This window comes from Pseudomonas sp. 14P5.3.2 (assembly GCF_057799175.1).
Genome location: NZ_JBYOKU010000031.1, coordinates 1 through 50401 on the forward strand (window position 1 = coordinate 1; position 50401 = coordinate 50401).

At 59.5% G+C, this 50401-nt stretch carries 75 protein-coding genes and 1 pseudogene (1 of these 76 cut by a window edge); 30 read left to right on the plus strand and 46 right to left on the minus strand.

The features are described 5' to 3' along the window. The 26 genes and pseudogenes from AC27VU_RS21690 to AC27VU_RS21815 form a co-directional block, all read right to left on the minus strand. Positions 1-153 (minus strand): annotated as a pseudogene (locus AC27VU_RS21690) (tail fiber domain-containing protein); the annotation flags it as partial. Positions 154-177: 24 nt separating this feature from the next. Beyond that, positions 178-840 carry a hypothetical protein gene (locus AC27VU_RS21695; RefSeq protein ID WP_488724879.1) on the minus strand — a complete coding sequence of 221 codons (663 nt, stop codon included), beginning with the start codon at positions 838-840 and terminating at the stop codon, positions 178-180. Further along, the gene (locus AC27VU_RS21700; protein ID WP_488724880.1) at positions 837-1190 is read right to left on the minus strand and encodes a hypothetical protein; all 354 of its coding nucleotides are present in this window, start codon (positions 1188-1190) and stop codon (positions 837-839) included. Before AC27VU_RS21700 ends, AC27VU_RS21695 begins: the two co-directional genes overlap by 4 nt. After that, positions 1187-4228 (minus strand): phage tail tip fiber protein, encoded by a 3042-nt coding sequence (locus AC27VU_RS21705; protein ID WP_488724881.1) that lies wholly within the window; start codon positions 4226-4228, stop codon positions 1187-1189. Before AC27VU_RS21705 ends, AC27VU_RS21700 begins: the two co-directional genes overlap by 4 nt. Next, the gene (locus AC27VU_RS21710) at positions 4225-4623 is read right to left on the minus strand and encodes a DUF6950 family protein (protein WP_488724882.1); all 399 of its coding nucleotides are present in this window, start codon (positions 4621-4623) and stop codon (positions 4225-4227) included. The genes AC27VU_RS21705 and AC27VU_RS21710 overlap by 4 nt, the downstream gene beginning before the upstream one ends. A 2-nt stretch (positions 4624-4625) precedes the next feature. Continuing rightward, positions 4626-5228 carry a hypothetical protein gene (locus tag AC27VU_RS21715; protein WP_097090050.1) on the minus strand — a complete coding sequence of 201 codons (603 nt, stop codon included), beginning with the start codon at positions 5226-5228 and terminating at the stop codon, positions 4626-4628. Next, positions 5228-5812 carry a hypothetical protein gene (locus tag AC27VU_RS21720; protein ID WP_488724883.1) on the minus strand — a complete coding sequence of 195 codons (585 nt, stop codon included), beginning with the start codon at positions 5810-5812 and terminating at the stop codon, positions 5228-5230. Before AC27VU_RS21720 ends, AC27VU_RS21715 begins: the two co-directional genes overlap by 1 nt. Before the next feature lie 18 nt (positions 5813-5830). Then, positions 5831-8752 carry a phage tail tape measure protein gene (locus AC27VU_RS21725; RefSeq protein WP_488724884.1) on the minus strand — a complete coding sequence of 974 codons (2922 nt, stop codon included), beginning with the start codon at positions 8750-8752 and terminating at the stop codon, positions 5831-5833. 56 nt (positions 8753-8808) lie between these two features. Further along, a complete protein-coding gene (locus AC27VU_RS21730; protein WP_103484241.1) occupies positions 8809-9108 on the minus strand; it encodes a hypothetical protein in 300 nt (99 codons plus the stop codon). A 9-nt stretch (positions 9109-9117) separates the two neighbouring features. Continuing rightward, positions 9118-9558, minus strand: a complete 441-nt coding sequence (locus tag AC27VU_RS21735) for a hypothetical protein (RefSeq protein ID WP_103484242.1) — start codon at positions 9556-9558, stop codon at positions 9118-9120. Between the two features lie 59 nt (positions 9559-9617). Then, positions 9618-9857, minus strand: coding sequence for a hypothetical protein (locus AC27VU_RS21740; RefSeq protein ID WP_488724942.1), 240 nt, complete (start codon positions 9855-9857; stop codon positions 9618-9620). Between the two features lie 2 nt (positions 9858-9859). Then, positions 9860-10345 carry a hypothetical protein gene (locus AC27VU_RS21745; protein WP_488724885.1) on the minus strand — a complete coding sequence of 162 codons (486 nt, stop codon included), beginning with the start codon at positions 10343-10345 and terminating at the stop codon, positions 9860-9862. Between the two features lie 79 nt (positions 10346-10424). Further along, the gene (locus AC27VU_RS21750) at positions 10425-11585 is read right to left on the minus strand and encodes a phage tail tube protein (RefSeq protein WP_488724886.1); all 1161 of its coding nucleotides are present in this window, start codon (positions 11583-11585) and stop codon (positions 10425-10427) included. A gap of 95 nt (positions 11586-11680) precedes the next feature. Next, positions 11681-11869 carry a hypothetical protein gene (locus tag AC27VU_RS21755; RefSeq protein ID WP_247269543.1) on the minus strand — a complete coding sequence of 63 codons (189 nt, stop codon included), beginning with the start codon at positions 11867-11869 and terminating at the stop codon, positions 11681-11683. 109 nt (positions 11870-11978) lie between these two features. Then, a complete protein-coding gene (locus AC27VU_RS21760) occupies positions 11979-12374 on the minus strand; it encodes a hypothetical protein (protein ID WP_488724887.1) in 396 nt (131 codons plus the stop codon). Then, entirely contained in the window at positions 12371-12946 is a 576-nt protein-coding gene (locus AC27VU_RS21765; protein ID WP_488724888.1) for an HK97 gp10 family phage protein, read from the minus strand. The genes AC27VU_RS21760 and AC27VU_RS21765 overlap by 4 nt, the downstream gene beginning before the upstream one ends. Further along, positions 12946-13305, minus strand: a complete 360-nt coding sequence (locus AC27VU_RS21770; RefSeq protein WP_236169827.1) for a hypothetical protein — start codon at positions 13303-13305, stop codon at positions 12946-12948. Before AC27VU_RS21770 ends, AC27VU_RS21765 begins: the two co-directional genes overlap by 1 nt. A 3-nt stretch (positions 13306-13308) precedes the next feature. Continuing rightward, positions 13309-13698 (minus strand): DnaT-like ssDNA-binding protein, encoded by a 390-nt coding sequence (locus AC27VU_RS21775; protein ID WP_103484250.1) that lies wholly within the window; start codon positions 13696-13698, stop codon positions 13309-13311. A gap of 40 nt (positions 13699-13738) precedes the next feature. Next, positions 13739-14293, minus strand: coding sequence for a hypothetical protein (locus AC27VU_RS21780; RefSeq protein ID WP_488724889.1), 555 nt, complete (start codon positions 14291-14293; stop codon positions 13739-13741). 212 nt (positions 14294-14505) lie between these two features. Then, positions 14506-15558, minus strand: coding sequence for a coat protein (locus AC27VU_RS21785; RefSeq protein WP_223007885.1), 1053 nt, complete (start codon positions 15556-15558; stop codon positions 14506-14508). A gap of 6 nt (positions 15559-15564) precedes the next feature. Then, positions 15565-16263, minus strand: a complete 699-nt coding sequence (locus AC27VU_RS21790) for a hypothetical protein (protein ID WP_488724890.1) — start codon at positions 16261-16263, stop codon at positions 15565-15567. 83 nt (positions 16264-16346) lie between these two features. Next, on the minus strand, positions 16347-17390 hold the full coding sequence (locus tag AC27VU_RS21795) for a minor capsid protein (RefSeq protein WP_488724891.1): 1044 nt from the start codon (positions 17388-17390) through the stop codon (positions 16347-16349). After that, positions 17383-18846, minus strand: a complete 1464-nt coding sequence (locus AC27VU_RS21800) for a DUF4055 domain-containing protein (RefSeq protein ID WP_488724892.1) — start codon at positions 18844-18846, stop codon at positions 17383-17385. The genes AC27VU_RS21795 and AC27VU_RS21800 overlap by 8 nt, the downstream gene beginning before the upstream one ends. A gap of 7 nt (positions 18847-18853) precedes the next feature. Next, positions 18854-20155 (minus strand): terminase large subunit domain-containing protein, encoded by a 1302-nt coding sequence (locus tag AC27VU_RS21805; protein ID WP_488724893.1) that lies wholly within the window; start codon positions 20153-20155, stop codon positions 18854-18856. Beyond that, a complete protein-coding gene (locus tag AC27VU_RS21810; protein WP_481395112.1) occupies positions 20142-20603 on the minus strand; it encodes a DUF2280 domain-containing protein in 462 nt (153 codons plus the stop codon). Before AC27VU_RS21810 ends, AC27VU_RS21805 begins: the two co-directional genes overlap by 14 nt. A gap of 31 nt (positions 20604-20634) precedes the next feature. Next, entirely contained in the window at positions 20635-21258 is a 624-nt protein-coding gene (locus tag AC27VU_RS21815; protein WP_488724894.1) for a putative metallopeptidase, read from the minus strand. A 72-nt stretch (positions 21259-21330) separates the two neighbouring features. On the opposite strand from AC27VU_RS21815, the gene AC27VU_RS21820 reads away from it, so the two are divergent. Further along, a complete protein-coding gene (locus AC27VU_RS21820) occupies positions 21331-21585 on the plus strand; it encodes a hypothetical protein (protein WP_488724895.1) in 255 nt (84 codons plus the stop codon). A 47-nt stretch (positions 21586-21632) separates the two neighbouring features. Here AC27VU_RS21820 and AC27VU_RS21825 read toward each other — a convergent pair whose 3' ends face one another. The 13 genes from AC27VU_RS21825 to AC27VU_RS21885 all read right to left on the minus strand — a co-directional run bounded on the left by AC27VU_RS21825 (position 21633) and on the right by AC27VU_RS21885 (position 28666). Then, positions 21633-21950: a hypothetical protein gene (locus AC27VU_RS21825; protein ID WP_121183970.1), complete on the minus strand. Its 318-nt coding sequence runs from the start codon at positions 21948-21950 to the stop codon at positions 21633-21635. After that, positions 21950-22321, minus strand: a complete 372-nt coding sequence (locus AC27VU_RS21830) for a chemotaxis protein (protein ID WP_121183968.1) — start codon at positions 22319-22321, stop codon at positions 21950-21952. Before AC27VU_RS21830 ends, AC27VU_RS21825 begins: the two co-directional genes overlap by 1 nt. A 427-nt stretch (positions 22322-22748) precedes the next feature. After that, positions 22749-23444: a hypothetical protein gene (locus AC27VU_RS21835; RefSeq protein WP_488724896.1), complete on the minus strand. Its 696-nt coding sequence runs from the start codon at positions 23442-23444 to the stop codon at positions 22749-22751. Continuing rightward, the gene (locus tag AC27VU_RS21840; protein ID WP_488724897.1) at positions 23441-24022 is read right to left on the minus strand and encodes a recombination protein NinG; all 582 of its coding nucleotides are present in this window, start codon (positions 24020-24022) and stop codon (positions 23441-23443) included. The genes AC27VU_RS21835 and AC27VU_RS21840 overlap by 4 nt, the downstream gene beginning before the upstream one ends. After that, positions 24019-24489: a hypothetical protein gene (locus AC27VU_RS21845; protein ID WP_047297576.1), complete on the minus strand. Its 471-nt coding sequence runs from the start codon at positions 24487-24489 to the stop codon at positions 24019-24021. The genes AC27VU_RS21840 and AC27VU_RS21845 overlap by 4 nt, the downstream gene beginning before the upstream one ends. A gap of 180 nt (positions 24490-24669) precedes the next feature. After that, positions 24670-25101: a hypothetical protein gene (locus tag AC27VU_RS21850; RefSeq protein ID WP_488724898.1), complete on the minus strand. Its 432-nt coding sequence runs from the start codon at positions 25099-25101 to the stop codon at positions 24670-24672. 1 nt (position 25102) lies between these two features. Continuing rightward, positions 25103-25909, minus strand: a complete 807-nt coding sequence (locus AC27VU_RS21855; RefSeq protein WP_488724899.1) for an ATP-binding protein — start codon at positions 25907-25909, stop codon at positions 25103-25105. Further along, positions 25899-26618: a hypothetical protein gene (locus AC27VU_RS21860; RefSeq protein ID WP_488724900.1), complete on the minus strand. Its 720-nt coding sequence runs from the start codon at positions 26616-26618 to the stop codon at positions 25899-25901. The genes AC27VU_RS21855 and AC27VU_RS21860 overlap by 11 nt, the downstream gene beginning before the upstream one ends. After that, the gene (locus AC27VU_RS21865; RefSeq protein WP_488724901.1) at positions 26618-27109 is read right to left on the minus strand and encodes an HNH endonuclease; all 492 of its coding nucleotides are present in this window, start codon (positions 27107-27109) and stop codon (positions 26618-26620) included. Before AC27VU_RS21865 ends, AC27VU_RS21860 begins: the two co-directional genes overlap by 1 nt. Beyond that, the gene (locus AC27VU_RS21870) at positions 27109-27909 is read right to left on the minus strand and encodes a Rha family transcriptional regulator (RefSeq protein WP_488724902.1); all 801 of its coding nucleotides are present in this window, start codon (positions 27907-27909) and stop codon (positions 27109-27111) included. The genes AC27VU_RS21865 and AC27VU_RS21870 overlap by 1 nt, the downstream gene beginning before the upstream one ends. Positions 27910-27997: 88 nt before the next feature. Further along, entirely contained in the window at positions 27998-28207 is a 210-nt protein-coding gene (locus AC27VU_RS21875) for a hypothetical protein (protein ID WP_488724903.1), read from the minus strand. Between the two features lie 19 nt (positions 28208-28226). Beyond that, positions 28227-28421 (minus strand): hypothetical protein, encoded by a 195-nt coding sequence (locus AC27VU_RS21880; RefSeq protein WP_237143817.1) that lies wholly within the window; start codon positions 28419-28421, stop codon positions 28227-28229. A 35-nt stretch (positions 28422-28456) separates the two neighbouring features. After that, on the minus strand, positions 28457-28666 hold the full coding sequence (locus AC27VU_RS21885; RefSeq protein ID WP_044463860.1) for a hypothetical protein: 210 nt from the start codon (positions 28664-28666) through the stop codon (positions 28457-28459). 92 nt (positions 28667-28758) lie between these two features. On the opposite strand from AC27VU_RS21885, the gene AC27VU_RS21890 reads away from it, so the two are divergent. The 14 genes from AC27VU_RS21890 to AC27VU_RS21955 all read left to right on the plus strand — a co-directional run bounded on the left by AC27VU_RS21890 (position 28759) and on the right by AC27VU_RS21955 (position 36181). Further along, positions 28759-29472 carry an XRE family transcriptional regulator gene (locus tag AC27VU_RS21890; protein WP_488724904.1) on the plus strand — a complete coding sequence of 238 codons (714 nt, stop codon included), beginning with the start codon at positions 28759-28761 and terminating at the stop codon, positions 29470-29472. A 471-nt stretch (positions 29473-29943) separates the two neighbouring features. Further along, positions 29944-30207 (plus strand): hypothetical protein, encoded by a 264-nt coding sequence (locus AC27VU_RS21895; RefSeq protein ID WP_488724905.1) that lies wholly within the window; start codon positions 29944-29946, stop codon positions 30205-30207. A 235-nt stretch (positions 30208-30442) separates the two neighbouring features. After that, a complete protein-coding gene (locus AC27VU_RS21900) occupies positions 30443-30577 on the plus strand; it encodes a hypothetical protein (protein WP_488724906.1) in 135 nt (44 codons plus the stop codon). Between the two features lie 356 nt (positions 30578-30933). After that, complete coding sequence (locus tag AC27VU_RS21905; RefSeq protein WP_488724907.1) at positions 30934-31260, plus strand: hypothetical protein; 327 nt, start codon at positions 30934-30936, stop codon at positions 31258-31260. A gap of 21 nt (positions 31261-31281) precedes the next feature. After that, on the plus strand, positions 31282-31542 hold the full coding sequence (locus AC27VU_RS21910; RefSeq protein WP_488724908.1) for a DUF551 domain-containing protein: 261 nt from the start codon (positions 31282-31284) through the stop codon (positions 31540-31542). A 19-nt stretch (positions 31543-31561) separates the two neighbouring features. Beyond that, entirely contained in the window at positions 31562-31999 is a 438-nt protein-coding gene (locus AC27VU_RS21915) for a hypothetical protein (protein ID WP_488724909.1), read from the plus strand. Next, positions 31996-32190, plus strand: a complete 195-nt coding sequence (locus AC27VU_RS21920; protein ID WP_488724910.1) for a hypothetical protein — start codon at positions 31996-31998, stop codon at positions 32188-32190. The genes AC27VU_RS21915 and AC27VU_RS21920 overlap by 4 nt, the downstream gene beginning before the upstream one ends. Continuing rightward, the gene (locus AC27VU_RS21925) at positions 32187-32375 is read left to right on the plus strand and encodes a hypothetical protein (protein ID WP_473019752.1); all 189 of its coding nucleotides are present in this window, start codon (positions 32187-32189) and stop codon (positions 32373-32375) included. The genes AC27VU_RS21920 and AC27VU_RS21925 overlap by 4 nt, the downstream gene beginning before the upstream one ends. Beyond that, positions 32372-32497: a hypothetical protein gene (locus AC27VU_RS21930; RefSeq protein ID WP_256616944.1), complete on the plus strand. Its 126-nt coding sequence runs from the start codon at positions 32372-32374 to the stop codon at positions 32495-32497. The genes AC27VU_RS21925 and AC27VU_RS21930 overlap by 4 nt, the downstream gene beginning before the upstream one ends. Positions 32498-32665: 168 nt before the next feature. Beyond that, complete coding sequence (gene bet, locus AC27VU_RS21935) at positions 32666-33469, plus strand: phage recombination protein Bet (RefSeq protein WP_488724943.1); 804 nt, start codon at positions 32666-32668, stop codon at positions 33467-33469. Beyond that, positions 33466-35088, plus strand: coding sequence for a YqaJ viral recombinase family protein (locus tag AC27VU_RS21940; RefSeq protein ID WP_488724911.1), 1623 nt, complete (start codon positions 33466-33468; stop codon positions 35086-35088). The genes bet and AC27VU_RS21940 overlap by 4 nt, the downstream gene beginning before the upstream one ends. Continuing rightward, positions 35085-35327, plus strand: coding sequence for a hypothetical protein (locus tag AC27VU_RS21945; protein WP_488724912.1), 243 nt, complete (start codon positions 35085-35087; stop codon positions 35325-35327). The genes AC27VU_RS21940 and AC27VU_RS21945 overlap by 4 nt, the downstream gene beginning before the upstream one ends. Beyond that, positions 35324-35788 carry a hypothetical protein gene (locus AC27VU_RS21950; protein WP_488724913.1) on the plus strand — a complete coding sequence of 155 codons (465 nt, stop codon included), beginning with the start codon at positions 35324-35326 and terminating at the stop codon, positions 35786-35788. The genes AC27VU_RS21945 and AC27VU_RS21950 overlap by 4 nt, the downstream gene beginning before the upstream one ends. Before the next feature lie 81 nt (positions 35789-35869). Further along, positions 35870-36181 carry a hypothetical protein gene (locus AC27VU_RS21955; RefSeq protein ID WP_488724914.1) on the plus strand — a complete coding sequence of 104 codons (312 nt, stop codon included), beginning with the start codon at positions 35870-35872 and terminating at the stop codon, positions 36179-36181. Here the strand turns inward: AC27VU_RS21955 and AC27VU_RS21960 are convergent. Next, the gene (locus tag AC27VU_RS21960) at positions 36169-36543 is read right to left on the minus strand and encodes a hypothetical protein (RefSeq protein WP_488724915.1); all 375 of its coding nucleotides are present in this window, start codon (positions 36541-36543) and stop codon (positions 36169-36171) included. The two genes, AC27VU_RS21955 and AC27VU_RS21960, sit on opposite strands and share 13 nt — an antisense overlap. 96 nt (positions 36544-36639) lie before the next feature. Here AC27VU_RS21960 and AC27VU_RS21965 point away from each other — a divergent pair, with 96 nt between their 5' ends. From AC27VU_RS21965 to pbpG, 13 genes are all read left to right on the plus strand, one after another. After that, entirely contained in the window at positions 36640-36963 is a 324-nt protein-coding gene (locus tag AC27VU_RS21965) for a hypothetical protein (RefSeq protein WP_488724916.1), read from the plus strand. 66 nt (positions 36964-37029) lie between these two features. Beyond that, positions 37030-37899 (plus strand): phosphoadenosine phosphosulfate reductase domain-containing protein, encoded by an 870-nt coding sequence (locus AC27VU_RS21970; RefSeq protein WP_488724917.1) that lies wholly within the window; start codon positions 37030-37032, stop codon positions 37897-37899. Positions 37900-37908: 9 nt separating this feature from the next. Beyond that, a complete protein-coding gene (locus AC27VU_RS21975; RefSeq protein ID WP_488724918.1) occupies positions 37909-39381 on the plus strand; it encodes a DNA cytosine methyltransferase in 1473 nt (490 codons plus the stop codon). A gap of 183 nt (positions 39382-39564) precedes the next feature. Next, positions 39565-40152 carry a hypothetical protein gene (locus AC27VU_RS21980; RefSeq protein ID WP_488724919.1) on the plus strand — a complete coding sequence of 196 codons (588 nt, stop codon included), beginning with the start codon at positions 39565-39567 and terminating at the stop codon, positions 40150-40152. 13 nt (positions 40153-40165) lie between these two features. Next, positions 40166-40528, plus strand: coding sequence for a hypothetical protein (locus AC27VU_RS21985; protein WP_488724920.1), 363 nt, complete (start codon positions 40166-40168; stop codon positions 40526-40528). Then, positions 40518-40814 (plus strand): hypothetical protein, encoded by a 297-nt coding sequence (locus tag AC27VU_RS21990; protein ID WP_488724921.1) that lies wholly within the window; start codon positions 40518-40520, stop codon positions 40812-40814. Before AC27VU_RS21985 ends, AC27VU_RS21990 begins: the two co-directional genes overlap by 11 nt. A gap of 86 nt (positions 40815-40900) precedes the next feature. Then, positions 40901-41215: a hypothetical protein gene (locus AC27VU_RS21995; protein WP_488724922.1), complete on the plus strand. Its 315-nt coding sequence runs from the start codon at positions 40901-40903 to the stop codon at positions 41213-41215. After that, on the plus strand, positions 41212-41829 hold the full coding sequence (locus AC27VU_RS22000; protein ID WP_488724923.1) for an ASCH domain-containing protein: 618 nt from the start codon (positions 41212-41214) through the stop codon (positions 41827-41829). Before AC27VU_RS21995 ends, AC27VU_RS22000 begins: the two co-directional genes overlap by 4 nt. A 49-nt stretch (positions 41830-41878) precedes the next feature. After that, complete coding sequence (locus AC27VU_RS22005) at positions 41879-42214, plus strand: hypothetical protein (protein ID WP_488724924.1); 336 nt, start codon at positions 41879-41881, stop codon at positions 42212-42214. Further along, positions 42211-42528 carry a hypothetical protein gene (locus AC27VU_RS22010; protein ID WP_488724925.1) on the plus strand — a complete coding sequence of 106 codons (318 nt, stop codon included), beginning with the start codon at positions 42211-42213 and terminating at the stop codon, positions 42526-42528. The genes AC27VU_RS22005 and AC27VU_RS22010 overlap by 4 nt, the downstream gene beginning before the upstream one ends. A 51-nt stretch (positions 42529-42579) precedes the next feature. After that, positions 42580-42963 (plus strand): hypothetical protein, encoded by a 384-nt coding sequence (locus AC27VU_RS22015; protein ID WP_273899961.1) that lies wholly within the window; start codon positions 42580-42582, stop codon positions 42961-42963. Between the two features lie 221 nt (positions 42964-43184). Next, the gene (locus AC27VU_RS22020; protein WP_488724926.1) at positions 43185-44378 is read left to right on the plus strand and encodes a tyrosine-type recombinase/integrase; all 1194 of its coding nucleotides are present in this window, start codon (positions 43185-43187) and stop codon (positions 44376-44378) included. Between the two features lie 132 nt (positions 44379-44510). Continuing rightward, positions 44511-45449 (plus strand): D-alanyl-D-alanine endopeptidase, encoded by a 939-nt coding sequence (pbpG, locus tag AC27VU_RS22025; protein WP_003223625.1) that lies wholly within the window; start codon positions 44511-44513, stop codon positions 45447-45449. Between the two features lie 151 nt (positions 45450-45600). Here the strand turns inward: pbpG and AC27VU_RS22030 are convergent, their stop codons facing one another. From AC27VU_RS22030 to AC27VU_RS22040, 3 genes are all read right to left on the minus strand, one after another. Further along, positions 45601-45795, minus strand: a complete 195-nt coding sequence (locus AC27VU_RS22030) for a hypothetical protein (protein WP_003223623.1) — start codon at positions 45793-45795, stop codon at positions 45601-45603. A gap of 12 nt (positions 45796-45807) precedes the next feature. After that, positions 45808-46014, minus strand: coding sequence for a DUF6021 family protein (locus tag AC27VU_RS22035; protein WP_201138179.1), 207 nt, complete (start codon positions 46012-46014; stop codon positions 45808-45810). An 89-nt stretch (positions 46015-46103) separates the two neighbouring features. Beyond that, entirely contained in the window at positions 46104-46775 is a 672-nt protein-coding gene (locus tag AC27VU_RS22040) for a peptidase C39 family protein (protein ID WP_400506027.1), read from the minus strand. A gap of 246 nt (positions 46776-47021) precedes the next feature. Between AC27VU_RS22040 and AC27VU_RS22045 the strand changes: the two genes are divergently transcribed. Continuing rightward, the gene (locus AC27VU_RS22045; RefSeq protein WP_410017530.1) at positions 47022-47177 is read left to right on the plus strand and encodes a hypothetical protein; all 156 of its coding nucleotides are present in this window, start codon (positions 47022-47024) and stop codon (positions 47175-47177) included. A 72-nt stretch (positions 47178-47249) separates the two neighbouring features. On the opposite strand, the gene AC27VU_RS22050 is transcribed toward AC27VU_RS22045, so the two are convergent. Both AC27VU_RS22050 and AC27VU_RS22055 read right to left on the minus strand, forming a co-directional pair. Next, positions 47250-47999, minus strand: a complete 750-nt coding sequence (locus tag AC27VU_RS22050) for a TerC family protein (RefSeq protein WP_103484112.1) — start codon at positions 47997-47999, stop codon at positions 47250-47252. 29 nt (positions 48000-48028) lie between these two features. Then, a complete protein-coding gene (locus AC27VU_RS22055) occupies positions 48029-48271 on the minus strand; it encodes a hypothetical protein (RefSeq protein WP_003223614.1) in 243 nt (80 codons plus the stop codon). Between the two features lie 229 nt (positions 48272-48500). On the opposite strand from AC27VU_RS22055, the gene nhaR reads away from it, so the two are divergent. After that, on the plus strand, positions 48501-49400 hold the full coding sequence (gene nhaR, locus AC27VU_RS22060) for a transcriptional activator NhaR (protein WP_045122374.1): 900 nt from the start codon (positions 48501-48503) through the stop codon (positions 49398-49400). Here the strand turns inward: nhaR and AC27VU_RS22065 are convergent. Continuing rightward, a protein-coding gene (locus AC27VU_RS22065; RefSeq protein WP_003223612.1) for an MFS transporter crosses the window boundary here: on the minus strand, positions 49395-50401 show its 3' portion. It continues 157 nt past the right edge of the window; the window shows 1007 of its 1164 coding nt (coding positions 158-1164); the start codon falls outside the window, past its right edge; it ends in the stop codon at positions 49395-49397. The genes nhaR and AC27VU_RS22065 overlap by 6 nt on opposite strands.

Here is a 50401-nt window from a genome sequence, read left to right on the forward strand (position 1 = left end):
GTCACTGGCAATGTTGGTCACTTCATACCAGCCGCCGTCTGGGCCGCGGAAAGCATCGCCGACACGGGCGTTGGCAATAAATGCGGTACCTGCGCCGATCACTGCATTGGAATTTTGGACGACAGAAACCGTCCCGGCTTTGCACCAGGGCATTGTGAATCTCCAGAAAATGAAAGGTCAGGCCAGCAATTTGGCGCAAAGAAACGGGCGATGGCCCTGATCGGTCCAGGCGGTGGTAGCCAGGCTGTACATCATGATTCGACCGCCCGCATAGTCGACGCCCAAGGCGCAGCCCCCACCGGTTGCGTCGTTGTGGCAGTTCATCGCAAATGGATTCAAGGAAATGTATTCACCGACTCCCAAAGCCTTATTGATTGACCAGATGTACCGGCGACCCACTACAAGCACCTCGCTCCCGACATACGTCCAGTTGCCGGCGGCGAACGTCACAACCACGGCCGGTGCGCCACTGTCATAAATCAACGTTCCGGCGCCGTCCCATAGCCTCATCCCATAGGCAGCGGTCCCCATGGAAGCCCACGCGGCGACGAAATACTGCCCGCTGAGCGTCGAATCCACGTTTGATGCCTTCATGGTGAAACCAGTCCAGTTCCCGGGCCCTCCTGTGAACCAGACCGATATCGGCACCTGAATAGCGCCAGTCTGATCTGGTCGGATGAAAACAATCGGTGGGTCTTGGCTTGTGACAGCCCTGGCAAAAACGCCGGATGCGTTGGTGGTTCCGGAGTAACTTCCCTTCGTCAACACGCACAATCTTGGAGCTTCGGAATCGATCTGGACGAATGAGTTGTCGTTGATGCTCTGAAAACCGTAACTCATACCCCGTACCTGATTGCGTAGCCTTTGGCGACTACCCTTGATTGAAGTGTCGAGGCGCTGGCAGAAGGGTTCTTCGGGCGGACAACGACCTGCCCCACTGCAGTAGTAACGTAGGGGTAGGACTTTATGTTTCCCGACCCGTCTGTCTCAGATGACTGCACATCCTGCGCCCTCGTCGGAATGATCATGAACACGCAATTGGCTGGGTTGAAACCGGAAATGTTCAACGTGTAACTGGGCGTGGTACCGCTGAAATCAATCACGCCCTGCCACAGCACCTGATAGGTGAAGCTGTTGGTGTCCATCCCTAAATTGCCGTTCTCGTCCCAGACTCTCGCTCCATAGGTCATGCGTCGAGATCTCCAAGTTGCACGCGCTTCACCCCGTTTTGGTCGAAAACCTTGATGGCTCGGTTGGTCATCGTTAAACGACCTCCCCCAGGCGCTGGCCCGTTGAACTCGAGGTTCCCGGCTTTATCCAGCCTCCAGCCAAGTGTTCCAGGGATATAGTTGTCGGATTGAAGGTATTGGCCGATCTTCAGCATTGTGATGCTGCCGTCTTGAATGAATGCCGAGTTCATGAACACTTGGCCGCCCTGAACCGCAAACGGCACTGATATCGCGCCGCCGGCAATCGTGTTGACGATGGCGAACCGGTCGGCACTGACTAGGAACTGACTTTGGAGACCGGCACCCGTGTTTTCGATGCCGAGGCCGATACCGGCCGCGACGTACTTGCCGTCTTGCGTGACCTGCATCTTCACCGACCACATCGTCGAAAGCTTGCCGCTGGTATCCGCGTACGCAGTCGAGGTTTCCTGAATGGCGGCAGTGTTCTCGCCGACCTTCACGTTCACTTGGGTGATCGCCTGGGCCGTGGCTTCCTTGTCTGTTGCAACCGTGCGACGCAGATCCGTCACATTCGCTTCGTTCTCACCAACTTTGGAGTCAAGGGTGGTGAGCTTTTGTGCGCTGGCCAGGTTCTCGGAGGATCTGACTCGATCTTCGTTCGCAATGGCTGATGTACTTGCCCATTCCTTTAGTGCGCCATTCAAATCCCCCTGCCCGTCATCATCACGCGAAGACGCGCGCAGAGCGTTAAACGCAGTTGAGGTAGCCGTCACCTCTCCGTCGAGTTCAGTGATCTCGCTTGTATGCGTGGCCACCTGCTCGGCCAAGCCATTGGCCGTTTCCAATAAATCTCCAACATCCTCCCAGTAGAGAGGGTTAGGCGGTGGGGTGTTGACCGGCACCGGCTGCAGCGCTAGATAGATCTGGCCGTCATCGACGATCATCTGCCCTTTCAGATAAACCTGATCCGGCTCGTACCCTTTCAAGCCATCCAGCGCATCAATCTGATCCTGAAGGCCTGGGATCTTGTCGATCTCAGTTACCAGATCCTGCCGAAGTTCCGTTTTACTTATCTTTCCAGCCAGGGCTGCAAGGTATGCGGAAACGTCGTTTGACGTCTGCGCTGGAACGTAGAGGAACGAGCTTTTCCCGTAGGCGTTCGATGAGCGGATGAAGTAGTAGTAGTTGGTCCAGAACCCCAGCCCGTTGTGGGTGAAGGTCAGGCCTTGCCCCAGATATTCGGCATCTGCAGCCGTTGCCGTTGGTGAAGTGCTGAAGAAGTATTCGTAAGTCCCTCCGTTCAGACCGTTTTGCGAGTTGCTTGGGATCAGCACGATGTTGTCGATCGACGACTGCACTACGCAGCTTTCCGGAATGGGCGGACCGTTGATGCTGACGGTGATCGTCGCCTCGCCGGAACGTGCCATTGGCCCTACCGCAGCCACACTCATCGTGTAGTTGCCAGACGGCAGGCCGTTGATGGCGATCTCCGTCGAGGTGGCCGGAACGTTGTGCGACTGCACCGCGGTAGCGCCCTGCCGAACGATGACGATGTATTCCTTTACGATTCCCGTCGGCGGCAGCCACGACAGCACGCCCTGAGTTACCTCGGCGGTGGTGTCCTGCGTCCATGTGACCGCACTCGGCGTACCGAGACCGCCGGCCGGCAGATTGATGAATCCGATCGGGTTGTACGGCTGGCCCACCGCATCATCGAAGATCGCCGCCTCGTACTGTTTGACCTGGACTGTGCAGCCTTCGCTGTCGCCCATGGACCAGTCCGAAACGATGAACTCGCCCAGGATGTTCAGCGACGGCAAGTTGACCCGCACCACGCGCCCCGGCCGGCAGTTGTAGCCGGCAAAGTTCATCGGAATGCTGATCGCCCCGCCCGCGCGGCGCCGGCGCAACTCCATGTTCGCCAGGCGCTGGGCCTGATATGGATCGGTGACGTAGGAATAGGTCAGCGTTTCTGCCGCCTCGCCGCCGTCCTCAACGATCCATTCGGCAACACTGACCTCCGGGTAATCGGTTTCCGTCCACGACTGCGACGGGTCAATGAACGTGCCGCGGACGGTGTTGATTGCCGAATCGTTAGTCGGCTCGGTGCTGCCGGTCACTGTGCCGATCACCATGTCCTCGGTGATCTCGAAGTCATACGGGCCGTAGTACGCGCCCGCCTGAAGCATCCAGCGGCCACCGACACGGATCAGATGCCCGCCGCAGGCTGCTTCCAGCTTCTGGAGAACGCCCGTGCGTTGTTCATCCGCGCCGATCACGCACCCACTGCGATAGCGCTGGCTGGTCGAGCCGTCGGCATTGGTCAGAGCCTCGTCACACACGTTGGCCGCGCTGGCGAAGGTTTCGAACACGATCTCGTCGTCCGGCACACCGCAACGCGCGCGCAGGAACCAAAGCAGATGCAACGCGGTATTGGCGCTGTAGACGGCGGTACCGGTGCGAGGGTCGTAAACGTCATTGCGCCCGCGCACCACGAAACGGGTATCCGGGATGCCAGACGGGAATTTCTCTGCGCTGTACTGCAGCGAAACCCGAACGAACGAAAGGCCCCGCCCGATCTGGCTGTCCTTCCAGTCTGGGCAGTTGGCCTTCAGGAAGGCGTTCACCTGGGTCGGATTGACCACCAGCTCATAAGTCGCCTGCGCGCCGTAGCTGCCGATCTCTTCCTCGCCCAGATAGATGTTCTCAAGTGCGGTGATCGGGCCTTCGCACAACACGTACACCAGGTGCAGCCACTCGCCCTCCCCCTGTGCGCCGGCCTGCTCTTGCGCCCATACCAGCACGCCGCCGGTGGACACTCGGCCGAGGATGAAGCGAACCGGCGCCTTCGACGACCGAACGGTCTGCGCCGACGGCTCGTTGTCGCGCAGTGGCGACTTGGTGTTGAGCTTTTCCTGCTGTTCCGATGCATAGAAGGCCAGCGCAGCGCCGGCGACCGCGCCCCAAGGGCCGCCTTGGGCAAAGCCAACAACCGCACCAACCACAACAGAGGCAAGTTTTCTGACGCCGCCGCTCATTCAACCCTCCACGCGGCCAGTGGCTCGCATGCGACACGGGCTGCGCCGTCGTCGGTTGTTGCCCAATAATCGCCAGCCCAAAAAACAGCCATGCTTCGGCCACCGGGTGCCTCGTACATCACGACATCACCGCGCTGGATGAAAGCCAGCGGCACCCGAGCAAAATGGGCGTCCCATGCAGCTTCAAGGCTGCCGTGCTGCTTTTTCAGCTGCCGCTTGGCGCCGGTTTCCGTGGTGTATTTGCCGCGGTAGTTCTCGGCCGGATCGACGCCGCAAATCGCCGCCGTGCAGTCAGCAGCGAACAGGCAGCAGTCAAATTCGCCCCATGAAAAAGGCCGCTCTTGGGCGGCCTTGATCACGTCGTTCAGACGGGTTGTCCAGTCTCGGTAGCGCATGGCTAACTTCCATAGGTGAATGTCGGTGCGTCCTTCTTCGAGCCCCAGTAAATGGGCCACTCGGACATCTGGGCGATGGCGTAGAAGAACCGGTCGCCGTCGTGGCGCGCGCGGTGGTTTTCGTCGGTGAAGCGCTCGGTACCGGTGCGGCTCCACTCAGCCATCCGGTCAACCACGGGCACAGTGATGCTGTTGCCGTCCTGGCCGTTGCCGGCGAACGAGAATTTGGCTGCATCCATTCGGCCGGAAAACAAGATGTCCGCTGCGTAGTTGCCGGCCTCGTCGAACACCACGAAAAGAACCTTGGCCATCCGCCCGCGGCAGCCGCGCACGTTCGTCTCGGAGAGGATGTAGGCATCCAAACCGCTGAGCGTCAGCTCGACCGACATCGGCGAACCGGAGTTGTCGCTTTCCTGCGACTGGCTGACCTGGCCGAAATTGCCAACCCCCTGATAGGTAATGCCGTCGACCACCAGGTCGCCGGTACCGGTGTGCGCGAAGACCATGCCGTCGACGAAGTCGAGCTGAACGGCGTAGACCGGCATGAACCGGCCAGTGGCAATGATGTTCACCACGTTCTGGCTGAACGGGAATGCTGAGGGCATCAGAAGGCCTCCCTGAATTGATAACTGCCGTTCGCGACCACGGGGCGCACGGACATGGACCAGGTGTCAGAGGTCATCCGCATTTCCGAGTACGGGTTGAGGTACTCGACAACGGTGCCGGCCGTGAGCGTCTTGCGAATCCGCTTGTTGAGCAGCACAGTCACCCTGCCCTGCGCATTTGCTGATGCAGGATCAGTGACTTCGAACATCTCGCCGGCGATGGTGATGTAGTCGCCTGAGCTGAAAGCGGGCGCGTTCGCCGTTGCGCCGCCGATGACCATCGATCGCGCCTGAGCGTTACCGGTGACCACCGTCAGTGCGCCGACACTGTTCGTCCTGCGCCGGGTGAACGCCGGAAGGTTGAAGGTGCCCATCATGCCGTCGAGTCTCCCAAGGAACGCCGACAGCTCGCGCTCCTGAGCCCTCGTCAATAGCCCGAAGGTCAGCGTGCACTGCCAGTAGGCGCCCGGGTAGCCGATGATTTGCTGGGCGTTCGAAAGTGTCGAAGTGAACGCCCTGCTGTTGTTGACGATGCCCCACGTCATTTCTGACGGGCGCAACGAAGCCGGCCACGTGAGAGCCATGCGGTACTCCTTAAAGGCTTATCGCCGCGCGATCAGCTGGCGGATGGTTCCGTTTTGTTTCAGGTCGCGCACGACCAGCTCGTAGCCCCCCTTCGCCCCCTGCATTGCAGCCTCCTTGACCATGTTGACGGTGGCGTCATCTGGAGTGCCTTGAAAGCTGAAGCTTTGCTGGATGACCGGGGCAGCGGGAGACGCCGAGGAGATCGGCACGACATTGGACTTCGTGGTTACGGCAGCCGATCCGACATAGCCGCCATCCGCGTACCCTTTCGAGTTCGCATTCATGCGCTCGAGGAACTCCCGCGCGCCTGGCTGGCTGACCACATCCTTGCGCACCACGAACTCACCGCCGTGTACCACGCCCTTCGGCTCGAACTTGCCGCCGTCGCCGGTGTAACCACCGTCGGAGAAGCCGTACTTCGAGCTGTAACCGGCCGCCGATGCTCCCAGGCTCGAAGATGTCGCCGCAGCAGATCCGGCAGCAAAACCGTTGCCAGCAGCAGATGCACCAGCACCCGCCAGCCCGCTGAACAGCGTACCGAAGATGCCCACCGCCGCCTGACGCACCTGGATGCGGATCAGGTCGGCGATGATGCCGTCCGCCAGATCCTTGAACGACAGCTTTCCGGTCTTCACGAACTGGATGATGCCGTCTTCCATGTTGCTGAAGGCGTTGGTGAATAGGTTGCGGGTTTGGCCGGCAACGTCGCGGGCCTGCTCGGAGTAGGTCTGAAACGCCGACGAAGCGCCGAGCGACCAGTCCGACTGGGCTTTGTCTACGTCCGAGTAATACTGCTGCTGCATCGCGAGGCGAGTTTGCAGCGCCGAACGCAGGGCTTCAGTCTCCTGGTTGTAAAGGTTGTCGCTGATCCTTCCTTCGTTGTGCTGCTGCTCCAGTGCGTCCAGTTGAGACTGGTACTGCTGCTGGATATTGAGCTGCTCCTGCAGGCGCTGCCGCTGCTGATCCCCCATTCCCATGCCGGCCAGATTGTTGTCCAGCCCGGTCTGGGCCTTCGCCAACTGGCTTGCGAGATTGGTCTGGAATGCGGCGAGTTTTTGGGTCTCGTCGGTCGCGATCTTGCGCAGCGCGTTTTCCTTTTCGAGCGCTGCGTTCTTCTTAAGTTGAGCGGTGATCAGCTCCTGGTTGGCCAACAACGACTTTTGATCAGCCGTCAGGGTCTGCTTGCCCTTGATGTCAGCGAGCTCCTGCTCCCACTTCACAAGGGCCTGGCCGGCGGCGCCGAGCTTGTCGACCTCACCTTTCTGCACCCCAATCAGCGAGTTCTGCTGTTGCAGCACGGCATATTGCTGGCGGGCTTGGTCGAGCGCCTTCATGCCGGCGTCTTCGGTATAAGCCTTCGGCTTTTTCTCCTCGGACTCCTTGTAGATGGAGTTCTCGCGAATCGCTTTTAGTGCTGCGGCCTCCTGCTCAGCGGTGATGGTATAGCCTGCTGTGCGAGCGGCGTTGATGCGTTTTTCCTCATCCTCAAGCGCCTTGTTCATTTTCTGGCGTTTGGTGAAGTTCTGCTCAAGGCTCTTTTCAAAAGCCTCGTAAGCCACTTGCCCATCACGCTGAACCTGGGCTGCACGGGCGGCATCGTCAGCAGCCTTCTGCTCAGCCTTCGACTTCTTGTCGTAGGCATCGAGCTCGGCCTGCAGCGACGCGATCCGCTCTCTGGTGTTGTCGTCCTCATACCCAGTATCAAGGGTAGATTTCAGGTAATTGATCTTCTGCTGAATCGCCTTTACGTCCGGACCGCTGTTCGACTCGCGCCCGATACCGAGGATTGCATCCCAGCCACTCTTCGCGGCGCCAGCAAGATCGTTCCATGCCTTTTCGAGCGAGCCCAAGTTTGACTTCATAGTTGCGGCTCGCTCACCCAAAGCCTTGGCGTAAGCTTCCTGAGCGATCGCTGCAGCGGCCTCCTTCTCGCCCATCTCCTGCGCCGCTCGGACCTGCTCATATACCGAAGCGGTCAAGAAGTTGTACTTGTTGTTGAGTTCAGCGACCGCCTTCACCGGGTCGTCCGCCAGCCGCACAAACTCTGCGATGGTTTCTGATACTGCCTTCCCGGTCGCCTTCTCGTAGGCGATGGCGGACGTTGCGATTTGCTCGAAGCTGGAACTGGCGATCTTCCCTGTACCGGCGAGCTGCGCAAGCGCTGCGGCAGCATCTGCCGTGGTGCCAACAGTGCCACTGATACGCTTGGCCATTTCAGAAAGTGCGAGTGTCGTGGTGCCGGCAGCATTACCGGTTGTTACGAGGGAAAGACGGTAGGCATCCTGTTCTTTCGAGCCTTGGTAGTAGGCCAGACCGAGCACGCCTACCGCTGCCGCAGCCACAGTGAAAGGATTGACCAGGCCGAGGACATAGCCGCCCAGCGCTTTTGCTGCCGGCCCAACACCTCCAAACATATCTTTAAGCTGCCCACCTTGCTGTAGGAAAACGGTGAGTGGCGCCTGACCGCCCTGCAGCGATACGGCGATATCAGTGAACTGCGCAGGGACTCCCCGCAATGCGGCAGCTGTTGCCTTCGCCGTCATGCCGGTTTTGCCAAGGTCAGAGTTGAATCGCCCGAGATCTGCTCGCGTGGTATTGATCTTCGTTTGATATTCGGAAAAGGTATCCGCGTCGATCAAGCCAAGCTTCCGGTTTTTGGCCAGTTCCTTCTCCTGCTTGTCCAGTTCGCCCAGCTTTCGGGTGACAGGATCAATACTGCCCAGCAGCTCTTCCAACTGCTCTTTCTGCGTTTTTACTTTCCTGCCCGTTGTTTCCGAGGACTGACCAACGCTGTCGATTCCGTCGGCCAACTTGTCCATCACTGGCTTGGCACGAAGACCTACCCCCTCGAGCGCCTCAAGTGCCTTTCGAGTGTCGGCAGCCTTTTGCTCGGCGTCCCGACTATCGATTTCCAGAACGAGGCGGGATGTCTGAGCCATTGTCTTTCTCCAGGCGCAAAAAACCCGCCGGAGCGGGTTATTCATTGGGTGCTGATTCAGCTGTTCGCGTTGAGACAGACTCGATACGCCTCATTGCGAAATTCTTTTACTGCTTCTTCCTTCATGGTGTCTGTGATCATGACTTGCTTTTCGTAAGCCTTGAGAACGACCCCTCTGGCGAATTTGCTGCCATCACCAATTTTGTCGAGCGAGTCCTCGAGCAGCTCACCTTTTTGACGAGCAGTCATTGCCTCACCGGCCAAGGCAGAAATTTTCTTGCAAGAGCTTTCGGCAGCCTGCGCCGACATTGAAAAAAGCGCAGTTACAGCAATGAGTGCGGCGAATATCGTTCTCATAAGTCCTCGCTATTTCGCGTACTTGTACGGCTCGGGTGCAGTAAGAAGCGGCTCTGCTTTATCCCACATGCCGCGGTACCCGCGAACCGAATACGAGTAGCCTGGTTTCAGATCAAGCAATAGCCCGCGCAGATCACCGCCGGCGCATGCGGCATTGTTCTTGATACTCAGCTGCACAGGGCCAGGCTTGTGGTAAAGCTTCACCGATTTTCCGCTACTTGTTTCAGCAGCAAGCCTTTCGTTCAAGAACACCTGCATGCCGGCACCTAAGCAGCTCAAAGCACCAGCGTCTTGCGTGAAAACAATACGCGCATCATCTGCTGCGCTTGGCTTACCGAAAGCGAAAACATCCTCTGCTGGGACCTGAGAGGCCTTTTCTGGCGCGACTCTAGTTGTTTCGCAGCCCGCCAGCAGTAGGAATGCAACACCAAATGCTATTTGTCTTTTCAAAGACACCCCCTCCCTGTTTGAAGGAGGAATCTAGCACCAACGGGAGGGCCTCGACAAAATCACTCTTCGTCACCAGCTAAACACACCGCATCCAGAGCAAACATCACATCGTCAATCTCATCGCGCGGCAGCGGCGACGGATGCGATTCCAGCCAGTCGGAAATCTCCCGTGCCGACAGCGGCAGTGGGAAGGCGCTAGCCATGCCGGCGATGTACCGGCGGCCTCGGCACACATTCCGGTAGAGGTTCAGCAGGTAAGCGGTGATCGGGTCGTTCTCAGGCTCGTCAGGCACGGCCAGCTTCAGGCGCGCGTAGACCGCGCGGCGCTTTTCGCTTTCCCCGCCCCACTCTTGCTCCCACTCGAAGCGGCAGACGGCTTTCCCACCGACTCAGCTCGCTCTTCAGCGGCGTCATTGGCTGCAGCTGCACCCTCGCGCAGGACGAAGACGAAGAACTCGATATTGGTTTCCAGCAGCTCGGCGGCGATCGACGGACTGTACTTGATCGGGTTGCCCTCGGCGTCGAGTACGCCATCCCAGCCCTTCACGATGAAGCTCCCCAGCAGCATCGAGTGGTTCTGGTGCTCGGTCTTCTCGCCGGCGACCACGCCCACCTGCCCCTCTTCAAACCGCGCATCGTTGCGCTGAATGCGACGGCGCATGCGCTCCAGCGCGACCTGATACTCAGGGTTGTCGATGCCGGCCAGCAGCACCTTGGTGTCCTTGTCGAAGTTCACCCAGCGCTCGCCGGTGACTGCCGCCTTCTTTTTTCCCAGTTGCAGAGCCATGGTAATTCCTCAACGCCGCGCCAATAAAAGGGCCGCCCCGGCCGGCGTGAATGCCGGGGCAGCCAAAGGTCGAGCAGGTTTATGCAGTGACGGTGATCGCCGCCGTGCTGGTTTTGGTGACGTCCGACACGCTGGTGGCGGTAATCGTCGCGGAGCCAGCGGAGACGCCGGTGACCAGGCCAGAAGGGCTGACGGTGGCAACGCTCGGCGCCGAACTGGACCAAGTGACGTTTTGTGCGGCTTCGGCCGGCAATGCCGACGCAGTGAGCTGACGAGTCGCGGCTACCGCGATGGAGGCGGTCGTAGGCGCCACCGAGACGCTGGTCACAGGCACGAACGGAACGCGGGTGATGGTCGGGCTGACCTTCGCCACGGTGTAGTTCAGCGTCACCTCGATCAGGTCGCGCTTGCCACCATTCGGAAGTTCGCCGTCCACTTCCACCGCAGGGAAGTTGAAGGTGTACTTGTTGCCAAGGCTGTCGGTGATCGGGAAGACGACGCCGATCGGCGCACGGGTGAAGGTGTTCTTCCAGATCTCCCACGCCCGCTTCGACCAGGCGAGTGTGATGCTGCCGGTGATCGCTGCTTCGGTCGCAATGTGCGCACCCGGGCCGAGACTGTCAGAGCCGAGGCAGCGCTGCGTTTGCAGGCTGTTGTCGAGGTTGACGGTCATGGCCGAGACGCAGGCCACGCCTTCCAGCGACTGGCCGTTCACCAGGATCGTGCCGACGTTGTTGTTCGACAGGAACGGGGTGGTGGTCGGTGCGTTCGGCGAAACGACGATCGAGGTTTCGCTATCGGCGTAGTCCAGGCACGCCATGTTGAAGGTGGCAGTGATCTTGCCGTCTGACGGAATGTCGAGCGCGAAGGTCGAGACGTGCGCGCCCTTGAACACACCGTAGACGCCGACGTCGTCGTAGCCTTTGGCGATGCTGAAGGTATGGCGGGTGTCACCGACGCTCAGCACATTACCGGTCCAGTTGCCGTAGAACGCGGCCTCCAGCAGTTGATCGAACGAGCCAAACGAGAATTCAGCCGTCAGGTCGCCGCCGATATCGATGCTGGTGGCCACCGAGCCTTGGCTCAGGCGAGTGTCGGTGATCTCGTCACTGACTTGAGTGTTGACGGTCGGAGTCAGCGCGTTGCCGGTCAGGCGCAGCGTGTCCCAGGTGCCGGTCGGGGTAACGCCGGGCGTCACCTCGGCAATAATGTGGCTTACAACTTTTGCGCCCGAACTCATCGGAGCCTCCTTAGATCAATTGATCCGGGGAGGCGTGATGAGCAGAGAGGCCTTTCGGCGGGTCTGATCAGCGTGCCCGGTGAATTTGGGTAAATTTATGCTGGATCGAATGTGCGGATAATTGTCGGAACTGGGTCGCCGAGCGCCCATATGGCTTGCTCGCCATCCTCAAGCTCTGGCTCTTCCCGTGGGAGGATGTAGCCGAACCCAGATCGATCGCTGGTCTGCTCATGCTCGATGTAGTGCTTGCGCTCTACCAGCTTTCCATCAATTCTGACCTGCATCACCCTTCTCCTTTGCTGCAAGCCAGCGCTCCCATGCGGCAAGCGCTCCTTTCGCAGCACGGATAAGGCTGCGGTGAAGTTCTTTCGTTACTTCGCTCATGTCGTTCTCTCAACCGGCGCGAAACCGGATGTTGACGTTGATTTGGTAGAAGCCCTCGAACTCTCCGGCGACCACTTGGCTGGCTTCCATGCACTCAAGGTCGCCGGACTGCCAGTAGGCGAAGTGCGCTTCGAGCGCGTCGGCCAGCTCGTTGATGGCCTTGGTGCCGGTGCGTTCGCGGGCGAAGCACTGGATGCTGATCTGCCCGGGCTTGCGGGTGTGCGGACGGTCGGCCATGCCAGCCATGAAGGCCGAGGCGTACTGGATATTCAGCCGGCACCAGATGCCGGTCGCCGGCGGCGTGAACACTTCCGGCTGGTTCGGGTAATCGATCCGCGCCTGGTCAATGCCGGTGAAGGCAACCATGCGCGCGGTGATGAGCGCCCTGATTTGCTCGAAGGTCATGTGTAGGCCTCGGATACGCCGATGAACGCGAGGTCATAGACCCCGCCGGGCGCCTGCGTGGAATGCCCCAGCTCCAGCATCTCGCCGTAGGGACTGTTGGTCTGGATATAGATCACGGGAAACTTGCCCGAGGCCTTGATGAGCATGCTGCCCTTGCTGATCGTCTCGCGGCCAGACGGGTCGATGTTGTCGGTCACGGTCATGTCCGGAGCGCCGATCGACACCAGGTGGCTGCCTCGGAACGTGCCACCGATGTACCCCTTCCCTGCAGCCTGCGCTTTGACGAAATAGTTCTCTTCGCGCTCGCGCTTGGTCAGCTTCTTGAAGGCCTTGCCACCTGTGCGCGCAGCGTTGCGTGCGTCTACGTTCGCGTCATAGGCATCAGCCAGCGCTACGTTCTTCGTGTGCAACGCCACGTTGGCCTGCCATAGGTCAGGGTTGCCGACCGGCGAACGGTTCACCACCTCCGTGAGCATGGCGGTCGCGATCACGCGCGCCATCTGAGTGATGTCCTCGCCTGCCTGGTCGGCGAACTCCGTGAGGCTATGGCTCCAGCCCGCTTTGTTGGCCATCAGACTTTCCTCAGCTGGATCTCGTAATGGGCACCGGCCGGGTCGGTCTGAACGTTGATCACGTCGAAATCGTTGATCTTGTGGCCAATGTCCGGAACCCCGCCGATTGTTTCATTGGTCAGCGCGATCAGCAGCTGGTCGGTGGCGCGGATGTTCACACCGTCGACCTGGGCGATCTTGAAGGCGTCGAATACGCCCCGACCGGTGTAGGCGATGACAACAGGGTCGCCCGCCACCTCGTTGACCGGATCCCACGTTCCCGGCAGCGTCACGCCGCCACTGAATGGCTGCACGGCGTCCGCAAGATCAGTGTCGAAGGCCTCGGCCAGATCTGCCTGGATCTCTTCACGTAGGCCCATGGGTCACCTGTACACGTTGAAGCTGAAGCCACTGGCGCGCCAAGGCGCGAGAAGCCCCAGCGCGAACTGAACGCCATCGGGGAGCGCGGTGGATTTGCTGGTGTCGATTGAGGCAAACGTCTTGCTGGTGGTCACCGAACCGGCCTTCACGGTCTTGGCCTCCAGCGATCCCTCGGTCTGCTGCTGGTACAGCTTGCCCTCAGAGGCGACAACAGCCAGCTCGGCGCCGGCCTGCTTCACCTCTTCGGGAATGGCGTCCATGTCGATGCCGACCAGGTTGAGCGAGGTCAAATAGGCATTCGCCTGCAGCACGGCGCGAGCTTTCTTGTCGTCTGGCGCCCATGAAGGCCCGAGCTCGGCGTCAACGTCCGCCACGGTGATGTAGGTAGCCATCAGGCCTCCGCTTGAATGAGTGGGGCCGAAGCCCCAGTTGTTACTGGTTGGCCTTCAACAACGCGAGCAGCTCAGGCTTCGAGTCGTTGACCTTGTAGGTCACGCCCTTGGCGTCGAGCTGTTCCTTGATCTGCACGACCGTCAGCTCGTCGAGCGGATCGGTCGCATTGGCCAAGCGATTTTTCTCTGCCTGCGCCAGCAAGTCATCGACCTGTTTCTGCAGCTCCTCCGACTTACTCACAGCGGAATCGCGATCGCTTGCCAAGCGCTGCATGCCCGACTGAATGCCGGCCAGGGCTTCATACAGGTGCATCGCTGGGCCTTCGCCTTCAACAGGGTTCAGCACGCCAGCTTCAAGGCCAGCGGCCAGTTTCCCTACTTCTTTCAGCTGAGAGGACAGGCCGACATTCTCAGCTTTGAGCTTTGCGTATTGAGCCTGCAATTCGCCGCCGCCGTTGAACTCACCGCCGCTCTCGGTCGTGCCGTGACCGAGCAAATCAGATTCTGGCACATCGTCCGACTTCAGCCGGACCTGACCATTTTCGTCCTGCTCCAATCCGGCGAACCGGGTTTTCTTTACGTTGTTATCGGTCATTACGGTGTCTCCAGTGCTTTTACTCGGGCTGCCAGCGCGCTGAGAGCGGCCTGAAGGTCGCCGGCAGCGATGCCGTTCGTTGCATCGGCGGCGACTTGAACCGTCGCTGCGGACGGCTTTGCGGTCCGCAGAGATCGGGGCAAGCCCTTACCAGTTTTTTGGTTAGCCATCGGCATTTACTCCTGAATGGGGCGGCGAGCCGCCCCTATGGATTAAGGCGCCGGAACACCGGTGACCAAGAACGCGATCGGGATGTGCTTACGCTCCATCACACGGTTCCAGTTCGTCGCCAGCGCCAGATCCTGCCACGAGGCAGAGCGTGGCGTGGTTTCGGTGCCGTTGCCGGTAATGGTCGCAGACAGGAAGCTGTAGCCCAGTGGGTGCAGGAGCCAGGTCTTGCGGCTCCACAGGACTTCCACGCCGCCGCCGTTACCGCGAGATTCCTGGCGCTCGTAGGCTGTCGGGTGCTCTGGATTGCCTTCGCCGTAACCGATCGCGCCTTGGCCAAAGATCACGTTGATGAACTTGCGCGAGCTGCCGGTGCCGATGACGGTCATCTGATCGTCGATCACAAGGCGGTAACCTTGATAGGTCGCGATCTGAGTGTTGTTGTCAGCGTCGCGGATGAAGTCGATCAACTGCTTCTTGCGCATGTCGCCATACACGAAGCTGTGCATCGCCATCACGCCGAGAACCTGACCGCTGTCGCTCATCAGCGCGTCACCCATGGTCTGGGTTGCGTCGATGAATGCACCAGCATCGAAGCCGCCAGATGCGGACACGTCGATCACCATGTCATTCTGAGTGTGCGATGCGTCGGTCGCACCGATGTTGTCGTTGTAGATGCCCAGCGAAGTCGCCAGCAGGCGGCGCTGAGCCTGGCGCTGCCAGAAGTTATCCAGGCGCGCCGCAACGGATTGCAACGGGTTCTTGCTGGTCAGCTCGACGGTCAGGTCAGCTTGTCCGAAGCCTTCGTTGAGGTACGCAACACGAGCCATCATGTCGCCGGTTTCAATGTTGCGTGGCTCTGCAACGTCGGCGTAGACATCGTTCGAGTAGTTCGGCTCTACCGAGGCATCGATCGCCTTCCAGTAGGGAATGTTCGCGATGTTCGACGGGCCGCGGGCGATCTCGGACGCGTAAGGGGTCGGAGTCAGAATGCCGGACTGGAAGAACGCGGTTTTTTCTACCGGGTCCTGAGTCAGGTACGAAGTCAGCACCGGGATATTACCGGTGATGATGTTGCCGATGGTGGTGATTGGCATGGGGCCTTATTCCTTTGATTTTGCCTGTTGAACCATTTGGTTAAACAAGGTCGGATTTTCGTTGGAGAGCTGGATGCGCTCGGCATCGCTCATTTCGTGCAACTGCTTGGTGGCCCCGCCACCACTACCCCCGGTAGCCCCGCCACCGTTCGCTTTCGTTCCGCGCACCAGTGATGCGTAGCGCGGCGCTTGCTGGAATTCTTTCGCCAGATCCTCAAGGCTGGCGATGGTCAGGTTGCCGGCGGCATCCGTGACCTTGACCTGCCCGTCAACGATCTTCAGGCGGCGCTGGACGAACTCGGCCAGGATCTCGGCGTTCTCGCCGTCGGCGATGCTGCTGGAAACCTTCGAGGCTGCCGACGTCAGGTCGCGGCGCTCGATGCTGGCGGTCAGCTCGGCCAAGCGCGTACGCTCGGCGGACAGGGCCTGCTCGCTGCTGGCATACAGCTGCTCGAAGTCGCCCCGAGCCTTGGCGGCGTCCAGTTCCTTCTGGGCGAGCTTTTCGTCCGCCTCGCGCTTCAGGCGCTTGGCTTCCTTGGCCTCGTCCAGCAGCGTCTGGTTCTGGCGCTTCAGGCCTTCCAGATCCTCGCCGCCGGTGGGCAAGCCCTCAACGGTCAGGACGAAGTCATCGCCCATCGCCTTGTAGAGCGCCTGCATGGCTGCATTGAGCGCTTCGTATTCCGCCTTGCTGATCTTGTACTTCATGTCATCCCCCGGATGATTTGCCGTTGGCTCAGCCGCAGGCATAAAAAAACCGGCTCAAGGCCGGTCGTTTGTGTGGTTCGTTGTCAGAGTCCCGCTCGCTCGAAGGCCAGCGGCTCAAGGTCTTTCAGTTGCTTGAGGGTCAGCGTCTTGCCGTTGTCATCCACGAACTTCTCCAGTGTCAGTTCGCCCTTTGTGAACAGTGCGTACCGGTTCGGGCCTAGGATGTCGCGCTGGAAGGCAGCAGGCTGACGCGAGAGCCACTCCTGATAACTTGTCTTGCTGGATATCAGCGCGACGCCATCAGGGCCGATTGAGGGCCTGGTAGAACCCGGGATCTCGCGGGCAAACTCATCTTTCAGAACCGGCAGCGCGCCCGATCTGCAATTCCAGTGGCCGGGCGGCTTGGGGTCGTCCCATCCGTAGATGTGCTGATCCCTCGCCTGACACATGGCGCTGGTCTTGCTGTCGAGCGTGGAAATCCAGCGCCAGCCCTGCAGGATGTCGTCGTTAGCCTTGAGCGTCTCCATGCGCGCCGTGCTGGCGACATGGTTGGTCATGGTGCGAACGAGCGACGAGGCCTGATCCTGATGCAACTGGTGGATGCTGGTCAGGCGCCGACCGATCTGCTGGCTGGTCTCGCCCAGGCTGGAACCGATCTGAATCTCGCCGATGATCTCGGCTGCCTTCTTGGTACCGAACTGGTCGAGCGCACCGCTGATGCTGATGCGCTGGGCGCCCTTGCGAGCCTCCAGCAACATCGGGTCAGCCAGTGCAGCGGCGCTCACCATCTCAGCCGAAGGCACATTGAACTGCACAACGGCCTTGATGACCTTGCCCAGCATCTTGCCGTTGAACTCGGCCTCGTAGACCGCGAACTCGCCAAGGTCGAGCTGCGCCCTGCCCTTCATATCGTCGTAGATGCCCCGCAGATCGCCTTGGAGCGTTTCTATCTGCGAGGTGTACCGACGCGTGCCGTAGGCGCTGAGGCCTGCCGAAACGCGAGCCTTTGCCGTGTTGATGGCCTTGCTGATGAATGACGCCACCCGCTTCAGGTTGCCACCGGCGTATCGCTGGACGTAGACCTGGTGCCGAGTGGTGGCATCCGTCAGATAGCCCTCGCTACTCATCATTCACCCCGGGTGGCTGGTTGGCTGGTGGCGAATCTGGTTCGCTGCCCACCACAGGCGCTTCTTCCTCTCGATCCGCGTCGATGTCCTCATCTGCGCGGTCAGACTCCAGCACCCCAGCCTGGCGCAGGTTGGTGCGTAGGTCCTTCTTGGCTATGATGCCCTGCTGCCAGAGCTGCATCTGAGCGAGGATCGCTTGCGCGTCCATGGCCTCGTCGAAGAACTCCTGGTTGAGCCAGAAGACTGTGCCAGCTTCGTCGACCGCCTCCATCATGAACCGCTGCGCGTCGAACAGAGACAGCCGCACCGCCTCGGAGACGTTGCCAGCGATCGTGCCCAGCACCGAGTTATCCGAGCTGTAGCGGATGCGAACAGCCTCTGCTGTCTCGGCGCCACCTCCCTGCTGGACGATGCGCGCGCCGATCATCAGCATCTGATCTTCCTTGTCCTTCATCAGCTCGCGGGCCAGCTGCGTTTCCTTGGCCTGCAGCATGACGGCAGAGCCTTGCTTGCCGAGGTTGTGCCCACGACGCGAACCAATGTGCATCCCGTTCGGGTTCAGCTTGATGAATTCGTCGGGCTGAATGTCCGTGGTAATGAACAGCGTCGGCTGCGAACTAATGAAGCCTGCCTCTTCCACCGTGGCGCTGTTGCCGTAGTGAAGGATGTTCACCTCGGCTAAGTCTTCCAGCGGTGCCTTGTCGATGCTGGCGTCATTGTTCTGGGAGCCGAAAAAGTGGAACGGGATGTGATCGAAGGCCTTGCCCGTCTTGTCGGTCGGGTTCGTTTCGACTCCGTCCGGCGCATCTTCCGAGTAAACGCGCTGCACGTACTTCCCGTCGATCAGCATCAGCGCGCGGTATTGATCCTTGGCAGTGAACTCGAACCCGTCATCCGTAGCTTCGTTGATCTTTTCGTGCAGCACCACCAGCGTCAGCCGGCGCACGCCGTCGATCACGTCTTCCCGCCAATTGACGATGCTCTCGGCCGGGTAAAAGTGGACGTAGGCACGCGCTTTCGCCGCCTGCGCGACAGTGAGCGAAGTCTGTCCCTCTGGCAGTTCGACCTTCGGGAAGTCAGTCAGTAGACCGCCGCGGCCGGTGTCGAGGCACTCGCCAGTAGCTTCCTTGCACAACTGCTCAAGGCTTGAGCCGTCACCGCTGACGTTCTCCAGCAGGTACTCGACTGCCGAGGGCAGCTTGATCTCTGCCGTCTTGCGGAACACCGCGCCAAGCAGCCCGGTGCGCGTGCGGCCGGTGACGTTGAGGAACATTGCCCGCTTCTTGAGTTGCTGATACCGCGCGACGTTCTCGGGCGACTGATTCAGCGGGTCAGGCATGGGCAGATATTCGTCGTACTTGCGAACCTCTCGCGGCCCGGCTACGCAACGCTTGACCAGCTGCCAGCCGGGCAAGGCATCGCTGTACTCCTGCCTGATGGCGCTGTAGTTGGGCATATTGGCCTCAGAAAGTGAAGGTGACAGGAATGTGGGTCATCGGCTTGATGATCGGGTAGTCGTGGTGGATGAAGTAACCGCCGGCATCGTTCGCGTGGTCGACGCCTGACTTCTTGTCGGGCTCGCCATTCGGCGCCCATACCTGCTGCTCCAAGCCGTCCGCATATGTTGGGCAACGCAGCGGGTTGACCAAGTAGCGCCGCTCGCCATTGGCGTTGCAGAACATCGCGTTCATGGCGTTGATGCGGTCTTTCACCGGTGGGTTCGCATCTGGTGCGATGACGCTGAATCCCGCTTGGCGCAGGATGGCGATATCTGTCTCGCTGGCATTCACCGACTTTCGAGAGCCACCCGAGGCATCCGGATAGATCCGGATCTCGCACGTTTTCTCGTAGTCCTTGCCGTTGTAGCGCCAGTAGCGCTCCTTGATGCGCCGGATCATGTCCGGGGTGTCGAAGCCGTCGATCAGTTCGTCGACTGCCCGAGGCTTCCCGTCTGCGCGCTTGACGTGTGTGATCGCCGCCATCTTGCCGACGTTGAAGTCCATGCCGATGAAGAGTGGCTCGCCGGGCTCAACCGCGTCGAAACAGCCATTCAGATTTCTGTCGTACGCGTGATAGATCGATCCGGCATTCAGGTTGACGAACTGCCCGTTGAGGTAGGCCAGGATCAGCTGCGGCGGGTACGACTCCATCAAGGATGGGATGTAATCGGGTGGCAGGTTCAACTCGTTGTCGAACGTGCTGGCCTGTACCAGCCCATACATGCCTTGCAGCGAGGGCTTCTCGCGCAACTGCTTCACGAACTGCTGGTAGACGAACTTGAAGCCTTCCGGCGTCGTGGTCACGTCTACGCCGTTCTTGAGCCCGAGCTCGTTGTAACGCATCCGGGCAATGATCTTGCGCCAGGCGTGCTCGGCCTTGAGCGCAGGCAGAACATCGAGCTCGTCGACCAGGGCGTGCCCGATCTTGAAACCGACAATGGTCTGCGGCTTCTCCATCGAACGGCAGATGGTCGTGCTGCGATACTGGCCGCCGCTGTAGAACTCGACCTCCTTGTCGCTCTCCTTCGTCTTGACCTTCAGGCCCCAGTCGAATGCCACCTCTTCAATCGTCGGGAAGAAGATGTCGCGGATCTGCGGGTAGGTCGGCGCGAAGTATCCCGAGTTGATCCTCGGCCACTCCCAAACATGCTTGCAGATACCGGCGCAGCCTACCCACGTCTTGCCCGAGCCGAAACCGGCAACGAACCCGCGGAACTTGTTCTCCATCTGGAGGAAGCGCGCCTGCGGGACGTTAAGCGTCGGCATCAGGCTTCCTCGCATCCACCACGTCGACCTGCACTCGCGTGGGCGGTACGTTGTCGTGGGGGTTCTCGTTCTTGGTCTGGCGGTTGACGTAGATGTCGCCAACCTCTTTGGCCGCCTGCTCTAGTAGCTGAGCAGTGAGGGCCATGTTCTTCATGCTCTCGGCCTTCTCAGCCATCCGCCCCAATGCGCGAAGCCGATAAGCTCTATGGGCGATCGGGATGTCCGCAGTCTCGGCAGTGAATCGCTCTCGACAGGCATGGAACATGTCCGCCCAGCGCGGTGCCAGACCACGTCCTGCGTACTTCGTTGGGTCATGTCCCTCGCAGGTCTGGCGACTTACCTCTATGCCGAATTCTTTCTTGACGGCCTCCACCACCTGAGAAGGTGTATCGAAGCAGGCCAGAGCCTGAACAATGAAGGCTTTGACCTCGCTTCGTAGTGCTGCCATATGAATTTCATCCGTCAGGACCTGTCAGGAATCAGGCCGACTTGAGCAGACAGGTTCCGCAGGCTCTCGAAATGTTCAATTTCCCCACCTCAGCAGGATTGTTTGCAGCGTCCACCAGCTCTTGAACTTGAGGGCTCGCCCCATAGCGACGCACCACACCGACGAACTCTTCAACGTCGTGTCCGCGCATCTCAAGCTTGGGCAATCCTTCCTGGGTGAACTTGGGTGCGCCGTACTGATCGGTCGTTTGGGCTATGTGATACAGCTCGTGCTCCACCAGGGCACAGAAGTCAGCATCGGAACAGTCAGCGCAGTAATCGGCTGCCAGGGTGATGATGTAGGCCGGCACGTCACCGAACCAATCACGCATTTGCTGCTCCATACGCGCCTTCTGCCAACCACCAGCGCGGAACGCGACCTGCTCGGCCTGGCCCACCACCGTGCGTCCCTTCTTCGTAAACGCAGAAGACGCCCACATCACACGAATGTCCGCATCGATCAGATGGGCGTGCTCTTCGTTGTGGATGCTTCCGGTGTCGGCAAGGATCTCGGCTTGGAGCCACTCCCACACCTCAGGCGCAGGGATCAGGCGGATACCGAAGCTGGACAGGTCTGACAACTCAAGCAGTGACGCTGGAGGGTATGGCCGATCCATGAGTCACCTTGAGCTTGAAATGATGGCTGGATGCCGGTATTGGTGCTGTTCCAACACTCACGGAGCAGAGATATGAAGTTCAAAGTGAAGGCGTACTACAACCATCAGAAGCACCGCGCCCTGGCCATCCCTATCGATAAGACACTGGACGACCTTTCGGATGACACCAGGCGCTGGATCGGACCGGAAGTCACAGAAGACACCAAGGAACTGGACACATCAGAACGGTTGATTGGCTTCGACCCTCAAACTGTCTGGGACGACTTCCAAACAAAGGGCTATTCGGTATTTGAAATCACTGCAACAGTGACGATCGCCAGCAAGTAAATGACGTGTCGCGACACAATTTGCTGATTAGCGAAACGTGTCGCGACTTACTGACTTACCCGATCCACCGCTTCGAGCGCCTTGTCCGCCGCCTGCGTGGCAGTGGTTGCAGCCTTCGAAGCCTTCTCGGCAGCAGTCCCAGTCTTCCGGGTCAATTCGTCCAGGCGCTGGTCCCGCTCATTCATGGCGGTGGCGTATGCGCTGCGGATCTCCTCGACCTGCTTCGCCTGCTTCTCGGCAAGCGACCAGTAGCAGGCCTGATATCCCAGCACCGTGCCGCCGGCGACCAGCACAATGGCGATCGCCCAAACTTCTGCCCGGCGCCACCAGCGGCGAGCAATGAATTCCATCGCGCATCTGTCCATCACACAGCACCTCCGAGCTTGTTCCGCAGGCGGGTGATCTCGTCGCTCTGCAGGGTCACTCGCTCCGTGAGCTGGGCGACCTGACTGGTCAGCGCTTCAATCTTCCCTTCCATGCGGCCAACCGAAGCGGCCAGGTCGTTGCGCTCTTTGGCGAACTGATCGGCACGGGCCTCCGCTTCCTTCCGGGCAGTGCGCTCCGAATCGAGCAGTTCATTGAGGCGGCGGACGGTGCCGATATCGGCGTTGTCCATCGCCCGGTCAGCGGCATCCTTCGAGAGGAATTTCCGCAACCACAGCAGCCCGCCGAGTATCACCGTGGCACTACCGCCCAGCCAGGTAGCTGTGCCTGGGCCGAGGTCAGTAGGATCCATCGTCGCTCCATGAATAATTGGCCCCGCTGCACTCCCAGCTCGGAGCAATGGGTGTGGGGAGCCGAAAACGAAAAAGGCCCCTGCAAGTGCAGAGGCCCTGAATAGGTGCGCTCGTCTTTCCGAGCTGTCTGCCAAAGCCCATCACAGCGTCGACGCCCCATTGCATCGATCTCGCTGATCCAGTCTCGCGCCACCCCGAAAGCAAGTTTGAGGTCAGGGTGCGCGGGCTGCCGGCGTTGATTCCGTACGTCGCACTATCCGGCTATCGACGTCCAGCCCTTCCCGAGGGCTGTCCTGGCTACAGGTAAATTCGAGGCAATAAAAAACCCGGCGCGGTGGCCGGGTTTCGTTTGTCACTCCTCGATACGCGCAGGAATGACAGGATGGGATTAATTTCGCTCATCCGCTCACTGATGTCAACAGGCAATCACGCAGCCTGTTCAATCAGCAAACCTTCCGCCTCCAGAATGTCGGCAGCGTGCGCCAGAGCCTCGTCGACCAAGACGTCAGCAGCCTTGCCGATATCCTGCCGCCACCGGCGTCGAGTCGACTCCGGGGTGCCATCGTTGTCCCAGGTGTTCATGTCGTAGAAGCTGTCCTTCAGCACGATCATGTCGGCCGATCGGGATTCGTCTTTCTTCGCCTTGGCCTGGCCTGCCGCCAGAGCCGCCTTCACCACTGCTTCGCGACGCCACTCCGGTGCATCGAGCGGGATCTCGACGGATACGGACGTGGCCACCTTCGGCCGCGCCCCCTTCAGCTGCGGGATAGCCCAGGCAGTGGTCGCCTTGAACAGGAACAGCTTCGGGGCCGGGGTGTTGATGAGGGTCTGCAACGCCGAGATCGCTTGCACCTTGCGTCCCTTGTGGGTGCTGTACTTCGCCACAAGCGCGTCCCAGTGCTTTTTCTCTAGCGCACTATGCAGCCGGGCAGACACCCAGCAGTCCACTTGCGTGCGGTCGATTGTGTCGGCGCCACGGGAACGGACCAGTGTCGCCATATCGCCGCCCTCCTCCTCGTCGGCAGAGTTGTACAGCTTCTGCCATGCCTGTTTGCTGGTGTTGTCGATGGCCTCAGCCGCGAGGGCGGAGACAACTGCGTTCAGAACGCCTGGATAGATCATGCTACAGCCCTCTTCAGTTCGCGGGTCTTGGCTCGGTATTCGGCCTTGATGGTTTTGATTTCTTCGACGGTGTACTTGCGGGGCTGATGAGGCCCTTCAAGCCACTCGACTTTTTCCGCGCCGATCAGCTCCAGGAGCGAAAGCCGGTAATTCACCAGGTTCCCCGACAGGTGCGTATTGCACGGCGCGCATTGCTTCCAAACATTGAGCGGGTCAAATCGCAGCTCGGGGTTCGCTCCCACAGAGCGGTAGTGCCCAGCGTGGTATTGGCCTTCGTGGTAGCGGCCACAGCTCACGCATGGGCGATCGTCATCACGCAGCCGTATCCACTCATTGAACGCTGCTTGAGCTTCGCGCAGGTGGTCAGCCCTGGTCTTCAGTTTCTCTTTGCGGACCTTGATCTCACGGCGATCACGCTGGGCGATCGCCTTCTTTACCTTCTGTTCATTCCGGGGCGCGTCCTTCAGCGCGCAGGCTGGGCTGCACACGGCCTGCCCCAATCGCGCGGGGACGAATGAGGCCCTGCACGTTGGCACGCGGCATTTCTTGGCACGGGGCGGTTTTCGCTCGATCGTCATGCAGCCTCCTGGCTCAGCAGATCATCGAAGTAAACGCCCTGCGGTGCGAAGCGCGCGACAATCCGGTCGGTGTACGCCACGCCCTGAGCGCGATTGAACAGACTGGTCACCGGGAACCCGTCAGGGCCGAAGAGCTTGCACTCCCCCATCAGGGCGAGCTTCGCCTCGTATGGCAGGTGCCGCATCACCCGATACCACTCAGCCTGAAAACCGGCATCCTCGTTCAGAAGGATCTGCACGCCGATGTGCAACTTGCAGTAGCAGCGAGCGTCGGCCGCGTCGCCGATCTGTGTCATCTCGGAGATGCGTTTGTACATCGCGAACCAGAGACGGTTCTGGTCGAGCGTGCGGTCCTTTCCGGGGCGCAGCGACACAACGACGAACTTCTTGTCGCGGAACATGGCACTGAGCCGAGTTATAGCCTCGGAGAGCTTGGCCTGGCAGTTGACGCTGATCTTGTCAGTCATTGAACACCTCCATCCCTCTCAACAGGTGGCGGTCATGCCAGACGAGACCGTGCGCCTTGCAGCAGATCGCACGGCGCCGCACCTCACGATCCCCTTTGTTGCGGAAAACCTCCCAGGTCACGTACCACGACTCAAGCGTCGAAAGAGCAACTTGGGTAAGCCACAACCGTTTTTGCCCTGTCATAGCTGCACCGCCTTGCCCGCGGAGGCGGCGTCGATGAATTCGTGAAGCTTCGCTATTCCTTCGCGAGCACCAGGCCTGTAGGCGTCGTAGAGCTCATCGCGAATACGCCCGCCAGGACCGTTGGCGTCGAATGCATGCCCTCCGGCCCAGCGATCCATGCACGCACTCGCCTTGGCGCAGGTGGAACGCAGCGCCTCGTTCTCTTTGATCAGTCGATTGCGGACGGTGCAGGCTGTTGCATATGCCTCTTCGAATGCGGCAAGTCGTTCGTTCTCGGCCAGCAGTTCCAGCGCCACCTCCTCCACGGTCTTCTCCCCGAGGAATTCCTGCAGCGCCTCGGTGTTGCGCTTCCACTCAGCGCAATTGGCCTTCCAGGCGGCAACCTCGCTCCACAGCAGGGACTGGAGTTTCTGTTTGTCGATGCTCATGTCAAAAGCCCTCCTTGCCGCGCTGAGACTCCCACTCGAACGGGAGAACGATCACGCCGCCCTCACGCAAGCGATCCACGCAGCGATCACCGATGGCTTCCGGGAGCGCCTTGGCGCTTAAGTTTGAAACGATGATCGTCGGTCGCATCTCCTCGTAACGACCGTTGATGATTGCGAACAGGGTCGTCAGCTCGAAGTCGCTCGGCTTCTCCTTGCTCACGCCAATCTCGTCCAGGATGAGCAGCGAGGGACTGATCAGGCTCGACAGGATCTGACTTTCAGTCTGTTCGGTGGCGCGGTCGTACGAAGCACGGATCGACTGCAGCACGGCGCCGATGGTGCGGTACACCGCCGTGGCAGATGACTTGGCCATGATCTCGTTGGCGATCGCCACGGAAAGGTGCGTTTTTCCAGTGCCAGGCTTGCCAAGCAGTAACAGGCAGCGCCCCGTGGCAGCGATCTGCGGAAACTCGGCGGCATAGCGGCGGCACGTGTTGAGCGCCTTGCGCTGCTCCGTGGTGGTCGCGATGTATCCGTCGAGCGTCTTGCTGGCGAAACGCTTTGGGATCAGCGCGGCGCCGAGCTTCCGCTCCATGGCCATGCGCAGCTCCATCGCCTTGTTCGCCAGCTCAGCGGCCTCGGTCTTCTCGCGAGCGAGACGCCCGCACTCAGGGCAACCACTCTTCAGCTCCTTGCCCAACAGTGCAAATATCTTCTGGTCGTAGGCGCCATGGGTTTCGCACTCGGCCGGCTGGATCCGGGTTCCCGGCGGCAGTTCTTGGGTCGATTGGACTGGCTCAGAGCGCATAGCTGCCGTCCTCCCGCTGGATCAGGCCGGCCTGGTAGTCGCGTTCAGCGAAGCCGGTGTGACGGGATTGCGGGAACGGGTGCACGTTGCTGGCACGCTTCTCCGGGAAGATCCCGGTCCAGCCGTTGGAGATCGAAGTGGCGAGCACCTGATCCGGCGCGGCGTGACCCAGCAAAGCCTTGGCCTGCTGCTCGCAGCTCTTGGCAGTCAGTGGCTTGCGGATTTCCTTGCGGTGCTGGCACCAATCGGCCCAGGCCTTCTCGGACACGTTTTCAGGCTTTGCAGTGAGCGGATCGAACTTGCCAGCCTTCGCTGGTGCGCCAGCACCTTGCTTTTTATGTTCTGTATCTGGTTCTGTTTCTGTATCTGGTGGCGTTACTGAAACGTTACGCTCCCGTTTCTTCTTCTCACGATACGCTGCAACCCTTGGTGTGCTTGAGTCGGAGACGTATTGACGCTTGTTCCACGCGAGCGGAACAGCATCGTCATCGATGAGATTTTTTTCTATGAATGCAGCTTTGGTGGACGCCCATTCGTCTTCGGAGATTCGCAGCTGAAACGCTACTTGATCATCCTGTAACGTTTCATCGCCGTTACTGCATTTGATGCAGAGCAGCATCAGATATCGGCGCTGATAAGCTTCCGACATCATCTGGACTTTGGGGTCAGTGGCAAACTCTGAGTAGAGCCGGAACCATGGATTTGCCATCAGTTCGTCCTCCATTCTTCCGGGAGTTTCTTGCCCTTCTGCCTGTTGCACGGTGCGCACAGAGCCTGAAGATTCGATTGTTCGCATGAGCCACCTCGTGCAACAGGAATGATGTGGTCGATTACCAGCTCATCGGGGGATCCACACGCGGCGCACTCTCCAACGGAAAGAACCTCGGCCCTGACCTTGGCGCCGAGACTTTTCCGAGTGGCGCACGGCGCGCTGAACCCCTTCAAAACCAGCGAACCATTGAGCGTTTCCAGCCATCCAGCCTCAACGAGCTTTTCGCCAAGGCCGCTCACGCGGGTCACTTGATCGATCATCCCGACGGTGCCGGGTACCTTTCCGTAATGGCCGTGGGTTTCAAACCACGCAGCTGTTTTGAAAAGAGCGATCAGCGTCTCGCCTTCGCTGAGATTTAGTTGGGAGCAAAGGACGGCAAAGTCCGGCTTGTGCAGAAGATCTGCGTTCAACTTCAACCAGGTGGCCATTACGCGGCCCTCAGTGCTTTATCGTGCGTGAACAGCCTGTTCCAGTTCTTCTTCATGGGCAGCTCTCCGGCCAGGTACAGGTCGTAGAGGCGCGCGGCGCCCTTCTTCAGCAGGACTGGCGTGAAAGAAACGAACGGCTCGCGGCCGTGGGGAGTGACTTCGTGCTGATGCTCGGTCATGTACTTGTCGCGGGCGTAGGACGCCACACGGAAGCGCAGGCCAGATTTGCTCTCGTTGTAGAGCCAGTTCCGGCCCTCGAGGAATTTGCCCACCTGCATGACGTTGACCCCATTGAGGCCCTTGCAGAATTGGGTGTGGGTCATCCCTTCCTTGAAGAGGTTTTCCATGGAGTGGATTTTCGAGGCTTGGGCTTCGACTTGGATCGACAGCTGAAGCCGCTGCTGCTCTGCCGCAAAAGCGAGCTGGATAAGATCCATGCGGGACAGTTCGCGCGGCTGAGAAAGGGCATTGATCTTGGAGACGACCGAGCGGCGAACTGCTTTCGATTCCCGCATCGAGATCAGAAGGCACTGATCCTTGGTCAGCATCAACGCCTCAGAGGCTGGGCCGCGCTGATTCCTTACTACGAAAGTTTCGTAGTATTCGCCGTCCAGCTCGTCGCGGCAGCGCGCTGTGAAATCATTGCGACGAACTTCGCTTTCACCGAATTCCTTGCGCGCCGCGTTGACCAGGTCGAGCAAGTCGAAGCTGCTCATTTTTTCACGCGACACGTTTTCACTGTTACCAAATTGTGTCGCGACACTGGTCGGGGTATTGATCGTTTGGATTGATTGGTGCATGATTTGCTCCACAAGCGTTTTAAGAGAGCCGGGTCACTACCCCGGCTTTTTTTCGTCTCGAATTTGGCAGAGGCCCTCTGGATTACCCTTAAGAGTCCCTGCCAGAGGCCCTTTTTGGGGTCACCACCAACTGGAGGATTTTTGCCTTCCTCCGCCCTACTGCTGAAGTTGCTCCCTCAGCTACAGCCCCTTCCACGATCTGGTTGAGGCTTTCACCCAAGGTCAAACCGTTGGCCTCCATAAGCGCCAACACCTGTCGTCGAGCCTCCGGCGACAGCCTGTCGATGTCGAAATGCATTTAGGCCTCCATAGGCCCTTCAGCCCGCGATATCTTCTTGTTTGTCCTGCATCAGTTCCTCGATCACGCCATTGGCCACAGCCCACTCGATGATTTCGTAGAGGTAGGTGGCGTGCTGCATACGGGTTTTGGTCGCGGCCTTACGCAGAATCCGATCAAGCACTGGTTCGAATCGAACCTTCACCGGGATGGCGCGCTTTTGATTGGGGTCCATGTACATGCTTCGATGCTCCTGGCTGTTGAAATTGGTTATGCAGCTGTTTGCTTGGTCGAGCTGGCAGGGTCGTCGTGGCGGCTCGCAGTGAGCTTCCCGGCGGACTCCTTCTCCAACACGCATTGCATTGGGTAGGAGAAGCCACCGGCAGATCGGCACTGCGAGACGCGGCTACGGGTGACGCGCAGGGCTTCACCGATCGCGCCGGGCGAGCCGAAGAATTGCAGGGCTTGGTCATAGGTCATTTAAGGTTTCTCCACTTCACTGCGAGCGAGTTTAGAAATGTTAACAGCAAAGTGCAAGTTATCTAAACAGATGCTTGTTTAGAATCCTAAATATGAATTTCAGCGAACGATTGAAGAGTCGAATGGAGGCCAAGGGCCTACGAGCGACTGACATAAGCGAAATGACTGGCGTCTCTCGGACGACTGTCTCTTTCTGGCTGGCTGGCACGAATGGGGCGAAGGGCAAGAATCTGCTCGCCCTGGCCAAAGCCTTGGATTGTTCGCCGGACTGGCTGTCAGATGGTGCTGGATCGCCGGATGCGCACAGGTCGATACCGCTCGGCACTATTGAAACGTGGGATGACGAGACCCCCCTCGGCGATGACGAGGTATATGTCCCCTTCCTGCAAGAGGTCGAACTTGCTGCGGGCTCTGGGCGGTCTGTGATTGAGGAAAGCGATACCGCGAGACTGCGGTTCTTCAAGAAGGATCTGCGCAACAATGGCGTTCAGTTCAATAACGCCAAGTGCGTGATGGTTAGCGGAAACAGCATGATCCCGGTGTTGCGCGACGGCGCCACGGTCGGCGTGAACATGGGGAAAAACACCCTGCGGGACGTGGTCGACGGCGAAATGTACGCAATCAATCACAATGGACAGCTGCGTGTGAAGCAGCTCTACCGAATCCCGACCGGTCTTAGGCTTCGCAGCTTCAATCGCGACGAGCATCCGGACGAGGATTACACCTTCGATCAGATCCAAGAGCAGCAGATCGTCATTATTGGCCACGTTTTCTGGTGGGCGATGTACTCACGCGGTTCGAACTGACGTAACCCCACCTCTCCCAAGGCCCGCCAATCGGCGGGCTTTTTTGTGCCCGAAAATCAACCTCCCTAAACTTTTGTTAAGTTTTCTAAAAATAGGCCTTGACCAATCTTGTTAAGTTTTCTAAATTTGCCTCAACGCCAAAGCAGGAAGGCGCCAGGGCCTCAAGAGACCCGCCGCTCTTTAACAACCAGCGCAATAACCAAACAACAGACCGCATTGCCTCTACCGGCGACCGGCGAACAGACAGGCCCGAAAGCCTGCCCACGACAGGAAAAACCTGTACGGCTGATCGATGGTGAAACGCCTTAACCGTGTGAGTAACCCGGCAAGCAATGCGCCCCGCCTTCCCCGGCGGTAATTGGGAGGAATCGAGCTTCGCCCACCGGTTACCGGCGGCGCGGTGAGTGACCAGACATTCGATTCAAGCCGATGACGGCCGCCAGTAGCGGGTCACGGCGGAAAGTTTCACTGATGCACCTGGTGACGGGTGCATTGGGAAAACAACCGGAGGGTATTCAAATGCGCAATCACAACCAGCTCCGCGCCGAAGGCGAAACAATGGCGCAATTCAAGTCTCGCAGGGCTCGCGGCGTGGCAACCAACATCATGGGCTTCATGGCTGAGTGCCGAGAAGCCGCTGGTTGGGCCCCGGCCAAGGCCGAGATGATCCAGTGGTTCCATCAGCACCGCGCCCGCCTGCATCTGCGCCTGGAGTTGGCTACTCGACTTCCATGACGATTTCACTGGCTGGCCTTGGCGACAGGGACAGATGGGAAGTCGAAACGATCAAAGAGATACGTCGTTAGCGTGTGAATTTAGGGAAGAGTAGCCACGGCTGTGGTGAACCCGAAGCCAAAGGTAACCGGTGCTCTGACCCCAACGGGAAAACATCGCTCTGCCAGAGAGATTTCACACGGACAGGTTCGGTCTCTTTGTTCGTTTCGGCCCAAATGGCCGAGAGGTGTGGATCATGAAAGACCAGTTCCCGGACGAACCGGAAGAAGAGAACACCGCATTGCAGGAGTGGGAGGACGAGATGGAGGCCGAAGCCTGCGAGCGGGAAGCAACCCAAATGCGAAGGGCTGAAGAGAATTTCGGCTACTGAACAACCAGTGCCACGACAGCCTGTCGTTAACTGCCCGATCCTCTCTATGAGAGCGCATCGGGGTGTGATCTGTGACGAAGCATCTAAGCGCGGCGACGTGGTTGCAAATCGGCGGCTTGCTACTGCCGAAGATGAGACGGAACCGCCAGATCACACCCCGATGCGGACGAAACTGCGGCCTATAACCGCCCACCTGCATCAAGTCCCGTAGAGCCCAGTAGCACAGGGACTCAAAACCCTGGGCCACGGCCAGCAGAGGCTGGCGCCGGAGACGTAACCGGCATTCCCTCCCCCCCCCCCGACACCACCCGAATGCACTCCCCTCCGCGCCCAACGGCAACCAGCGGAGCGAACGAGTGCATCCGAGCTTTGTTGGATCAACCACTGAGGAAACCAGCATGTGTAATTGCGCAACCGAAGTTGAGGCAGCAGCAAAAGAAAAGATTCGCTCTCAGCTGCCCGAGGGCTGGCGGGATTTCTCTGTAGAGCTGCAGGGCTTTGCCTGGATCTTGAGCGGCGACGTCAGCATAAAGAACAAGCTGAACCTGCACATTGAATACGAGGTGCCTAAGAAGAAAGGCGACGGGTTCCAGCGCAAGAAGCAGGACATGTCGATGCTCGGCAGCTACTGCATGTTCTGCGGCGAGAAGTACGACAAGGACGAGCCGGCAGCTGCCGCCTAACCCCAAACACTGGAGGTCGCCATGGGCGAATGGATCAGCGTCAACGACGACCGCAGGCCTGAGCATCGCTGCGATCTGCTGGTTTCCGTGAAGTACATCCGTCGCCATGAAAACGAAGACGGGTCCCCGAACGACGAAGAAGGAGCTGAAGTGGCAATGGGCGAATACGTGCCTGTTTGCAACAGCCGCGACCTCTCCTACTTCGACAGCTACAGCTCCCCGCACGGGGATGACTGGTGGATCACCCACTGGCAGCCACTCCCTGCCCCGCCAACCGAATAACGCCGATCTGGAGGCAACCATGAACGCAGCACTGAAACTCTGTCAGGCCAACTTCGACGCTCAGTTGCCTCCGGCGGTGAGCGAGTCGGACGAAGATCGGGAATGGCTGGAAAGCGCCGCTGAACAGTTGGTGTGTGGCTCTGACGTGGAATGGAAGCGCCGCTTCGGCCCGGTGCAGAAGGTGACCACGGCGCAGTATGCGGAACACCTTCAGCGCCACCTGAACCAGCGGCAGATCGACGGGCTCGATGACCTCGACTCGTTCGCCAACCTGGTGCTGGCCGTCGTCGTTGGCAGCCCAGCCGAGGCGCTGACACACGCCAAGCACCTGTTGGGCAGTAACAGCCCGGTCACGCAGCTTGAAGCGATCGCCGCCAACTTCTTGCACCCACACGCCGCCGATGCAGTTGCTGCTGAGCGCGAAGCGGCCGAGGACGATGTGGACAGCGACCTATGAGCGCTCACATCGCCATCGATAAGGCTCTGGAGGCTGCTGAACACGCCGGAGCCCGCCAGATCGACGAAATCCTGGCCGAGGGTCTGATCATCCAGCACTTCACGGCCAACGCCATCACCGCAGAAGAATTCAAACACTACAGCGCCCGCCTGCTGAAGATCAGTCGGCAGCGCAAGGAGCTGGCAGCATGACCACGCCACCGGTAAAAAGCCTGATCGACGAACTGGTCGAGGACATTGACCGAAAGCTTCAGGTGCTTGGATTCGTTGCTGTTCCGGAAGAGCTGGCTCCTCGGGAGTTTCCTGTGGCCAGGCTGCCAAAACACTTGGAGTCGTCCCTGCAGGATGGCCGAATCGTGGTGAGGGCTCGGCCATGAAGATCATGTTTTGGGTTCTCGCCGGTGGCCTGCTGATCGTGATGGCCAGCTACAACGTGGCGCGCGATTCCTCAAGCACCTGCCAGCCGCCGCAGTCGACCACCTACAAGGTGTTCCAGTGACCAGCCGCCAGTGGGCGCGGCGCCTGATCATCTGGCGCGGTGCGTTCTCTTCCCTCGGCGTTTTCACCTTCCTGATGCTGCTAAGCGCCCTCGCCGATCGCATCACTCAATAAACCAAGCATTCAATCGCTGCGCTGGGCGCGGCAAGGATTCCCCATGTCCGCAGTAATGAAACAGGCTGACCATCTGCCAGCCATCTCCGAGGACGCGCTCGTCGAAGTGCTGAGCGGAAGCCTGTATCCAGGCGCGGCGCACAACTCTGTAGTGATGGTTCTGGCCTACTGCAAGGCGGCTCAGCTCGACCCAATGCTCAAGCCGGTGCACATCGTTCCCATCTACCAAAAAGGGCGCGGAATGGTCGACACGGTCATGCCCGGTATCGGCCTTTACCGCATTCAAGCTGCGCGCACCGGGCAATACGCCGGAATCAGCGATCCGGAGTACGGGCCATCGATCACAGCCAAGTTGGGCGGCGTTGACGTCACTTATCCAGAGTGGTGTCGGGTGACCGTCAAGCGCCAGATGTCGAACGGCCTTGTCGCCGAGTTCACCGCTAATGAGCGCTGGCTCGAAAACTACGCCACGGCAGCCAAAGACACCATTGCGCCGAACTCGATGTGGAAGCGCCGCGCCTTCGCTCAACTGGCGAAGTGTGCCGAGGCTCAGGCACTGCGCAAGGCCTTTCCAGAGGTCGGATCTGCTCCCACGGCGGATGAAATGGAAGGCAAGTCGTTCGAAGAGCCAGCAAAGGACATTTCACCGACACGACAAGCCCAGCAAGAGCCGGATGCGAAACCTGATTACCCCGACGAGCTTTTGGCGGAAAACATCGAAAAGTGGCAGCCGCTCATCGACGCGGGTCGCACCAGTCCGGAACACATCATCGCCAACGTCAGTAGCAAATACACACTACGCGACGACCAGATCGAAACCATCCATAACCTAAAAGCCATCGACGGAGACACAGCATGAAAATTCACAACGTAGCTCAAGGCTCCGCCGAGTGGCATGCACTCCGCGCCCAGCACTTCACCGCCTCCGAGGCCCCAGCAATGATGGGAGCCTCGAAGTACCAAACCCGTTCCGAGCTGCTGACGCTGAAAAAAACCGGCATCGCGCCGGAAGTCACCCAAGCTCAGCAGTACATCTTCGACAAAGGCCACGCCACTGAAGCGCTGGCCCGGCCACTTGTTGAAGTCATGATCGGCGAAGAGCTGTACCCGGTTGTAGGTACCGACGGCAACCTGCTCGCCTCTATGGACGGCGCGACGATGCTCGGCGAGACGCTTTTCGAGCACAAGCTCTGGAATGAATCGCTGGCTGCCCAGGTTCGGGCCGAAAATCTGGAGCCGCATTACTACTGGCAGCTTGAACAGCAACTGCTGGTGAGCGGCGCCGAGCGTGTGATCTTTGTTTGCTCAGACGGTACCCCTGAAAACTTCGTGCACATGGAGTACCGGCCTGTTGCCGGCCGCGCCGCGCAGCTGGTCGAAGGCTGGAAACAGTTCGAGACCGATCTGGCCAACTTCGAAATGGCCGTGGCGCCGTCGATTGTCGTCGGCAAGGCCCCGGACGAGCTGCCAGCGCTGCGGATCGAGCTGACCGGGATGGTTACCGCGAGCAACCTCAAGGTGTTCGAGGAATCGGCACTGGCGGTCATCGACTCGGTGAAGACCGAGCTGACTACAGATCAGGACTTCGCCGACGCCAAAAAGGCCGTGAAATGGTGCGGCGATGTTGAAGAGGCCGTCGCGACGGCGAAGAAGCAGGCACTGTCCCAAACCCAGACCATCGACGATCTGTTCTCCTCGCTGGATCGAATCAGCGCTCACGCTCGTGAGACTCGACTGAAGGTAGACAAACTGGTCAAAGCTCAAGAGCTGCTGGTGAAGACCAACATCAAGCAGAAAGCAGAGCAGTCGCTGACAGACCACGTCGCAGCGATCAACAAGACGCTGGGCCAGGTCACCCTGCCGGCGGCTACCGCAGACTTCGCCGGAGTCATGAAGAACAAGCGCACGATCGCAAGCTTGCAGGACGCCGTCGATACCGAGCTGGCCCGAGCGAAAATCGCCGCGAGCCAAGCCGCCGACGCAATTCGACTGAACCTGCGCAGCCTTGCCGAACTGGCCTCCGAATACGCCTTCCTCTTCAACGACGTTCAGCTGCTGGTGATGAAAGCGAACGACGACCTGGTCGCGCTTATCAAGGTGCGGATCTCGGAACACCAGAAGGCCGAGGAGCAGAAAGCCGAAGCCCAGCGCGAGCAGATCCGCCAGCAGGAACTGAAGCGAATCGAGGACGAGGCAAAGGCCAAGGCGCCGGTCGAACCGGCTCCAGTTGCCAGCCCGGCACCGGTGAAAGCTGCGGCGCCGGTTCAGCCTGCCTCGAAACCATCGACAGCAACCGCGGCGCCGGTGAACCTGCAGGCAGAAGTGTTTGACCTGGAAGCGCTGATTCATGCTGTCGCCGGCGGTCACGCTCCGATTTCGGTGCTGACCGTAGACTGGGAAAAGCTCGATGCGCTAGTCGCCGCCCAAGGTGCCAAGTTCAGCATGGCCGGCGTGCGACTGGTCAAGGTGGCAGCATGATCAGCAACCACCTCAACCTGGTGGAGCAGCGGCGCGGCGCTGCTGCCGCCCTTTCCGACCAGATCGCCCAATACTTGGCCGCCGATGGGAAGATTGATCAGCTTGAAAGCCCGCCAATCAATCCAGAGCCCGCCAAGCGCTCCAACAAAATAGACCCTGAAACGGTCCTCAAGCGGCGCCCGAAGCCGATATCGGCCGCCGACCGCAGGGCTCTTCGCAAAATGGCGGACTCGATATGAAGTCGAAACGCAAACCCAACAACGGTTTCGCCCGGGCCGAACGCAGTTGCCGGGCGCTGTTGCGAACCAACCACGTCGCGGTGGTGAACATCGACCCCAGCGGCAGCCAGATCATGGCGAACTGGAAGATCTGCCGGCAGATCCGCAGTCTGGCGATCGCCAATGCGATCTTCGACTTCTCCTACCGCTGGACGATCTATATCGGCGCCATGTGTCGAGACGAGCGCGGCGCCGAGTACATCAAGTCGGTGGAGATCTCGCCCGAGGGCATCTACAAGGTCGAGCGCCTGACCGATGCCATCGAGCATTACTACTTGGAGCTGCGCAACAGCGCCAACCCGAACCATCTGGTGGCGTCAGGCTGGATCGCTATCCCGGACGAAGTGTCGATGGACGAAGCTCAAGCCGCAAAGCTGTTCTACGCCGCCGGCGCCTGGCATCAGGTGAAGGTCGCAGCGTGAAACGAACCATCAACCGGGCGCACGAGCGCCGCCGACAGACCTGGCTGGATTTGCCGGCCAGCGGAATTGAAGAGGTAGGCCATGGCCAAGAGCAATGCGGAGCGGTCAGAGAAAGCCGCGGCGAAGAGGAAGAGCCGCGGCGAAGTAGAGGTTCGGTTCCACACCCTGCCCGCTACGCGCCAAGCTCTTGCTGAGCTGATGGCCTGGAGTGGCATCCAGGAACAGGGCGAGGCGATCACGCTGATGATTCACCACCTCCACGGGCTCGGCCCGGGCAGCGCCCTTCCCCTGCTCACCCCGCCGCGACACGAATACGTGATACCCGAAAACGTGTCGCGGAAATTGAAACTCGCCCACGACCGCGAAGCACTTCGAGCTGGTCAGGACGAGTAGCCGATCGGAAGCTCGTCACCGAATCCCCAGACCAGAGTTCCGATAACCACCAACGCAGTTGATAGCTTAACGAACCGAGTGATCTGCGGACCGTACTTACCTCTCGCGATTCCGAATGAATTCCCAGCGAACGACTCATCGTTGAAGACGTCAGCCATATCCCTGGCTTTCAGTCCTGCCAAAAATGAGAGACCAGACATTATCGCCCCACTCCTTGCTATCCACATGCTGGGCTTGTCCAGCCCGTAGCACAGTGCAACCGCGACAATTGGTGCAGCGATCGCAAGCAAGGCGTAAACGAGGAATGGCGTTCTGGCCTTGATGACGGCTCTTTCATAAGGGCATGGCTCTGCGGTTTCCATACAGTCTCTCGCTCGGTTTAAGCAACACAAATACCCCAACCCAAACCTAATTGCCACCACCGGTCACGGAGGGCGGCGCCTGACTGGAGAAAGTCCATGGGTCTCCCTGTCTCAGCTCTCACCGATGAAGAGCTCATTCATTACGCTGGAATCGACGAAGACGCCCAGGCTGAGATGGCGCGGAGGTCAATATCGTTTCGAGGGACCTATCTCAGCGAAATCGAAACGCTGAAGCAAGAAGTCGCCGGACTTGAAGAGCAGTTGGAGGAAGCGGCAGAAGAAGGATCTGCCGCCGATGACATGCAGGAGTGCATGCAGCGAGTTCACGACCTCTTAAAAAACCATGGCGATATGACTGCCGGTGAGGCAGCGGAAGCTATCGACTCAGTGCTTGCTGAAATTTCAGATTTTGTTCGCTGACAGCCCCATGCCGGGCCGAACACAAATACCCCACTTCTACGAATCACGCCAGCCGGCGAGGATCCCATGTCGCCTTATAAAATCTCAGGGACTACCGTCGTGAGCTTCTCCGGCGGTCGAACCAGTGCCTACATGCTGCGCCAGGTGCTGGACAACAACGATGACCTAAGTGATCTGGTCGTCACCTTCGCCAACACCGGCAAGGAACACCCCGCCACCCTGGAGTTCGTCCGGGAATGCGCAGAGCGCTGGTCCGTGCCGATTGTTTGGCTTGAGTTCAGGGACAGCGAGGCCGGGTTTGAGGTGGTCGACTTCGCGAGCGCAAGTCGACAGGGCGAGCCGTTCGAGGCGCTGATTCGCAAAAGGAAGTACCTGCCCAACCCGGTTACCAGATTCTGCACAATCGACCTGAAGATCCGGATCATCCACAAATACTTGCGCAGCCTGGGCCTTTCGACCGAAGACAGTCCGGTGGACATGATGACCGGCATACGCGCCGACGAGCCCCGCCGCGTCGTCAAGATTCGGCACCGGAAGAGTACCAGCGAAAGTAAGTGGGCCACCATGGTGATGCCGCTGGCTGACGCCGGTGTCGGCGTGCAAGACGTGACCGACTTCTGGTCAGGCCAACCGTTCGACCTGATGCTGCCGACGATCAACGGCAGGACACTGGAAGGCAACTGCGACCTTTGCTTCCTGAAGGGTGCCAAGCAGGTCTACTCCATCATCGCCAGCGACCGCGATGAACCGATCCGCAAGGGCGATTGGTGGGCGCGCATGGAGAGCTCAGTGGTGTCCGGTGGCAAATTCACCGGTGACGGCGCCCGCTTCCGCAGTGACCGCCCGAGCTATCAGCAGATGCTCGACTACTCAGACACCCAATTCGATATGTTCGCCGATCAGGACGAGGCCATCGCCTGCTTCTGTGGCGACTGAGGTTGCCCTATGGAAATCACTTACGGCTCGGTCTGCTCAGGCATCGAGGCGGCAACGCTTGCATGGAAGCCGCTCGGCATGCGGGCTACCTGGTTCGCCGAGATCGAAGCGTTCCCCAGCGCGGTGCTGGCTCACCACTACCCGAACACGCCGAATCTCGGCGACATGACCAAACTCGGCGCCCAGGTGCTGGCCGGCAAGATCGCTGCGCCGGACATCCTCGTCGGCGGCACGCCGTGCCAGGCCTTCAGCGTGGCCGGGATGCGCGAAGGCCTCACCGACCCGCGCGGCGCCCTCACCATCAAATACGTGGAGCTTGCAGATGCAGTTGACTATGTTCGAGCAGGCCAGCGAAAGCCGCCCTGCGTCATCGTCTGGGAAAACGTCCCCGGCGTCCTCAGCGACAAAGGGAACGCCTTCGGATGCTTTCTTGGCGCGCTTGCTGGGGAAGACTGCGAACTGCAGCCTTCAGGGAAGAAATGGCCGGACGCTGGTTGTGTGTATGGACCCAAAAGAACAATCGCGTGGCGGATCCTGGACGCCCAATATTTCGGCCTGGCCCAACGACGCCGCCGTGTGTTCGTTGTCGCAAGTGCTCGAGACGGATTCGATCCCACCGAGGTACTTTTTGAGCGAGAAGGCGTGCGCCGGGATACTGCGCCGCGCCGAGGCGAGGGGCAAGACGTTACCGGATCAGCTCCTTTCGGCCCTGCGCTCCAGTGCGGATGCGGACATACCTTCGACGAGTCATTAGGGCAATACGGCTGCCCGAATTGCGAAGGCGACGAAGGGCCAGCGGTTGGTGTGTTCTGCGACGTACCGGCGTTCGGCGGGCACAGCCTTGGCGGATCGGTCGAGCGGTCGGCAACGCTCACCGCGAAGCACAGTCGGCTCGATGTGGAAAGCGAGACGTTCTTCGTGGCACCCACGCTCGCCGGCGGCGCACGCAAGTCCGGAGGCTACAGCTACGATGACGTCCCATGCGTTGCCGCTACACTGGATGCCAGCTATGGACGGCTTCAAGGCTGCTCCGGGCAAGACGCCAATCACGGCCATAGCCACCTGGTGGTGCACGGAACGCAAGATCCTTGCGTCAACTTCGAACAGGCGCACGCGCTGGGTAGGAATAATGGCCAGGAGAATGCCGTGCTCGCATTTCAGGAGCGCGGAAGAACTGGCGGCCGATCATTGGATATTGGCGGTGACATTGCCTACGCGCTTACCGCACCAGGTGATGGAGGGCGCTCCCAAGAGCGAAATATCATGGACTCTAGCGGTGTGCGTCGCCTCACTCCCGTTGAGTGCGAGCGCCTTCAGGGCATGGCCGACGACTACACGCTGATCCCGTGGCGCGGGAAGCCCGCAAGCGAATGCCCGGACGGCCCGCACTACAAGGCGATCGGCAACAGCAAAGCCGTGCCATGCGTGCGCTGGATCGGCCAGCGCATCCTCAAACAGATCACACCCAGCCCGTACGGATGATCGCGTCGATCAGTCTGATAGCGGCTGCGATCAGGTTCATCAAGTCAGTCAGTTTTTTCATGCGGAAGCGCTCAGGCGTTGTTGATAGCCAGATCATTCCGTCACGACTCCTGCACCAGCAATAAAACGCGTGAATTACTACTTATCCACCGCCCGGGCATGCCCCGGCATAGGAAGCGATCCATGCTGAACTTTCTCTGGCGAATCCTCGCCAAGTTGCTCGCGCGCCCGGCAATCGCCGACTGGCTCATCGCCCGCGCCAAGCTCACCCCGTACCAGCACATCATGTCCGCCGACGGCACCGAGATGTACATGGGCCGCTGGTGGCTGCTCAACCCGTACAGCCGGGAGACGCACAAGGCGCGGTTCTGGTGGTGCCCGTGGTCGTTCCGGATCCACCACATCCTGCGGCCGGACGAAGACCGGGATCTGCACGATCATCCGTGGAACGCCAGAACCATCATCCTGCGCGGCTGGTACAACGAGCAGCGGCCGGCGAGCGATTGGTGGAAGAAAGCGGTCAGGTCCTCGATGGTTCCAAATCCAGACCCGAGGATCGTTGAGTGGATCATGAAGGACGCCTGCGAGTGGCTGAAACGCTCCGAAGGCGACACCGCCCGCCTCAACCACGGCGAATACCACCGCATCGACCAGGTATCACCCGGCGGCGTCATCACCCTCTTCATCACCAGCAAGTGGCGCGGTGACTGGGGATTCCTCGTAAACGGCGTGAAGGTGCCTTGGCGCACCTACACCGGCACCGACAACTGAAAAGGATTGCATGATGAGCGGAATACAAACGCTGGCAACTCTGGTACTCGGCGGCGCGTTCGACGCAATCGAGCTTGGCGAGAACGACATCCAGCCGGACATGAAACTGATCGAAGAGCTTCAGCAGCGCCTGGTCACCGGCACCGATGACGTTTACGTCGAGCTGATTAACCGCGCCGAACTCGACCGGGTCACCGCCGAGAATGCCGCCCTGCAGCAGCGCCTGAACGCAGCGGACGAACGGGCAGACTCAGCGATAGGGTTCGTCGGTCGATTGATCGAGTCCGCAGGAAATCAGCCATCAATCGCAACCGGCTACCTTCGCGACATATTGGACGAGCTCAAGTCGGCAGAGGGTGGTAGCAATGACGCATAAATCCTACCGCCTTGACCCGAATGTGCGCACCATCACTGACCTGGTAAGCGACGAGCAGATGCAGAGCTCATTCCAGGGCACCAACTTCGGCCACGATGACTTTCGGGGGCTGCTGGCCCAGGGTTGCATCAAGGCGCTGGCTGGTTGGCACCAAGGCCACACGCTGACGTGCATCCTCGAAGAGCTGCGGCTGATCAGTTGGAACCGGCAGATCGGCAAGATCAAAGTCACCGCCAAAGGTCGCCACTACATCTGGCTCGCCTTTAAAGGCCGCCCGGGCGTCTAACTCAGCAAAGAGTACATCTGTACTCCACCCGCAAAATTACTCCCTCCCCCTTCAAAGTCAGCCGCTATAGCGGCAAGGACGAAGTCATGCCTGAAGAAAAATTGATTGGCCCCGTCGAAGTAGTGCGCGATGAAGACGGGTACTGGTATCACCCGAACATTCCGGACTTCGACGAAGATGCCGAAGCATGGAAAGCGTGGCTCGATGCCCAAGGCCTGAAAGTCACCGGCTGGCACATGGATTCCGACTTGCAATCCCATTCCTACTGGGAAGACGACGCGGCTCACTGCTTGGGCTGGGAGCCGGAGACGCCGTCCGGTGAAGGCTGGTTCCTGCTCGGAATTTTCGACACGGACGACGGCCCCTATGTGCAGTGGGCACGCCGCGAGGTGACGCCATGATCGCTGTCAAGGAACGGCCGATCCTGTTCTCGGCACCAATGGTGCGCGCCATTCTGGAAGGCAGGAAGACGGTCACGCGGCGGCCGGTCAAAGGATTGTCGACCAGCTTCGCAGTGACAACCGCCGCTGACGAATCACCACTGAACAGCGTCTGCTGGAACGTCGGCGGCCCAATTATCCGCTGCCCATACGGCAAGCCCGGCGACCGGCTGTACGTCCGTGAAACCTGCTTTATCAATGACTATCGCGAAGCCGGCGTGCCAGTGGACGAGCGGGCAAGTTGCGAAATTCACTACCGGGCCGACGGCATCCCGGACTTTGAAGGTGAAGAGGAACTGATTCGTTGGCGCCCGAGCATCCACATGCCGCGCTGGGCCAGCCGCATCCTGCTGGAGATCACCGATGTCCGCGTCGAGCGGTTGCAGGACATCAGCCGCGCCGATATCCGGGCGGAAGGCCTGCAATGTCCGCCGGAGCTGGCAAGCGATGACGTTTCACCGAATTACCGAGACTGGTACCCGGCGGCTTGGAAGGAGTTGTGGAACTCCACCGGCGGCGACTGGGACGCCAACCCGTGGGTCTGGGCCGTCGAGTTCAAGAGGGTTCAGCCATGATCTTCGCCCCGCTCTACATGGCCTACCTGATCTACAGGGGGCCGTGGCGATGAACGAACCAATCACCAAAGAATTTTATTCTGCCGCTCAGGCTGCTCAGCACGCCGCCGATTGGTGCAAGCGCAATCCAGCATGGTGCCGGATCTGTGATATTCCGGATATCTCCGTGTTCGAAAAAACCTACGATGAGATTCCAAAACGCGAGCGCGCCTACTGGGACAAGAACGGCGGCGAAGAATGCTGGCGAGAATTCGGCACCGGAAGAACCAAGGTGCCAACTGGTTTCATCTCCGGCAAGGGTGAGTTTTTCGACCATGTGCTCAAGGTGCCGCTCCATCACAACCTGATGACGGTTTATCGCGTTGGCAGGCGCTGGAAGCCATGAGCCACATGGTCAGCGTACGCACCGAGGAACTGGCCGACGCGGCGCTGAATTGGGCAATCAACGCGATAGAGGGTGATCAGCAGCCCGGTAACGGTCAGCTGCAACTCTTCGCCCTGCCTGACGCCGAGCAACTGATCACGAAGTACGGCGTCTGGGTCGATGTTGGCCTCCGTCACCCTTGGCTGGCCGACGCGACAAACGATCCGTTCAACCGCCAGCCCGGCGAAACCCGAACTGTCGCCGTGTTCCGCGCGGTGGTCTTCGCCAAGCGCGGCGCCACGGTGAGCGTCCCCGCCGAACTCATCCAGCAGTAACCCCTCCCCCAACTCAACAGCCTGCCGGTGTAAGGCGGGCGAGGAATCCGCATGTCTGAAATCAAGTGCGAACACGGCCACACAGTGCGAATGGGTACCGTCGAATGGCTCGACACGATGACGCTGGATCAGCTTCGCTTCGCCCGCAACACGGCCGCAGACAAGATCAAAGCGGCGGAAGAGCAGCCCAAGCGAATCGTTTGGCGCGTGTGCCGCGGCGCTATCTGCGTGGGCAACTATCGCGAGGAGGATCACGAAAAGGCCGCCGATCATTTCCTGCGCATCTTCAAAGAAACGTTCATGGAAGAAGCGGCCGAATACGTGGCCAAGCCTTACGGGACTGAGACCTTCCGCCGGCAACTCCCAAGCATCGAGGTCGAGCGCTGCACCCAGTTCGAATACGAGAACGAGTGGTTCCCCACCAAAACCGAATAACCACCTTCTGCCGCCACGCGCGGCATGGAGCCTGCTATGTCCGAAACAGAAGAAGCAGTCGAAACGTATCCGTTCGACAAAGTGCCCGAGGAGCGAATGGCCGCCCTGATCGGCACCACCAAGCGCGCGCTCGAAGGCAAACGGGCGCGCGGAGTAATCCCCGAAGGCGTCTGGAATAAGATAGACGGCCGGGTTTTTTATAGCATCAGGAGATATGAAGCATGGCAAGAAAGCCAGTGGGCCTGCCCCGAGGAGTTGAATTTGCTGGCCAGTCTGTCCGTATCCGGTTCACTTGGAACGGTGAGCGGCGGTGCGAAACCCTTGCCCATCCCCAGACGCCAAAAGGGATCAAGGCGGCCGCCGATCTACGCGATCAAGTAATCAGCCTGGCCAAGCATGGGGTTCTGGACGAGAAGCGCTACGCCGAACTATTTCCGAACTCCAGCTACTCCGCCGCTGCTACAGAACTCACGTTCGGCGAATATGCGCAAACGTGGATTGATGGGCTTGAGATCGTCCCCGGCACCCGCCGGAACTATAAGGCCACAATCAACAATTACTGGATGCAGGAGCTGGCTACGGTACCAATCACCACGATCACCCCGATGCTATTGCGTCGGGTGATTGCCGCGACCGCTTGGGAAAGCACGACGGTGAAGCGTACGGCGATATCGCGAGTGAATGCCTTGTTCAAGGCAGCAGTGCGGGATGAAGTAATAGAAAGGAATCCAGCGACGGCGATCAAGCTCCCTGGCAAAGCCAAGAAAGTGATTGATCCCTTCAGCGTGGAAGAAGCGGACATGATCATCGAATGGATGTATGCCAACTTCACTTCGAGGGCGGCACAGATCTACGCGGCCTACTTCGAGTTCGCGTTTTACTGTGGCATGAGGACGGGAGAGCTCAGAGCTTTACGCTGGGATGAGATAGACATGGACAAGCGCGTTGCGCACGTCTGCCGAATCGTTGTTGATGGGAAAGTCGAGGAGCGCACGAAGACCAAGTACGCCCGCACGGTGATGCTGAATAGCCGAGCCATGAATGCGCTGGAACGCGCCAAGCGGATCGCCGACGCTCGACTGAACCAGCAGCGGCGCAAGCGCCAGTCGTCGCCGTATATTTTCCCGCCTTCCGGAAGCTCGGAATACATTCTGAGCGCGACAACGCCGGCTGGCCACTTCGCCAAGGCGCTGGAGGCTCTAAAAATAAAGCCACGCAGTCAGTACAACTGCCGTCACACTTACGCCACAATGTGCCTTATGGCGGGCATGAATCCGGCGTTCATCGCAGGACAACTCGGGCACAGCGTCCAGGTGTTATTGTCCACATATGCTCGCTGGCTGAGCTCCACAACCGACTGGTCTGAAGTCGGGAAGCTGGAAAGCCAGATTGGTACAAAATTGGTACAGCCTTAAATTTATTTCACATTTCGCCCTTTGTTTACGGGCGCCTCTAGCTTTCCTAGCACATACTCCTAAAATGCGCCGTTTCTAAGAAATAACCCGTTACAAAATAACGGAATATCCAACCTTTATGAGTTCGCCCGCGTGAAAATTCGTCTTTCGATCCTGAGCCTGTTTTTCGCTTTTTCAGGCACATTCGTCACGCCAACCGTCAACGCCGCTGAAACCACCGCCGCGCCGCGCGACGCTTCGCAACTGAAGATCGCCTCCGGCAGCGCCCTGCTTATGGATTTGCAGACCAATAAAGTCATCTATTCGAGCAACCCGGATGTGATCGTGCCGATCGCTTCGGTGAGCAAGTTGATGACTGGCCTGGTAGTGGTCGAGGCGCACCAGAACATGGACGAATGGATCGACGTCGACATCAGCCACACGCCGGAAATGAAAGGCGTGTTCTCCCGAGTCAAACTCAAGAGCGAACTGCCGCGTCGCGAGATGTTGCTGATTGCCCTGATGTCCTCGGAAAACCGCGCAGCCGCCAGCCTCGCCCACCATTATCCGGGTGGCTATGCCGCGTTCATCGCGGCAATGAATGCCAAGGCCAAAGCGCTGGGCATGACCAACACTCACTACGTCGAGCCGACCGGTTTGTCGGAACGCAACGTTTCCACCGCCCGCGACCTGAGCAAACTGTTGGTGGCCGCGAGCAAGCATCCGATCCTCAGCGAGTTGACCACCACCAAGGAAAAAACCGTGTCGTTCCGCAAACCCAATTACACCCTGGGTTTTCGCAACACCGACCATCTGGTGAACAAGGCCGACTGGGACATCAAGATCACTAAAACCGGCTTCACCAACCCGGCGGGCCATTGCCTGGTGCTGGTGACGCGGATGAGCAACCGTCCGGTCGCTCTGGTGATTCTCGATGCGTTCGGCAAGTACACCCACTTCGCCGACGCAAGCCGTATCCGCAGCTGGATGGAAACCGGCAGGAGTACCAACGTGCCGGCGGTGGCGCAACAATACAAGGCGGAGAAAAACCTCAAGGGTCGCCAGAGCGGTGTGGTCGAAGCCTCCAAGTAAAACGACGCACTCAACTGTGGCGAGGAAGCTTGCTCCCGCTGGGGCGCGTAGCGGACCTTCTTTTTTAACAAGAAAAGGCCTGCTGCGCAGTCCAGCGGGAGCAAGCTCCCTAGCCACAGAGGTATTCAGCCAGTTGTTGAATACCCGTTATTCAATCATTGGGTAACGGCATTTTGTCGTCGTCCGGAATGCCGTCACCAGCGCTCGGATCTGGCGTCATCACATTAGGCCGCGCCAGCGGATCACGCAGCGGGCTGTCAGGGTCCAGCACGGGGTCCAGCTCTTCCTCGGGCGTGGTCGGCACACTGTCCGGATGTTTATCGTCGAAACTGGAATCGGTACTCATACGCACCTCACTTCAAGGTTTCAGATCGGCTAACGGGTCATAGGGTTTGGCCGGGCGCTTGCTGTCTTCGCCGGACTCCACGTCCTTCGGCGCCTTGGCGGGGCCAACCGGATCGACCTGCGGATCGTCGAGATCCGGCGAATCCGGGTCGAAGCCCAGCTCGTGACCAGAGGAATGCTCGCTCGAGTGCGGGCCTTTGGGGGATGGGGAATCTGCCATGCTCGCCTCCTGAATCACCCGCCAATTCGGGCTCTATCATTAAGAGGCGTGCCGGGCGTGAGGGTGCCCGGCAGATGACGAACGGAAGTTTAATGTGCTGCCAGCGCCTTTTTCGCTTGCGCAGCTTCACGCTCCTGCCCTGCCTGCGCCAGCTCGTCCGCAGCCTTGAGCCAGCGTTGACGGTCGACATCGGCGGGAATCTGCGACGGTTTCTGGATCAGCACCGCCCAGCCGCCCGACTTCTCGAACGCCGACTCAAAGGAACTGAAACTCATCAATTCGCGATGGTTCATGCCGGCGCGCAACAATACTTTCTGCTTGCGTCGGTCGTAACCGGAGAGGATTGCGTAACGCGGTTCAGCCCAGAAGGCCGAACCCTCGCTGAATCGCACCATCACCGGATAGCCGGCCGCGACCTGGGTCAGCAAGGCTGGCAGGTTGCTGTCCAGCGGGTACACGACCATCCCGTATTCACGCGCGAGGCTCTGCAGGTTCTGTTGCAACTTGTCTTCGGCGCCCGGCAGATGCAGCGGCTTTTCCAGCAAACCCGGGGTGATCACGATGCCCTGCTGCGACAACAGGCTTGCCAACACCTGCGGCCCGCTCTGATTAGCCTCGCCGCGATAAAACGTACCACTGAGCTCGACCCGCTCCGGCAAGCGCTTGACCTGCGGCGCCACACTGCCCGCACACCCTGCCAACACCGCCGCGCAACCGGCTACCAGCAATGCCGCACGAATTCGAGAAAATACCTGGCCCATCATCGCTCTCTGTTCAGACGCCGGTCATCTTGTTCCGGCAAAGCCCCGATCATAGGTCGACACAGGTCAGCGGTATAGCCTTAAACGGCAGATGCAGTGCTTACATAGAGCAAAGTGATTGGTCACCACCGACCTTTGGTCAATAGCTTGAAACACGCCAATGACTAGACTGTCAGTGAAAAAGACTGAAATGAAAAAAGTGGGTGCCCGATGCAGGGCAAAGAGGAGGCACTGATGAGCCTGACCATGACTATCGTAATGCTGATTGCCGGCTGGCTGGCTGTGGCCACCGCCATGTTGTGGGGCGTGCTGCGCATCGCCCGGCGCCACCATCATCCGCTGCCGCCTGTGGCGGTCGAGAAACCGCAAAAGCACAACGCACGCCACGCGACCGCGCATTGAAAGCCGAAAACCTTCCCCCGTAAAAAAGCCCCCTGAACTCAAAGGTTCAGGGGGCTTTTGACTGGTCAGCGATTACGCCTGCTCAGCCAGTTTCCTCTGCTTCGCTCGGCGCGACATCATGTTCAGCACTTCAATCGCTGCCGAGAACGCCATCGCCGCATACACATAACCTTTCGGTACGTGGGCGCCGAAGCCTTCGGCAATCAGCGTCATGCCGATCATGATCAGGAAGCCCAGCGCCAGCATCACCACCGTCGGGTTGTCGTTGATGAACTTGGCCAGCGGCTCAGCCGCAAACAGCATCACCATCACCGACACCACCACCGCGATTACCATGATCGGCAGGTGTTCAGTCATGCCCACCGCGGTAATGATGCTGTCGATCGAGAACACCATGTCCAGCATCAGGATCTGACCGATCGCGGCAGCGAAGCCCAGAGTCACAGTCGATGTCGCGGTTTTCGGGTCTTCCGGCGCCGGGTCCATGCTGTGATGGATCTCGGTCGTGGCTTTCCACACCAGGAACAGACCACCGGCAATCAGGATCATGTCCTTCCAGGAGAACGCCTGACCCATGATTTCGAGCACAGGGGCGGTCAACTGCACGATGAAGGCGATGGTGCTCAACAGGGCCAGACGCAGGATAAGCGCCATGCCGATACCGATTCGACGCGCCTTCTGCCGATGCTGCACGGGCAGTTTGTTGGTCAGGATCGAAATAAAGATCAGGTTATCGATGCCGAGCACGATCTCCATCACCACCAGTGTGGCCAAAGCAACCCAGGCGGCGGGGCTGGCGGCGAGTTCTAACAGATATTCCATGGGTCAGTCCTGACTCTTCGTATGACGGTTTAGATGTTCTTGGAGGACGATTCGGATTTTTCCGCATCTTTTTCCGGTGCTTCTTTGTTCTCGATCAGGCCGCCGGTGGCGTCACTGAGCGCCTGTTCAGCAGCCTTGTGCGTATCGTCGATTGCCTGTTTGGCGCTTTCGGCAGCCTTGCCCATCAATTGCTGAGCGCTTTTCTCGGCCTGATCGCAACCGGCCATAAGCAGTAAAGACGTAAACATCAATGCAGGGATTGTGTATTTCATGAGGCTTTCCTTCGAATGAACAGACAGGGTCACAGACCGCCCGTCGATGGCTGGGCATTCTAGGGATACAAACACTTCAGAAAAATTCGTATTTTTAGCGGCTATACTTCGGCTTTAACGAACTATGACAATTAGTGTAGGAGCTGCCGCAGGCTGCGATCTTTGATTTTTTCAAGCAAGATCAAAAGATCGCAGCCTGCGGCAGCTTCTACAAAGGGGGACGCGGCGGATGCTGAATTACCGACAACTGCATTACTTCTGGGTGGTCGCCAAGACCGGCAGCATCGTGCGTGCCTGCGAGCAACTCAACCTGACGCCGCAAACCATCAGCGGGCAGATCTCGCTGCTCGAGCAAACCTACGGCATTGAACTGTTTCAACGGGTCGGCCGGCAGCTTGAGCTGACTGAGGCCGGACGTCAGGCCCTGCCCTACGCCGAGCAGATGTTCCAGCTGGGCGGCGAGCTGGAATTGATGCTGCGCGCCCAGCCCAATGAACAGCAGATCCTGTTTCGCGTCGGCGTGGCGGATGTGGTGCCCAAATCCATCGTCTATCGCCTGATCGCACCGACCATGGAGCTGAACGAGCCGCTGCGCATCACCTGCCGCGAGGACAAACTCGAGCGCCTGCTGGCGGATCTGGCGATCCAGCGTCTGGACCTGGTGATTTCCGACAGCCCGATGCCGTCGCACCTCGACATCAAGGGCTACAGCCAGAAGCTTGGCGAATGCGGGATCAGTTTCTTCGCCACCGCAGAACTTGCGGCGCAATACGGGGAGGATTTTCCGCGCAACCTCAACGGCGCACCGCTGTTGATTCCCGGGGCGGAAACCGTGGTGCGCAGCCGTTTGCAGCGCTGGTTCGCCGAGCAGCAGATCCAGCCGCGAATCGTCGGGGAGTTCGATGACAGCGCCCTGATGCAGGCCTTCGGCCAATCGGGCAGCGGGATTTTCATCGGTCCGAGCGTGATTGCCGATGAAGTCAGACGCCAGTACGGCGTCGAAGTGATTGGCCAGACCGACGCGGTGACCGAGTCGTTCTATGCCATTTCGGTGGAGCGCAAGGTCAAGCACCCCGGCATCGTTGCGATTACCGAAGGTGCCCGACGCGAGCTGTTTACGGCGTTATGAAGCCTGCGCGCACTCTTCGCGCGGCTTGAGCGTCATCAGCACCATGGCGAGGAACACCGACAACAGAATGAATCCGGCAGCGGCGAACCCCAGAAAGCCGAGGCCGGCACTGTCGATCACCCGACCGCCGATCATCGCGCCCAGGCCGATCCCGAGATTGGCCCCGGCGATATTCAACGAAGCGGCAAACGCCGGTGCCTGCGGCGCGGCTTTCATCAGACGCACATGGCTGACCAGGAACAGCGCAGCCTGAGTGATGCCCCAGATGCCCATGGCCACCGCCAGTCCCACCGTCGAATGAATGTTCGGCACCAGCGACACCATGCCGGCAATCATGAACGCGCAGAACAGCACCGAAGCGCCCAGCGGATGTCGATCCACGGCGCGGCCGCCCAGCGAGTTGCCGATCAGCCCGACCGCACCGAAGCCCATCAGGCACCAGCCAACCACCGTGCCGTTGAAACCGGCCAGCCGTTCGAGAATGTCGGCCAGATAGGTGTAGGCCGTGAACATGCCGCTGAACACCAGAATCGACAACACAACATGGCCGATCATCAGCGGGTTGCGCAGGATCTTGAACTGCGAGGCGAAGCTGACCTGATGCTGGTGCAGGCTGGTTTTCGGCAGGTACACAAACAGCAACAAGGCCTTGGCGAAAGCGATGACCGCCAGAATCGCGAACGCGCTGCGCCAGCCGAATGCATCGGAAATCAACGTGCCCACCGGAATACCGAACACCGTCGCGCAAACAATGCCGAAGCCGATCTTGGCAATCGCACGGCCAGCGTAATCCGGGCCGACGATGTCCACCGCCGTCTCACTGGCCAAGGCCCAGAACACCGGCAGACCGAGCGCCGGGATCAACCGGGCGATCGCCATGACCCAGATGTTCGGCGCCAGCGCCGCCACCGTGTTGGCCAGGCCGAACATGATCAGAATGGTGATGAACAGCTTGCGCCGCTCGAAGCGGGCGAAATACGCGGTCAAGAATGGACCGAACA

What these genes read in the sequence shown, in the direction of transcription:
- AC27VU_RS22035 (WP_201138179.1), bottom strand. Translation starts at nt 46,014, where the DNA reads ATGGCAGATTCCCCATCCCCCAAAGGCCCGCACTCGAGCGAGCATTCC.
- AC27VU_RS21975 (WP_488724918.1), top strand. Translation starts at nt 37,909, where the DNA reads ATGGAAATCACTTACGGCTCGGTCTGCTCAGGCATCGAGGCGGCAACG.
- AC27VU_RS21930 (WP_256616944.1), top strand. Translation starts at nt 32,372, where the DNA reads ATGAAGATCATGTTTTGGGTTCTCGCCGGTGGCCTGCTGATCGTGATG.
- nhaR (WP_045122374.1), top strand. Translation starts at nt 48,501, where the DNA reads ATGCTGAATTACCGACAACTGCATTACTTCTGGGTGGTCGCCAAGACC.
- AC27VU_RS21775 (WP_103484250.1), bottom strand. Translation starts at nt 13,698, where the DNA reads ATGGCTACCTACATCACCGTGGCGGACGTTGACGCCGAGCTCGGGCCT.
- AC27VU_RS21910 (WP_488724908.1), top strand. Translation starts at nt 31,282, where the DNA reads ATGGGCGAATGGATCAGCGTCAACGACGACCGCAGGCCTGAGCATCGC.
- AC27VU_RS21875 (WP_488724903.1), bottom strand. Translation starts at nt 28,207, where the DNA reads ATGCATTTCGACATCGACAGGCTGTCGCCGGAGGCTCGACGACAGGTG.
- AC27VU_RS21705 (WP_488724881.1), bottom strand. Translation starts at nt 4,228, where the DNA reads ATGAGCGGCGGCGTCAGAAAACTTGCCTCTGTTGTGGTTGGTGCGGTT.
- AC27VU_RS21720 (WP_488724883.1), bottom strand. Translation starts at nt 5,812, where the DNA reads ATGGCTCTCACGTGGCCGGCTTCGTTGCGCCCGTCAGAAATGACGTGG.
- bet (WP_488724943.1), top strand. Translation starts at nt 32,666, where the DNA reads ATGAAACAGGCTGACCATCTGCCAGCCATCTCCGAGGACGCGCTCGTC.
- AC27VU_RS22040 (WP_400506027.1), bottom strand. Translation starts at nt 46,775, where the DNA reads ATGGGCCAGGTATTTTCTCGAATTCGTGCGGCATTGCTGGTAGCCGGT.
- AC27VU_RS21815 (WP_488724894.1), bottom strand. Translation starts at nt 21,258, where the DNA reads ATGGATCGGCCATACCCTCCAGCGTCACTGCTTGAGTTGTCAGACCTG.
- AC27VU_RS21920 (WP_488724910.1), top strand. Translation starts at nt 31,996, where the DNA reads ATGAGCGCTCACATCGCCATCGATAAGGCTCTGGAGGCTGCTGAACAC.
- AC27VU_RS21885 (WP_044463860.1), bottom strand. Translation starts at nt 28,666, where the DNA reads ATGACCTATGACCAAGCCCTGCAATTCTTCGGCTCGCCCGGCGCGATC.
- AC27VU_RS21695 (WP_488724879.1), bottom strand. Translation starts at nt 840, where the DNA reads ATGAGTTACGGTTTTCAGAGCATCAACGACAACTCATTCGTCCAGATC.
- AC27VU_RS21870 (WP_488724902.1), bottom strand. Translation starts at nt 27,909, where the DNA reads ATGCACCAATCAATCCAAACGATCAATACCCCGACCAGTGTCGCGACA.
- AC27VU_RS21700 (WP_488724880.1), bottom strand. Translation starts at nt 1,190, where the DNA reads ATGACCTATGGAGCGAGAGTCTGGGACGAGAACGGCAATTTAGGGATG.
- AC27VU_RS21880 (WP_237143817.1), bottom strand. Translation starts at nt 28,421, where the DNA reads ATGGACCCCAATCAAAAGCGCGCCATCCCGGTGAAGGTTCGATTCGAA.
- AC27VU_RS21800 (WP_488724892.1), bottom strand. Translation starts at nt 18,846, where the DNA reads ATGCCCAACTACAGCGCCATCAGGCAGGAGTACAGCGATGCCTTGCCC.
- AC27VU_RS21785 (WP_223007885.1), bottom strand. Translation starts at nt 15,558, where the DNA reads ATGCCAATCACCACCATCGGCAACATCATCACCGGTAATATCCCGGTG.
- AC27VU_RS21965 (WP_488724916.1), top strand. Translation starts at nt 36,640, where the DNA reads ATGGGTCTCCCTGTCTCAGCTCTCACCGATGAAGAGCTCATTCATTAC.
- AC27VU_RS21960 (WP_488724915.1), bottom strand. Translation starts at nt 36,543, where the DNA reads ATGGAAACCGCAGAGCCATGCCCTTATGAAAGAGCCGTCATCAAGGCC.
- AC27VU_RS21755 (WP_247269543.1), bottom strand. Translation starts at nt 11,869, where the DNA reads ATGCAGGTCAGAATTGATGGAAAGCTGGTAGAGCGCAAGCACTACATC.
- AC27VU_RS21765 (WP_488724888.1), bottom strand. Translation starts at nt 12,946, where the DNA reads ATGGCCAACAAAGCGGGCTGGAGCCATAGCCTCACGGAGTTCGCCGAC.
- AC27VU_RS21955 (WP_488724914.1), top strand. Translation starts at nt 35,870, where the DNA reads ATGGCCAAGAGCAATGCGGAGCGGTCAGAGAAAGCCGCGGCGAAGAGG.
- AC27VU_RS21970 (WP_488724917.1), top strand. Translation starts at nt 37,030, where the DNA reads ATGTCGCCTTATAAAATCTCAGGGACTACCGTCGTGAGCTTCTCCGGC.
- AC27VU_RS21825 (WP_121183970.1), bottom strand. Translation starts at nt 21,950, where the DNA reads ATGGACAGATGCGCGATGGAATTCATTGCTCGCCGCTGGTGGCGCCGG.
- AC27VU_RS22045 (WP_410017530.1), top strand. Translation starts at nt 47,022, where the DNA reads ATGACTATCGTAATGCTGATTGCCGGCTGGCTGGCTGTGGCCACCGCC.
- AC27VU_RS21835 (WP_488724896.1), bottom strand. Translation starts at nt 23,444, where the DNA reads ATGATCTATCCAGGCGTTCTGAACGCAGTTGTCTCCGCCCTCGCGGCT.
- AC27VU_RS21865 (WP_488724901.1), bottom strand. Translation starts at nt 27,109, where the DNA reads ATGGCCACCTGGTTGAAGTTGAACGCAGATCTTCTGCACAAGCCGGAC.
- AC27VU_RS21850 (WP_488724898.1), bottom strand. Translation starts at nt 25,101, where the DNA reads ATGAGCATCGACAAACAGAAACTCCAGTCCCTGCTGTGGAGCGAGGTT.
- AC27VU_RS21895 (WP_488724905.1), top strand. Translation starts at nt 29,944, where the DNA reads ATGCACCTGGTGACGGGTGCATTGGGAAAACAACCGGAGGGTATTCAA.
- AC27VU_RS22020 (WP_488724926.1), top strand. Translation starts at nt 43,185, where the DNA reads ATGGCAAGAAAGCCAGTGGGCCTGCCCCGAGGAGTTGAATTTGCTGGC.
- AC27VU_RS21780 (WP_488724889.1), bottom strand. Translation starts at nt 14,293, where the DNA reads ATGACCGATAACAACGTAAAGAAAACCCGGTTCGCCGGATTGGAGCAG.
- AC27VU_RS21805 (WP_488724893.1), bottom strand. Translation starts at nt 20,155, where the DNA reads ATGCCGACGCTTAACGTCCCGCAGGCGCGCTTCCTCCAGATGGAGAAC.
- AC27VU_RS21725 (WP_488724884.1), bottom strand. Translation starts at nt 8,752, where the DNA reads ATGGCTCAGACATCCCGCCTCGTTCTGGAAATCGATAGTCGGGACGCC.
- AC27VU_RS22000 (WP_488724923.1), top strand. Translation starts at nt 41,212, where the DNA reads ATGATCGCTGTCAAGGAACGGCCGATCCTGTTCTCGGCACCAATGGTG.
- AC27VU_RS21750 (WP_488724886.1), bottom strand. Translation starts at nt 11,585, where the DNA reads ATGAGTTCGGGCGCAAAAGTTGTAAGCCACATTATTGCCGAGGTGACG.
- AC27VU_RS21770 (WP_236169827.1), bottom strand. Translation starts at nt 13,305, where the DNA reads ATGGGCCTACGTGAAGAGATCCAGGCAGATCTGGCCGAGGCCTTCGAC.
- AC27VU_RS21760 (WP_488724887.1), bottom strand. Translation starts at nt 12,374, where the DNA reads ATGACCTTCGAGCAAATCAGGGCGCTCATCACCGCGCGCATGGTTGCC.
- AC27VU_RS21840 (WP_488724897.1), bottom strand. Translation starts at nt 24,022, where the DNA reads ATGACGATCGAGCGAAAACCGCCCCGTGCCAAGAAATGCCGCGTGCCA.
- AC27VU_RS21890 (WP_488724904.1), top strand. Translation starts at nt 28,759, where the DNA reads ATGAATTTCAGCGAACGATTGAAGAGTCGAATGGAGGCCAAGGGCCTA.
- AC27VU_RS21940 (WP_488724911.1), top strand. Translation starts at nt 33,466, where the DNA reads ATGAAAATTCACAACGTAGCTCAAGGCTCCGCCGAGTGGCATGCACTC.
- AC27VU_RS22015 (WP_273899961.1), top strand. Translation starts at nt 42,580, where the DNA reads ATGTCTGAAATCAAGTGCGAACACGGCCACACAGTGCGAATGGGTACC.
- AC27VU_RS22010 (WP_488724925.1), top strand. Translation starts at nt 42,211, where the DNA reads ATGAGCCACATGGTCAGCGTACGCACCGAGGAACTGGCCGACGCGGCG.
- AC27VU_RS21985 (WP_488724920.1), top strand. Translation starts at nt 40,166, where the DNA reads ATGAGCGGAATACAAACGCTGGCAACTCTGGTACTCGGCGGCGCGTTC.
- AC27VU_RS21945 (WP_488724912.1), top strand. Translation starts at nt 35,085, where the DNA reads ATGATCAGCAACCACCTCAACCTGGTGGAGCAGCGGCGCGGCGCTGCT.
- AC27VU_RS21830 (WP_121183968.1), bottom strand. Translation starts at nt 22,321, where the DNA reads ATGGATCCTACTGACCTCGGCCCAGGCACAGCTACCTGGCTGGGCGGT.
- AC27VU_RS22030 (WP_003223623.1), bottom strand. Translation starts at nt 45,795, where the DNA reads ATGAGTACCGATTCCAGTTTCGACGATAAACATCCGGACAGTGTGCCG.
- AC27VU_RS21980 (WP_488724919.1), top strand. Translation starts at nt 39,565, where the DNA reads ATGCTGAACTTTCTCTGGCGAATCCTCGCCAAGTTGCTCGCGCGCCCG.
- AC27VU_RS21820 (WP_488724895.1), top strand. Translation starts at nt 21,331, where the DNA reads ATGAAGTTCAAAGTGAAGGCGTACTACAACCATCAGAAGCACCGCGCC.
- AC27VU_RS21855 (WP_488724899.1), bottom strand. Translation starts at nt 25,909, where the DNA reads ATGCGCTCTGAGCCAGTCCAATCGACCCAAGAACTGCCGCCGGGAACC.
- AC27VU_RS21925 (WP_473019752.1), top strand. Translation starts at nt 32,187, where the DNA reads ATGACCACGCCACCGGTAAAAAGCCTGATCGACGAACTGGTCGAGGAC.
- AC27VU_RS21730 (WP_103484241.1), bottom strand. Translation starts at nt 9,108, where the DNA reads ATGAGAACGATATTCGCCGCACTCATTGCTGTAACTGCGCTTTTTTCA.
- AC27VU_RS21710 (WP_488724882.1), bottom strand. Translation starts at nt 4,623, where the DNA reads ATGCGCTACCGAGACTGGACAACCCGTCTGAACGACGTGATCAAGGCC.
- AC27VU_RS21745 (WP_488724885.1), bottom strand. Translation starts at nt 10,345, where the DNA reads ATGGCTCTGCAACTGGGAAAAAAGAAGGCGGCAGTCACCGGCGAGCGC.
- AC27VU_RS22055 (WP_003223614.1), bottom strand. Translation starts at nt 48,271, where the DNA reads ATGAAATACACAATCCCTGCATTGATGTTTACGTCTTTACTGCTTATG.
- AC27VU_RS21790 (WP_488724890.1), bottom strand. Translation starts at nt 16,263, where the DNA reads ATGAAGTACAAGATCAGCAAGGCGGAATACGAAGCGCTCAATGCAGCC.
- AC27VU_RS21990 (WP_488724921.1), top strand. Translation starts at nt 40,518, where the DNA reads ATGACGCATAAATCCTACCGCCTTGACCCGAATGTGCGCACCATCACT.
- AC27VU_RS21860 (WP_488724900.1), bottom strand. Translation starts at nt 26,618, where the DNA reads ATGGCAAATCCATGGTTCCGGCTCTACTCAGAGTTTGCCACTGACCCC.
- AC27VU_RS21995 (WP_488724922.1), top strand. Translation starts at nt 40,901, where the DNA reads ATGCCTGAAGAAAAATTGATTGGCCCCGTCGAAGTAGTGCGCGATGAA.
- AC27VU_RS21810 (WP_481395112.1), bottom strand. Translation starts at nt 20,603, where the DNA reads ATGGCAGCACTACGAAGCGAGGTCAAAGCCTTCATTGTTCAGGCTCTG.
- AC27VU_RS21715 (WP_097090050.1), bottom strand. Translation starts at nt 5,228, where the DNA reads ATGCCCTCAGCATTCCCGTTCAGCCAGAACGTGGTGAACATCATTGCC.
- AC27VU_RS21900 (WP_488724906.1), top strand. Translation starts at nt 30,443, where the DNA reads ATGAAAGACCAGTTCCCGGACGAACCGGAAGAAGAGAACACCGCATTG.
- AC27VU_RS21845 (WP_047297576.1), bottom strand. Translation starts at nt 24,489, where the DNA reads ATGACTGACAAGATCAGCGTCAACTGCCAGGCCAAGCTCTCCGAGGCT.
- AC27VU_RS21915 (WP_488724909.1), top strand. Translation starts at nt 31,562, where the DNA reads ATGAACGCAGCACTGAAACTCTGTCAGGCCAACTTCGACGCTCAGTTG.
- AC27VU_RS22005 (WP_488724924.1), top strand. Translation starts at nt 41,879, where the DNA reads ATGAACGAACCAATCACCAAAGAATTTTATTCTGCCGCTCAGGCTGCT.
- AC27VU_RS21795 (WP_488724891.1), bottom strand. Translation starts at nt 17,390, where the DNA reads ATGAGTAGCGAGGGCTATCTGACGGATGCCACCACTCGGCACCAGGTC.
- AC27VU_RS21950 (WP_488724913.1), top strand. Translation starts at nt 35,324, where the DNA reads ATGAAGTCGAAACGCAAACCCAACAACGGTTTCGCCCGGGCCGAACGC.
- AC27VU_RS22050 (WP_103484112.1), bottom strand. Translation starts at nt 47,999, where the DNA reads ATGGAATATCTGTTAGAACTCGCCGCCAGCCCCGCCGCCTGGGTTGCT.